This is a genomic window from Brachybacterium sp. AOP42-C2-15, from assembly GCF_052377065.1.
GTDB lineage: Bacteria > Actinomycetota > Actinomycetes > Actinomycetales > Dermabacteraceae > Brachybacterium.
This window is the reverse complement of record NZ_JBQSWK010000012.1, coordinates 55807-109389: the sequence shown is the minus strand read 5'-3', so window position 1 is coordinate 109389 and position 53583 is coordinate 55807. Positions and strand designations below refer to the sequence as shown.

The following is a 53583-nucleotide window of genomic DNA, read 5'->3' as shown; positions in this document are numbered from 1 at the left end:
AGGAGAACGGTGCCTGCCGCCGCGGCTACTTCATCGACGGGCTCGGCGCCTCGCAGTTCGCGCCTGTCGAGGCGGTGGACCGTCTGCGCGACCGGGACCGAGAGGCGGAGACGGGACGAGGCGGCGAGGAAGGAGAGAGCGGCCCGTCGGCCGACGCCCTCTGCGTCGCACTCGCCGCGACCGACCCCGCGAACCCCTACGGTGCGGCGCTCCCCTGGCCTCCGCTCACGATCCCGCCGCCCGATGGCGCGACCGCCCGCCCCGCCCGTCGCGCCGGGGCGCTCGTGCTGCTGGCCGACGGGCAGGTAGCAGCCTTCGTCGACAAGGGCGGCAAGCACCTGCTGTGGTGGGCCGACGACTCGGCGACCCAGGGGCTCGCCGCACAGCTGGTGCGGGCGATCGCCGAGGACTCCCGCCTGCCGCAGCTGCGGCTCGAACGGATCAACGGCCACCCGATCGACGCCGCCGCGGTCACCTCGATCGGTGAGGCGCTCGTGGCGGGCGGCAGCTACCGCTCGCCGCGCTCGATCCGGCTCAGGGCGGGCGATCGCTGATGCCGGGAAGTCTGCTGATGGTAGGACATCTGCTGATGCCTGAGAGGGACTGCTGATGCCCGAAGGTGACACCGTCGCCCGGCAGTGCCGGATTCTGCATGACGCCCTCGCCGGGGCGGTCCTGACCACATGTGATCTCCGGGTCCCGCGCTCCGCGACCGCCGACCTCGTCGGCTGGCGTGTGCACGAGGTGCGGCCACGTGGCAAGCACCTGCTGATGCGGCTGCTGCCACCGGTCCCGGGACCGGCGCCGCTGACCCTGCACACCCACCTCATGATGGACGGGATCTGGCACGTGAACGGGAAAGCCCTGCGCTCGAGCGACACCAGTGCCGGGCCCCGACCTGCGGACACGATCCGCGTGCTGCTCACCGCCCAGCACGAGGACGGCCGCGAGGCCCGTGCGATCGCCTACGACGTCAAGCAGGTGCGCCTGGTGCGCACCGCCGACGAGGATTCGCTCGTGGGCCATCTCGGCCCGGATCTCCTGGATCCCACGTGGGACGAGGACGCAGGGCTGCGCGACCGCGCCATCGTGAACCTGGCTGCGGACCCCGAACGCCCGATCGGGCTCGGGCTGCTCGATCAGCGCAACCTCGCCGGCATCGGCAACATCTACCGCAGCGAGCTTTGCTTCCTGCGCCGTGTCCACCCCGCCGCCCCGACCGGTGCCGCGGGCGACCTCGGCGAGTTCGTTGATCTCGCACGTCGGCTCCTGGTGCTGAACCAGGCCCGTTCGGTGCGGGTCACCACCGGCGGGATGCTGGGCCGGGACGGGGACCTGTGGGTCTACGGACGCGGCGGGAAGCAGTGCCGCCGCTGCCGCGCCCGGATCGAGCGAGGGGACCTCGCTGACCCGAGGCTGGAGGGGGCGGAGGCGCGGGTGCTGTGGTTCTGCCCGCGGTGCCAGGCCGGTCCCGGCGCTCCGCTACCGGGAGGGCGTCTACCGGGAGGGCGGCGGCAGGACACCGGCGCTCGGGGCGGTCGGCGCCGGTGGGCGGGTAGCGAGTAGCGAGTAGCGAGTAGCAGGTAGCCCTCGCCGCTCAGGAGAGGATCCGCCGAGGCTGCCCCGCCCCGTCCGTCCCGAGCCAGCCGCGCAGGATCAGCACCAGCGCCGCACCCGAGAGAATCCCATCGGCGATCCCCGGGGGCAGCAGGAAGACCATCAGCACCAAGGTGACCAGGCACATCATGAGTGACAGAGCGAGGCCCCAAAGCCGGTTCCGCCACAGCGCTACCGCGCCGAGGATCCGCAGCACCGCGAACACGCCGCTGAGCAGCATCATCGGGTAGAGATTCTCCTGGAGGTAGCCGAGGGCGAAGATCTCAGTACGCTCGGTGATCACCTCCGGGGGGATGTCGAGTGCGAGCAGGCACAGGACTCCGAGGAACACCGTGGCCTCCATGAGGATGCCCTGCATCAGGATCAGGACCGCAGCGGCGCGCAGCTGACGATGACGGGAACGGGCGGAGTCAGGAACCATGGACTCAGAGAAGCATCACCTCCATCGGTGCCGGGGGCCGGTCCGCACGATGGGAGGGCCGGATCCTCGGTAGACTCATCCGCCGTCAGCCTCCATAGCTCAATGGATAGAGCAACGGCCTTCTAATCCGTAGGTTGCAGGTTCGAGTCCTGCTGGGGGCACTGCTGACCAGGCACTATGCCTGATCAGACCGCTCGAAGATGGCGCTTTTCGGGAGCCGTTGGCTCAATGGTTGGCTTTTTCCGTCCAGCTCGTGCCAGCTGGAGCAGGTTCCCGGCATCCTTCGGGGCGGTCACGGAGTCCGCATAGGTGCGCAGGGTGAACGAAGCGTCTCCGTGGCCGACATGGGCGGCAACCTGGTTAGGCGACATGCCAGCGTTGAGGAGATCGGTGACCACCGTCTTACGGAATGTGTGCGTCGTGGCCCACGGCACGTTCACGTCCTCGTGATCGAACACATGCCGCATCGCATCGTTGACGTTGGACTGATCCCGCCAGGTCCCATTGATCGACGGGAACACTGCACCTTCGGGAGACATTGGCAGCGGCTTCTCCTGGCCGATCTCGGTCATGCGGGCATAGCGCTCGCGCAGCAGATCGGCAGTGTCGGAGCCGATGTAGACGAAGCGCTCACCGGCCTCCGTCTTCGTCCACGCCTGCCGGACGATGCCCTGACCCTTGACCCGGCCCAGCGTGCCGTTGATCGACACTGACGGAGACTTCCCGGTGAGCTTCACGTCCTCCCAGCGGAGCGCCAGTGCCTCGCCGATGCGAACGCCGGTGCTGAGCATGAAGCGGATCAGGTCGGCAGTGTCGTTGTCGTTGGTCCGCTTGTCCTTCTCGATGAAGGTGAGCAGGCGCTCCTGATCCTCAGCGGTGAGAGCCCGGTCAGTGTCCCTCTCGCGCAGCACCTTGCCATCCTCCAGCGCCTTGCGCTCCGTCTCCGTCTTCACCTTCGCCTCAGTGCGGCGTGAGCGCTTCACTGCACCCATGCCAGCCATCGGGCCGGGGGCGGAGACGATGCCGTAGCCAACGGCGCGCTTGAACATGCCGCCAACTACTGACTTCACACTATGCGCCGCGCCGTTGCCGTGATCGTTAGCGATGCCCTGCAACCACTCCCGCAGCTCCAGGTGTGCCAGCGAGGAAAGCTCGCGGCCGTTGAACTCGTGGCCCTCGGTGAGCACGTGATGCTTCATCGCACCGGTGTAGACGCGCATCGTCGCATCGGAGTAGTCGGAGTCGTCGGACTCGATCCATGCCAGATGAAGGGCGGCGAAACCGTCCCAGGTGGATGGGATCGACATAGCCGCATCCTTCGCCCCCATAGCCTCCAGCCTGGCGGCGTACTGTTCCCGCGCCTTGCGCTTCACCGCATCCTCAGCAACGGAACGGTTCCGGCCACGGGCCTGCACGCGGACCGGACGCCCACCATCCAGTGCGCCGTACCTGGTGTTGGCGATGTAGTAGGAGATGGCCCTGCCCGTCGCATCTTTGTTGCCGTCCTTGTCGTACGCGGTCACCTGCACCGCGCCGGCCTCGCCTGCCGCAAGTCTGTTCTTTGCCATGCCCCGAGAGTACGGCGCGAGCCAACGAATAGCAAGGTCTCAGACCGATACCGTTGCAGGTCAACAGGCCCGCCGACACCAGGGGGAAGGGGTGGGGGGTGACCCCTAGACATGTACGCAAGTCCCCCCGCTGGTCTCAGCCGGGACATTCCCGTACGGGTTTCATAGGCTCGCTACACGTCAAGACACTTCGGAGCGTCGCCGACTCAATCCGCACGGCTCGCCGCCAGGTCGAGAGTCACGTTGCCGCAGGTCAGCCCAATAGTGCTGGCGTCGGCAATAATGGCAGCCACTTCCTGAACACCGAGACTGCATCCAAGGTCGGCTTCGGCGACCGCATGATTCCCGACGTGCACCTGACGCACCATGCCGCCTACTTCGTGGCGCTGAACGTCGGCGTCGTCCCCACTGGCCCTAGAGCAGCCCGGGAATGCCTACCCCTCCGGGAGTACCCCTAGACCCTCCGGGGCGCTCCAAAGACGAGTCCTGCCATCGTCTGATGAGTGTGAGCGCCTGAGTCGGTGAGCAGCGAGGCGGCAGACATGAAGAAAGCGCCCCACCTCCAGCACTAAGCCAGGGGTGGGGCGCTTCATGGAGTTGTGGATCAGGACCAGCGGCCCCGGCGGACCTCGGAGAAGGTCATCTCATCGAGTCCGAGACGGATCAGCTCGGCGATGTCGGGGTCAGCCTTTGCCGCCACGACGCGGACAACACCGCCGATGCTCACGGCCTGGTAGGTCCGCCCGTCAACGATGAGGTGGGTCGGCTTGTTCTTCTCCGGGTACAGCGTGCCGATGGTGACTCGCACAGGGTGGTCGGGGTCGGTGGGGTTGCTCTGCTCCTGCCCGGCCTGCTGTGCGGCGGTGAGTGCGTGGCCGATGAACCGGTCCCAGTCCTGGGCGGCCTCCCTGGCGTCCGTGAGTGCCTGTGCGGCCTTCTGCTCGGCCTCGGCGATCCGGCGCTGGTACTCGGCGTGCTTGGCCTCGATGCCGTTCACTCCATCGGCGGCGAGGTCTAGCAGCTCCAGTCGCCGAAGCTCGGCGACGGCACCGGGCAGGGTGACGGACCGCAGCTCCTCCAGACGCCCGGATCGACGGGAGATCAGGCTCTCCAGCTCGGCGAGGCGGTCAAGGTCAGCAGGGGTGAGCAGTCCCTTCTCGGCGAGGTGGTCATGCTCAGCCTGGAGGGGTTCAAGCTCAGCGGCGAGAGCAGAGACGGAGGACTCGACTTCCTTGATGTACTCCTCGGCGAGGATGACAGGAGACTTCTGGGTGTTCTTCTTGGCGGTCATAGTGAACTACTTTCTATCGGTGATGTTCTTCTACTCGTCGGATAGTCGGTCGGGCTTCGCCCTCCCTCCCATCCTCCTCGTGTTCTAGTTGTTCTTCATTGAAGGTCAGCGAAGCTAAAGGTTGAAAGGAAGGAGGTTCTAAACCTTGAAGGGCTTGAACTTCCTGTTCTTCTTCGCCGCTCGTCGGAGGTTCGGTCGGCTTCGCCTCCCTCACCTCCTCCTCGCCGCCCTTCTGTTCTTCGCTGACTTCTAGGGCCAGATGCGCGATGCGGGTTCCGGGTGCCGGGGACGCCGCTGTAGAGGCGGCGTGCCGGATGCCGGATGCCGGGGCGCGATGCTGGAGGTCTACGGGCTTGCAACTGAGCTGGGTGGTTTAGAGTACGCAACCTTATGTCCCCACCTGCGGGTTTACCCTCAAAAACGGGCACGCCATGTCCGCCTGTTGCTGACACATTCAGCACTCTGTGTCAGAACGATGGGAGGTCGTCTAGGCGGCTCTCGGGCGGGCCGCAGTAAGGCTCCTGCCTGCCTCGTCGATGCGCCGCCGCTTCGCTACCCGCTGAGAGCTGGGGCGGTTATTCGCAACCCCCGCGAGGTAGATATGCCGGGCGTCTGAATCGTCGTGGAACTGTGCAGCTCGCTTGCCCTGAGCGATGGTCCGCCGGACCGTTCTCGCATCGCATCCGAGGATCGCCTCCAGCTCCCCGGAATTGAAATCGGCACGCCCGTCGGAATCGCAGCGAGCGACCGCGGCGAACCACATTCGCATTACCTTCGGCAGCTCCTCGGTATTCGCCGACTGCTCAGCATGGGGAATCACGACTTTGGACCAGCTCCGTTCCGAAATACTGGTGCGGCTGGGGATGGGCGTGACGCGCACGGCCTTGCCGTCCCGCATCAGTGCACCGCTCCCAGCGAGCACCGCCATGGTGAACACGCTCGTGTCGATCTCCTGTCCACGCGGCTTCTCCCGGTACGCCGTCAGGTCCTCGATGGTCGCGAGCCATGGCGGCGCCGTCTCTGTTATGGCGACCGTCCTGCTCGTCTGGTCTGTCATACGCTCACCTCGTCGTCTGGGAGCACGACGTTGCCGTCCTCGTCGGCAAGCTCCAGCATGGTTAGCAGGGTCACCGCTTCCTCGCCGGTCAGCACTCCCGACTCCCAGCGCTTGCGGATCTCCTCTGCGTACTCGGCCTTGCCCTGCTCGTCGAACTTGTGCCCCATCGCCTTCTCCTTCGCCGTCGTGGTGCTCATCTGCCGCCCGCCTCCCCGCTCTCAGCCTCGGTGCCGTAGGCGACCATCGACCGCAGCTCGGTCGGCGTACTGCCCTCGGCGAGCGCTCCGGCCTCGATCAGTCCGTCGATCCGGGCTCGCACAAACCCTGAGGAGGCTCGCCGGCGGTCCGGCTGTTTCAACCACGCGGATAGCTGACCCTTCCGCAAGTACGTGATCCCCTCGGAGTCAGCGAAGATGATTGACGCAAGCATGATCCGCAGGTCCGGGTGAACGGCACTGTTCTTCATGAAGGCGACGGCCTCGGCGTCGATCATGTGGACGGTCCTGGTGCCGCTCATCGGCTACCCCCAGCGAGGATGAGGACCTTCCCGTCGGACTCCTCTTGGAGCACGCCCTGGGAGACGAGTTGCCGGACCACGATGGCGACGTCCACTGCTTTCGCCTCGGCCATCTTTCCGTCCTCCGGTCGCGCCAGAAGCCGCTGAAGATGCGCCATCGACGGGGCGGTGTAGACCCCGTTGTCGTCGGCGTGCTCGATCACGTAGACGGCGAGCTGAATGCCTCGGTAGGCCCGTCGCTCTCGCATCTGCTCGTGCAGGTACTCCGTGTTCTGCATGGTTCTCCTCGATCCGGGCAGGGAGTAGCCCGGGCAGTAGTTGTGTGTTGCGTCCAGCCGTCCGGCGCAGCGGTGCGCGGGTGGGCTGTCAGTAGTGCCGGAACGGTGGTGCCGCTCGGGATTACTTCACCCCAGAGGCTTGCCGGGTACGCGGGCACGTCGGCATCCTCGGGGGGTATTTGAATCGCTCTACCGGTGCGCCTTGCGACTGTGCTTCGGGACGGACCTCCAGCCGTTCACCTGCTCCAGCGGGAAGGCGCGGATGATCGGCGCGCAGGTGTCGCATGGCGGATGCGCTCGACTCCATCCGCTCTGGTGCCCCCATGCGATCTGTGAGGCGCAGCGGACACACAGCCCTGCCTCGACATACCAGCGGTGCGTCTGATCCCAGAGGCGAGCCTGGCCCGTTGTCTCGGGAGGATCAGCCTTCACGCGGCCACCGTCCCCAGCGACTCGATCCATGCGAGGCAGTCGCTCTCGCGATACCGGACAGACCGACCGATCTTCACCCATCGGGGACCCTCTCCGAGTCCTCGACTCCTCATGTTCTGGAGGGTGGCAACGGCGAGCCCGGTCAGCTCGGAGACCTGGGGTGTGGTGAGCAGCCGGTCCTGCACTGCCGGCGCGTGGTTGACGATGGTTGCAGTCATGTGCGATGATCCTCTGGTAGTTGACTGATGCGGCACCTGACTCCTGGCGGGACTTGGTGCCGATGACCGGGACCTCATCGAGGTGTCCGGCTTTCGTCATGCGGTTACGACGGATAGCCGATGATACACCTAGTGGTGACCCGGGCATACGAGTTAGGTGCCGGTAAGTCAAGCTTGCCAGGTCACACCGGCGTGTCTCTCGGCTCGCCGAACTACCCCTCCAGCAGCCTCGACCAGAGGCCAGCGAGCGCCGGATGCCACTCGACCCCAGCCGCGCCAGCGGCATAGAAGGGCGGCTCGTCTGGTCCCCAGAGGTCCCACGGATCATCAGGTGCAGAGCCGACCAGGAACCTCCCGTGCTCCAGCAGGGCCACAACGGCGTAGCCCAGCACCCGCAGCTCTACGTCCAGGTCACGCCTGGAGCGCAACCACTCCACAGGATCAACCTGGAGCGGACCTACGGCAAGGCCGACCCCTACGCGGGCGTCATGGTCGACCAGAGCGGCGTGGTGCTCGGTGAATACGGGTTCAACAGTAGGGTGTGCGGTGCTCATCGTGGGACCTCCCGAGGTTCCGTTGTTGGCTCAATGGTTGGCTCATTGGTTGGCTTTATCCGCTGATCGGTGCCGCTGATCCGGGCCTTGCGAGTGACTCCTAGCCGTTGACCAGGTACGGCAGGGAGTTCAAGTGTCCACCTGGGAAGACGCCCCCGGGAATCCGTAGGTTGCAGGTTCGAGTCCTGCTGGGGGCACTGTCACGTGTCAACGCTCTAGGAGCCTCCGATGATCCTGAAGATCCTCACCTTCGGGGCGATCGCCCTGCTGCTCCTGCTGCGCCTGGCCCGCACCCGATTCGGGGCCCGGCTGCTCGGCGTGCCGCAGAGGGTGCTGGAGATCGTGTTCCTGGTCGCGCTGCTGCTCGCCGGGGTTCTCGCGGTGGTGTTCGAGCAGTGGATCCTGCTGGTCGTGGTCGTGATATTGCTGGTGCTCAGCGCGATCGAGGAGCTGAGGCGTCGTACGGCGAAGCGCCCGAATCCTACGTCCCGTCGCTCAGCCACCGGTTCCCTGCGGCGCTGACCTCGGGCAGCCAGCCGATGGCCTCAGAGTTCGCGGCCGTGCTGCGAGGCGCCCTCGTTCCACTGTGTGACCCAGGTCGGGACGTCGAGGTGATCGGGCAGCGGCTTCACCAGGTCGAGCACCTCGCCCATCGGCACCGAGCCGCCGGTCCTGCGCAGGAAGCGGGCGCGCACGATCGCGTCGGCGATCACCTTTCCGTCGCGACGGAAGACCTGCTCCATATAGATCCAGCGGCCATCGTGGCCGATCACCCGGGAGGCGAGATCGAACTGCTCCCACAGCATCAGGGACTTGCGATAGGTGATGGTCTGCCCGGCCACCACCGGATACCAGCCCTGGTCGGAGATGCGCTTCCAGAATCCTGAGCGGACCATGAGATCCATGCGCCCCAGATCCATCAGCGTGAGATACCGACCGTTGTTCATGTGTCGTTGCACGTCGAGATCCGCAGGATTCACCCTGAACTTCACGTGGGAGGTGTCCCACATGCTGAGGCTGCTGCGGAAGCGCACGCGGAGCATGAACAGCAGCAGGCGGAAGTACAGGTTCACAGAGAATCCTCCAAGGGCTCGCAAACGGCTCGTCGATGAGCGCAGCTGACCACACAGTAACTGTCTGACGTGACGGTCCGACGTTCGGTCCTCCATCGACCCATCGACCCATCGAGCTCGTGAGGCGTGCCCACGCTACTGTGGTGCGGTGACTTCCAGCTCCTCCCGTGCCATCAATGACCGCATCATCTGGGTCGATTGCGAGATGACCGGCCTCGACAAGCAGCGCGATGCGCTCGTCGAGATCGCCGTCCTCGTGACCGACGCCGATCTGAACATCCTCGGGGAAGGTGTCGACGTCGTCATCAAGCCCCCGGCCGAGTCGCTGACGGGCATGGATCCCTTCGTGGTGAACATGCACACCGTCTCCGGCCTGCTCGAGGAGCTCGACGGCGGGATGACGCTCGAGGAGGCGCAGGCGCAGTGCCTGGAGTATGTGCGCCAGTACTGCCCCGAGCCCGGCAAGGCGCCGCTGGCAGGCAACAGCGTCGGCACCGACCGCGTGTTCCTGGACCGCGACGTGCCCGAGTTCGCCCAGTGGCTCTCCTACCGCACGATCGACGTCTCCAGTCTCAAGGAGCTCGCCAAGCGCTGGTTCCCCCGCGTCTACTACAACATCCCCGCCAAGCACGGCGGCCATCGAGCGCTCGCCGACATCCGCGAGTCGATCCAGGAGCTGAAGTACTACCGCGAGGTGCTGCTGGTGGATGAGCCGGGGCCCACCACCGCCCAGGCCCAGGCCATCTCCCGCACCTTCGAGCTGCGGGAAGGGAGCGACACCGTCCCTGCCCTCCCGGCTCCTGCTCCGCACGTGCCCTGGCTGGACCGCGCCTCTCACCGCAGCTGGCTCGAGGGCGAGAGCGATGAGCTGCTGGTGTTCGGCTCGGAGTCGGTGCGTGAGGACGGCGGCTTCGCCTGGCTCGACGAGCAGGGCGCTCCGGATCTCTCCCGCCCCTCGGAGCTGTGGCTCACCTGCCGGATGACGCACAGCTTCGCCCTCGGGCACCTGCTGGGACGCCCGGACTTCGGCCGCTTCGCCGACCATGGGCTGGCCTCCCTGCGCGGAGTCTTCCATGACGACGAGCACGGCGGCTGGTACTCCTCCGTGGCTGGCGGCAAGGCGGTCGACGACTCGAAGCAGGCCTACGCCCACGCCTTCGTGGTGCTCGCGGCCTCCTCGGCGCTCGCCGCCGGTCGCCCCGGCGCGAAGGAGCTGCTGGACGAAGCACTCTCGGTGCTCGATGAGAAGTTCTTCGACGAGACCGCAGGCATGAGCGTGGATACCTTCGACCGCACCTTCGCCGATTGCGAGGAATACCGCGGGATCAACGCGAACATGCACACCGTCGAGGCGCTGCTGGCCGCGGCCGACGTCACCGGCGAGCGCCGCTGGCTCGATCGCGCCGTCGCCATCGCCACCCGCGCGATCGACGAGTTCGCGCGGCTGAACGACTGGGCGCTGCCCGAGCACTTCGACGTCGACTGGAACCCGCTGCTGGACTACAACCAGGATCAGCCCGCGCATCCCTTCCGCCCCTACGGCGCGACGATCGGCCACTGGATCGAATGGTCGCGTCTGGTGCTGCACGCACGCGCCGCGCTGATCGCGGCCGACGGCGAGGCACCGGAGTGGATGCTCGAGGCCGCGACCGCCCTGATGGAGAAGTCCGCCGCGGCCTTCGGGGCCGACGGGGCGCCGGGCTGGGTGTACACCGTGGACTGGGACGGCTCCCCGGTTGCCGGCGAGCGCATGCACTGGGTCGCCGCCGAGGCCGTCGGCGCCGCCGCGGTGCTGTACCAGGTCACCGGGGACCGAGTGTGGGCCGAACGCTACGAGCAGTGGTGGGAGTACATCTCGACCTACCTGCTCGACGCCGAGAACGGCTCCTGGTTCCACGAGCTGGATGCGGACAACGAGCCGCAGGGGAAGACCTGGCCGGGCAAGCCGGACATCTACCACGCCCTCCAGGCCACTCTCATCCCCCGCCTGCCGGTGACTCCCACGCTCGCCGCCGCCCTGCGCGACGGACAGCTGGACCACGACCTGCGCAGCTGAGAGATCCGCGCCGACGGCGCATCTCCACCGGAGCCCCGGCCCGACCTCGCGATGAGGCAGGGCCGGGGCTCCGCGCGGCTTATGCTCCTCGGGTGCCCCGCTCCGCAGACTCCGCATTCCTCGACCTGCGGCCGTTCCGGGCCAGCGGCGCCTTCACGAAATTGTGGATCGGCTCGACCCTCGCAGGTCTCGGTGGGCAGCTCACGATCGTCACGGTGATGCTGCACGTGTTCACTCTGACCGGCAGCACCTTCGCGGTCTCGATGGTCGCGGTGGCCGGCCTGGTGCCGATGATCATCGCCGGGCTCTACGGCGGGATGCTCGCTGACGCCTTCGACCGCCGTCGCGTCGCGCTCGCCGCCGCGGTCATCACGTTCCTCTCCACCGCGCTGCTGGCCGCCCTGACCTGGGCCGGCCTGGAGAGCATCGGCTGGCTATACCTGCTCAGCGTGCTCAACGCGGCCGCGAACTCGGTGGGCATGGCCACGCGCACCGCGATCGTGCCGCGACTGCTGCCCACGGAGCTGCTGGCCGCCGCCTCGGCTCTCAACGGCATCACCATCGGCGTGATGGTGATGGCGGGCCCGGCGCTCGCGGGCGTGCTCGTGGCGCTGACCGGGTACGGGCTCACCTACAGCATCGACGTCGTGCTCATGCTGGCGATGTTCCTGGGCCTGTGGAGCCTGCCCCCGCTGCGACCCGAGGGCGAGATCGTGCGACCTGGCCTCGCTTCCCTCGTGGACGGCTGGCGATACCTGCGCCGCTCGGCGAACATCCGCACCCAGTACCTCATGGACATCATCGCGATGACTTTCGGGAATCCGCTGACGCTGTTCCCGGCGCTGGGCACAGTGCTGCTGGGCGGCGGGGCGATCACCACCGGCGCGCTGACGGCCGCCGTCGCCGCGGGCACCTTCCTCTCGAGCCTGTTCTCCGGGCGGGCGGCGCGGTATCGCTGGCACGGGCGTGGGATCGCGCGTGCGATCCAGGTGTACGGGGCGGCGATCTTGCTCTTCGGCGCGGTGCTGCTGGTGGCGGTGCTCTTCCCGGGTGCCGATGAGCAGAACCCGCACCTGGCGCTGATCGTGGCGGCCTGCCTGGCGCTCGCCGTCTCCGGCGGGGCGGACAACATCTCCTCGATCTATCGCAACACGATGATGCAGTCCGCGGTGCCCGATGCGATGCGCGGCCGGCTCCAGGGCATCTTCATCGTGGTGGTCGCGGGCGGGCCCCGGCTCGGTGCGCTCTACGCGGGCGCCCTCGCCTCTGTGACCGCGCTGTGGCTCCCGCCGCTGCTGGGCGGGATCGTGGTGATCGTGCTGATCACGCTGCTGCTGCGCCGCGTCCCACGATTCCGCGAGTATGACGCGATGGCGCCGACGGCATGAGGTCCTCACACACGCCCGCGCGCAACCTGCTCGACGCAGGCGGGAGTCAGCTGTCGAGCTCGCCCAGAGACTGCTCCATGCGGGTGATCTTTCCCTCGAGCTCGCCCTCATGGCCGGGGCGGATGTCGGCCTTCAGCACGAGGGAGACCCGGGAGCCATAGCGCCCGGCTTCCGCCGTGGCGCGGCGGACCACGTCCATCACCTCTTCCCAGTCGCCCTCGATCTCGGTGAACATCGAGCTGGTGCGGGTGGGTAGGCCCGAGGCCCGCACGATGCGGACCGCAGCGGCAACTGCGTCGTGCACGCTCGCGCCATCGGCGCCCTCCCCGAGATGGCGGGTGAGAGACGAGTCTGAGGGCTCACCGGTGGGCTGGACGGAGAAGGCAACGATCATGCCGCCAGTCTCCCCCTGTGTCACGGACGGTGCAATGCGAAGGGCGCACGGGGCGCACAGGCACCAGCACCGGCACGGTCAGGGGTGCGGGGCACGGGGCGCGGGTCGCGGGTTGCGGGGTGCGAAGCGACGGTGACCTCGGCGAGCGCGCGTGGCCCCGGCGAGGTCCTTCGATAGGATCGGTCACGGCGTCCCTGGTCGGGGCCGTGCTCTCCATCAAGAAGAACGAGGACCATGACTGCGCTCCGCATCGGCATCGTCGGCTACGGGAACCTGGGACGAGGCGTCGAGATCGCCGTCTCCCTCCAGGAGGACATGGAGCTGGTGGGCGTGTTCACACGCCGCGAGCCGGCCGCCGTCAGCACCGTTCACGAGCAGACTCCCGTGCTGTCGATGGAGGCGCTCGAGGCGATGCAGGGCGAGGTCGATGTACTCGTGCTCTGCGGCGGATCGAAGTCCGATCTCCCCGAGCAGACCCCGCTGCTCGCCGAGCGGTTCACCGTCGTGGACAGCTTCGACACGCATGCCAGGATCCCCGAGCACTTCGCGAACGTCGATGCCGTCGCGCGTGAGGCCGGCACCACGGCGATCATCTCCACCGGGTGGGACCCGGGCCTGTTCTCGATCAACCGGGTGTACGGGGAAGCCATCCTCCCCGTCGGCTCCACCTATACCTTCTGGGGCCGCGGGCTGTCCCAGGGCCACTCCGATGCGCTGCGCCGCATCGACGGGGTCGCTGGCGCCGTCCAGTACACGATCCCGTCGGAGGACGCGATCGCCCGGGTGCGCGCCGGTGAGCGGCCCGAGCTGAGCAACCGGGAGAAGCACACTCGCGAGTGCTTCGTGGTGCTCGAGGAGGGCGCCGACGCCGAAGCCGTGCGCCATGAGATCGTGACGATGCCGCATTACTTCGAGCCCTACGAGACGGCGGTGACCTTCCTCAGCGCCGAGGAGCTCGCCCGCGACCACCGCAGCATGCCCCATGGCGGCTTCGTGATCCGTTCCGCGGAGTCCTCCCCCGGCACCACACAGACCATCGAGTACCGCCTGCAGGAGGACTCGAACCCGGAGTTCACCGCGAGTGTGCTGGTCGCCTATGCCCGCGCCGCAGGCCGGATGGCCACCGCCGGGGAGCATGGGGCGAAGACCCCCTTCGATGTGGCACCGGGTCTCCTGTCCCCGAAGACTCCCGAGCAGCTGCGCGCTGAGCTGCTGTGAGCGTGCGGGGCGCTCGCCCCGCTCAGCTCCACGGAGTGCTCTGCTCGATCCCGACGCCGTGGAGCCACGCAGTCCACGAGCTCCCCTTTCCTTGCCCGAAGCTCGCGCTGTAGTGCAGCTGGGCGAGGGAGGGCACCTCCCATGACCGCAGCTCATGCAGGAACGCCTCGCGCGCGGCGGCGCAGCCCTCGGCATCGACTGGGAATCCCTCCCCTGCCTCTGCACCGGGGCCCCTCCCTCTCACCCGGATCCGCTCGTCGCCCTCGGCGACGCTGACTGTCCAGTTGATGAGCTGGCGCAGCTCCCACCGCTCGAACCGCGGGAAGAGTCGCAGCGCGGGATCGTCATGCCAGATCGTCAGGGCGAAGGACTCGACGAGTTCGCTCGGCGCGGCCAGGAGCGTGGTGTGGACTTCTTCGAGCATCTCGCCCAGCCACTGCTCGAGCTGCCCGGCGTCCTCCGCGAGGTGATGGCGCGGCCGGAATGCCCCGCTCGAGAGGTTCTGCGGTGAGTAAGCGACCCAGCGGTCGGGGAGTTCATCGCGGGCCGGGTTCTGGAACGCGCGCTCCTCTGCATCGGCGGCCTCGTGAGCGTCCTGCATGCAGAGCCACCCCGCACCGTCATAGTCGCGTCGAAGGGTGATCCACTCCGGTCCACCCATCCATCGCACCCAGGGACCATTGCCGAGCACGTGGGGTACGCCGTGGGCCTCTCGCAGCTCTGTGAGGACCTCCGCGAACGGACCGAGCTGGACACCCTCCGGCTCCGGGGCGGGATCCGGGGCGCGCTCCGAGGCGGGCTGCTGTACCGCCGCTGCGGGCTCCAGAGCCAGCTCATGAGCCGCTTCCGGCAGTGTCGGCGAGACTTCCCGGACCACCACTTGCGGCACGATCGTCGATGTCGATGTCGATATCGATGTCGACGAGACTCCGTGAGCGGCTAGCTCCTGCCCCTGCTCCTCAGGCGCCTCCGAGTCCGGCAGTCCATAGAGCCGCATGGACTCATCGAAGAGGTCCCACTTGTCCTCGGTGAGGATGATCTCGACGCCGGAGTGATGGGCGGCGAAGAGAGCCGCCGCGAGGGTGCGCCGGACCTCGTCGGATGCCACCAGGGCCTCGAGTGGGATGCGCACCCCGCCGTCATTCTTGACCAGCTCGAAGAGGGGCCTCGTCCACCGCGGTGCGGCATCGCGGAGGGCGCGCGCATCCCGCACTCCGATCAACAGCTCCGCCCGCTGGATGCCGCTGAGGCGCGCGAGGGTGACTACGCCCAGCTTCGCTGTCTGAGGGGTGTTTCGCTCGTCCCATCCCAGCCCCATGGTCACCTCGGCCCAGGGGATCTGGGGCATCCCGAGGATCGTGATCCCCTGGGACGTGATGACCACCGAATGTTCGGGGGATCGCAGGCCTATGAGTGCTCGTCGCCGGGACAACGCGATCCGTACGGCGCCCAACGAGGTGAGGACCATCAGGAACACCATCATCAGGAGCACCATCCACGGCAGGTCCTGCTCAAGGAGGAGATAGAACAGCCCCACGCCGACCCCTACGAAAGCCAGCAGGAAGCCCGCGAGCACCGCCGCGCTGGTGTACCGCAGGCGAGCGACAGCTGCGCGATCGATCGGCGCTCGATAGGCGTTGCCTGCGAGGAAGTAGCCCTGCCAGTCCCGCACCTCTTCGTCGGACAACCCCAGGTAGAGCCTCGCGGACCGCGGCCCAAAATCAGCGGAAGAGAAGCCCTCGCTGAATCCTGCGGGAACCTGGGAGGACCCACCCCTGGATGGAGTGGAGCTCATGCGCCAGTCCCGGCCCACACGGCGCCCGGAAGCGTAGGCACACCGAGACGAGAGGGCGTGCAGGGGAGGGTCATGGCCGTATCTTCACCTGATGCCTGTCTCGATGCAATGCGAGTCACACTCCTGCCAGCCCTTCTGGGGCGCGAAGCCCTCGGGAAGACGGTATGGTTGTCACTCGTTGCGGGTTCTACATCGCACATGGTGGTCGTAGCTCAGTTGGTAGAGCTCCTGGTTGTGGTCCAGGCGGTCGCGGGTTCAAATCCCGTCGATCACCCCAAGAAACGCCCTGGTGACAGGGCGTTTCTTTATTTCTGCTCACGCCTGGGGCCGACATTGCGCCTGCGGGACCGGGAGAATTCTCTGGCTTCCACTGGGGGCGGTCGATAGGGTCGGAGCATGACGGCGGTCATCGTCTGCAGCGGATCCCTGCTCCGGATCCTGCGTGAGAACGACCTCCCCCGCTCCGTGCCGGATCCGGGGTGAGCCCGCAATGCCGTACGGATATGTCGCCACGCTCCTGGTCTGGGCTCTCGTCACCGCGGCGATGCTCCGCCCACCGCATCGCCCGATGCTGCTCGCCCGCGTCGTCTACTTCCTCAGCGTCGCCGCGAACGAGCTGCCCCTGCTCGTGCTGCTCCTGCTGGGGCTGAGCACTGTGAGCACGCTCAGCTCGCGGAGTCCGAGGGCCGATGTCTCCGGCCTGCTCGCCCTGGTGCTGGGCACATTCGTCGCGGCAGGTCTGCTCGTGCTGCAACGACGGGTGGGCCGGGCCCGCGGCATCATCGCGCGGGAGGTGGGCCTGCCCCTCGACTCGCACGCCGTGCGGTGGGCGTGGCTGCTGCCCCTCCCACTCCGCCCGCGCGGCGTCGAGCGGCTCGCGAACCTCCGCTACGGTCGCGGCGGGACCGAGCACCTCCTGGATCTCTACCGCCCGCGTGACCAGGCCGCGCAGCACCGCCCCGGCGACGGCCGCTCCGAGGGCAGCGGCTCCGAGGGCAGACGCTCCGAGGGCAGACGCTCCGAGGGCAGCGGGCCCGGGAACCGCAGCCCCGCGCCGGTGCTCATCTACTTCCACGGCGGCGGATACCGCAGCGGCGGTAAGCACTTCGAGTCCGCCCATCTGAGGCACCGGATGGCCCAGCGTGGCTGGGTGGTGCTGAGCGCGAACTACGGCCTGCGCCCGCGGGCCACCTGGCCTGAGCACCTCATCGATGCGAAGCGCGTGATCGCCTGGGTCCACGAGAACGCCGCTCAGCACGGGATGGATCCCCGCCGGATCGTCATGTCCGGCAGCTCCGCGGGAGCTCATCTGTCGATCCACTGCGCCCTGACGGCGAACGACCCCGCACTGCAGCCCGGCTTCGAGACGACCGACACCCGCCTCGCCGCGGCCGTGCTGCTCTACGGGTACTTCGGCGGGTACTACGGCCGAGATGCGCACGAACAGCCCACCTCCCATCCCCTGGATCTGCCCGTCGGCGCCGCCCCGCCGATCGTGGCTTTCCACGGGGACCAGGACAACCGGGTCCCGGTTCAGCAGGCCCGCGACCTGGTCTCCCATCTGCGCTCCAGATCACCGTGCGCTGTCGCCTATGCCGAGCTCCCCGGGGCGCAGCACGGCTTCGACGTGTTCGCCTCCCCACGGTGCCGGGCCGTGGTGGACGGCATCGAGCACTTCCTCACCGAGCAGGTGGCCCGGCCCGCCCCCGACTGACCATCCCCGAGCTCCGCTCCGAGCAGTTCCGCCCCCGGGCAGTCACACCACCGTGCTGTTCGGCCACAGTGCTGGTCCGCCACCGCGTAGAGGGGAGCTGCCCGCCCCTGGGCAAACCGCCACCGCAGGGCTACCGTAAGGGGGCCACAGGCAGGTCGGGAGGTCGCCATGGCACAGCTGCCAGATCGTGCAGACATCGTCGTCATCGGAGCCGGGGTGGTGGGCAACGCCGCCGTCGCCCATCTCGCGGACCATGGCTGGCGCCGCATCGTCCAGATCGACAAGGGCCCCCTGCCCGATCCGGGCGGATCCACAGGTCACGCGTCGAACTTCGTGTTCCCCGTCGACCACTCCAAGGAGATCACCGATCTCACCGTGGACTCGCTGCGCCAGTACGGCGAGCTCGGGGTGCTGACCCGCTGCGGCGGCATCGAGGCCGCCCGCAGCGCCGAGCGCATGCAGGAGCTCACCCGGCGCATGACCTCGGCCCGGGCCTGGGGCGTCGAGGCCCAACTGCTCTCCCCTGCCGAGATCCAGGAGCTCGTGCCGCACTGCGACTCGAGCCTGCTGATCGGCGGCTTCTACACCCCCACCGGCGCGATCGTCGATCCGTTGCGCGCCGGGGAGCTCTTCCGCGAACGGGCCGAGGCCGCCGGCGCTCTCACCACCGTCGCCGAGACCGAGGTGACCGGCATCGACGTCACCTCCGGGCGGGTGCGCCGCGTGCTCACCGACCGAGGCGAGATCGAGACCGAGCTCGTGCTCATCGCCTGCGGTGTCTGGAGCCCACAGGTCGCGGCGCTCGCCGGGGCCGCGATCCCGCTCACCCCGGCGGTGCACCAGATGCTCGACGTGGGCCCGATCCCCGCGCTCGCCGAGACCGACGAGTGGGTGAGCTTCCCGCTGCTGCGCGACATGGACAACCTGATGTACGAGCGCCAGCGCGGCGCGGACCTCGAGATCGGCTCCTACGCGCACCGCCCGCTGCTGCACGATCCGAGCGAGATCCCGCCGGTCGGGGACCACCCCGGGCAGGCGAGCCCCACCAGCTTCCCCTTCACCGAGGAGGACTTCACCGCGCAGCTGGCCCATGCCCGCGAGCTCTTCCCGAGCCTGCTCACGGATCCGGAGCCGCCGCGGAAGGCGGCGATCAACGGGCTGCTCTCCCTCACCCCCGACGGGGGCGCCCTGGTGGGTGAGACGCCCGAGGTGGCCGGGCTGTGGTCCGCTGCCGCGGTGTGGATCAAGGAGGCCGCCGGGGTGGGGCGCATGGTCGCCGAGCTGCTCACCGAGGGCAGCAGCGAGATCGACGCGCACGGCTCCGACATCGCGCGCTTCCATCCCTCCCAGCGCACCCGGGAGCACGTGCGGGCGCGCGCGGCCGAGGGCTTCCCCAAGGTGTACGGGATCAGCCATCCGCGCGAGCAGTGGCTCTCGAACCGGCCGCTGCGGACCAGTCCCCTGCACGTCCGCACCGAAGCGCTCGGGGCGGAGTTCTACGAGGCGGCAGGCTGGGAGCGGCCCCAGTGGTACTCCGCGAACCGGCCTCTGCTCGAGAAATTCGCGGACGGCGTGGACCGCCGCACCCACGAGTGGGATGCCCGTTGGTGGTCGCCGCTCATCGAGGCCGAGCACCTCGCGATGCGCGAGCGCGTAGCACTGGTGGACCTTGCCGCCTTCGCGATCCTCGACGTCTCCGGCCCCGGCGCGCTGGAGTTCCTCGAGCACCTCGCGGTGGCGCGCATCGACGTGCCCGTCGGCCGGGTCGTGTACACCCCGCTGCTCACCCCGGCCGGCACCTTCCGCAGCGACCTCACGATCGTCCGCCGCGGCGAGACCGAGTTCCGCGTGATCACCGGCGGCGCCGAGGGCGGCCGGGACCTCGCGTGGCTGCGAACCCACCTGCCGGCCGACGGTTCGGTGCAGCTGACGGACTCGTCCTCAGCGGTGACCACGATCGGGGTATGGGGCCCACGAGCCCGCGACCTCGTCCAGCCGCTCACCGCGGAGGATCTCTCCGATGCCGCCTTCACCTTCGGCACCGCCCGCAACGCGGTGATCGGCGGAGTGCCGGTGTCGATGCTGCGGATCAGCTACGTAGGTGAGCTGGGCTGGGAGCTGCACGTCGCGGCCGAGCTCGCGCCACGCCTGTGGGACCGGCTGTGGGAGGCCGGGCAGGGGCACGGCGCGATCGCGGCCGGGATCGGCGTGTACGGCACCACGGGCCGGCTCGAGAAGGGCTACCGGCTGATGGGTGCCGAGCTCACCGGCGAGTACAACCCCATCGAGGCGGATCTCGCCCTGCCCAAGGTCAAGCGCGCGGACTTCGTGGGCAAGCCCGCCTACCTCGCCTCCCGCGAGCAGGGCCCGGCGGCGATGCTGTGCACGCTCGCGCTCACAGATCCCCCGTCGAACCCGGAGATCGCACGGTGTCCGACAGGCGGTGAGCCGGTGCTCTCCACGGACGGCGAGGTCCTCGTCGATGCTCGCGGCCGGCGTTCCTTCGTGACCTCCGCGGGGCCCGCCCCGTCTCTGGGTCGCTACCTGCTGCTGGCCTACCTTCCCCTCGCACAGGCGGTGGAGGGCACCGCGCTGCAGGTCGAGCACCTCGGGGCGCGGCTGCCGGCTAAGGTGCTCACCGTCGGCCGCACCCCGGCGTTCGACCCGGAGGATGCCCGGATGAAGGGCTGAGCCGGGCCGCTGCCGGGCGCCCCGGCTCAGCCGGTCATCTCGGGACGGTGCCCCAGGCGTCGGGAGATCTCCGCGGCCGCCTGCTGCACCTGCTCTGCGACCTCGGGGAGCCTGCCTCGACCGAGACGGTAGGCCGGCCCTGCTGCGGACAGGGCCGCGATGACGCTCCCCTCCGGCCCATAGATCGCCGCGGCCACCGCGTTCAGGCCCTCCTCGAACTCCTCCTCGGCGACCGCCCAGCCGCGTACGGCCGCCTCCTGCAGCTGTGCGCGCAGAACATCGGCCTCGACGATCGTCTGGGCGGTGAACCGCTCGAGATCGCCGGCGAGAACCGCCTCGCTCTGCGCGAGCGGGAGATGCGCCAGCAGCACCTTCCCGCTCGAGGTCGCGTGCAGGACGGTCGCATCCCCCACCCAGTTGTGCAGGGCGACGGTGCGGGCACCCTGGGCCTGGTACAGGTTCACCGCCGCGCCGGAGCGGTAGACAGCGAGGTTCACCGTCTCCCCGAGCTGCTCGGCGAGCGCGTCGCAGACCGTGCCGCCCACAGCGGTGAGATCCTGCCGGGAACGGGTGGCGGCGGCGAGCCGGAGGATGCCGACCCCGAGCTGCACCGGCCCTCCCTCGACCCGCCGCTCGACGAGGTCATGGGCCTGGAGAGCGGCGACCAGGCGGGAGACCGTGGACTGGTGGACCCCCAGCTCCTTCGCGATCCGGCCCACCCCGGAGCGCCCGTCCCGGGCGAGGATCTCCATCACCTGCGCCGCACGGTCCACAGACTGCACGCCGCCCGCCCGGGTGACCGCATGCTGCGGCTGCTCTGCTCCGATGCCCGAGCTGCGTCCGGCCGTCATCCTCATGACTCCCCCTCACCACTATGCGCAGTGCGCATGCCATTGCGCAGAGCGCACCTTGATGCCACAGTAAGGGACGGACACGATTCCTGGAGGCCACGATGACCGTGAACCCGAATCCCCAAGTGCTGCTGTACCCGCGCATCCGCAAGTCCCCGTTCTTCTACGCCTCGCGGCGTCACGGGGTCGAGATGTACAGCGTGTACAACCGCACCTACCACCCCCGGCACTACGGCGACCCCGTCGCCGAGTACTGGGCGCTGCTGGAGGGCGTCACCCTCTGGGACGTCGGCGTCGAGCGGCAGATCGAGATCTCCGGCCCGGACGCCTTCGACTTCACGAACCTGCTCGTCACCCGTGATCTTTCGAAATGTGCGGTCGGCCAGTGCAAGTACGTGTTCCTCACCGACCAGCACGGAGGGATCCTCAACGACCCGATCCTGCTGCGCCTCGAGGAGAACCGCTTCTGGCTGTCCCTGGCCGATTCCGACATCCTGCTGTGGGCCCGCGGCGTCGCCACCCACGCCGGGATGGACGTGCGCATCGAGGAGATCGATGTGGGCCCCGTGCAGGTGCAGGGCCCGAAGTCCTTCGCCCTGATGCGTGATCTGCTGGGCGACTCCGTGGCGGACATCCGCTACTACTACCTGCACGATTACACCATCGACGGGATCGAGGTGACCGTCTCGCGCACCGGATACACCGGGGAGATCGGCTATGAGATCTACGTCCACCACGCCTCGCGGGACGCCGAGCGCCTGTGGGAGCTGGTGCTCGAGGCCGGGAAACCCCACGACCTGCGAGTCATAGGCCCCTGCCACATCCGCCGCATCGAGGGCGGCATGCTCGCCCACGGCGCCGACATCACGGTGGACACCAATCCCTTCGAGGTCGGCATGGGCTACGACTGGATGGTCGACCTCGAGCAGGAGGCCGACTTCATCGGCAAGGATGCCCTGCGCCGGATCAAGCAGGAGGGCCCGGCCCGGAAGCTGGTGGGCCTGGAGCTCGGCGGAGAACCCCTCGGGAGCTACAACGACGGCTCCATGATCGACGCCTTCCCCGTGCACCACGAGGGCGAGGTGGTCGGCCGGGTCACCTCTGCCTGCTACTCGCCGAGGCTCGAGAAGAACATCGGCCTCGCCCTGGTCCCGGCCGCACTGTCCGACATCGGGACCCGGTTCCTGGTCGACACCGGGGAGCGCCCCGGCGCGCAGGAGCCCTCCGGAAAGGAGCTCGTGGAGGCGGAAGTCGTGCCCAAGCCGTTCATCGATCCCTCGAAGGAGCAGCCCAAGAGCGACGTCACCTCCCTTGGAACGGACCCCGCGAGCAGCGGCACCGGGACCTGAGATGGCCCCTCCCCCGCCTGTCGCCGAGGCGCTGGGCCCGGAACCGCAGTACGAGGTGATCCCGCTGCGCGGCATCGCCCATGAGGTCGCCGCGCAGCTGCCGCCCGGCTCGCGGGTGACGGTCACCGCATCCCCGGGCCAGGGACTGCCGGCGACGATCGGAACGGCATGCGAGCTGGCCCAGCAGGGATTCCGTGCGATCCCCCACCTCGCCGCCCGCATGCTCCGCTGCCGCGACGAGGTGGCGGAGCTGCTGGAGCGCCTCGCCGACGCGGGGGTGGCCGAGGTGTTCGTCATCGCCGGCGACGCGTCACCGCAGGCAGGCGACTTCCCCGGCGCCCTGGAGCTGCTCGAGGCCATCTCCTCCGCCGGATCAGCGATGACGGTGGGCGTCGGCGCCCACCCCGAGGGCCACCCCCATCTCGCGGACGCCGAGGCGACGCAATTGCTGGGAAGGAAGGCGGTGTACGCCTCCTATGCGGTCACCCAGATGTGCTTCGCGGCCGCGCCGCTGCTGGAGTGGACCCGACGGCTCCGGGATGCCGGCATCACCCTGCCGGTGCGCCCCGGAGTCGCCGCCGCCGTGGGCACCGCCCGGCTGCTGCGGATCGGCACCCGGATCGGCGTGGGCCGTTCCCTGCGCTTGCTCGGCGGGGAGGACCCCGGGATGCGCCGGTTGCTCTCCCCCGGTCGGTGGGAGCCCGGCCCCCTGCTCGAGGAGCTCAGCACGGCGACCGCGGAGGAACCGGGCCTCGCGCTGCTGGGGCCCCACGTGTACACCTTCAATGATCTCCGCGCCGCCCGAAGGGTCACTGCACGCCGCTGATCAGGTGCTCCTCGACTGATCTGGTGCTCCTCGACATGTCCGCTCCCGTTCGTCGCGGTTCCACCACCTGCCCAGGCAGGTCTGGCATCGTCGGGGTACCGATCCGTCCCGGAAGGAACCCTGCACCATGGACGACACAGCTCCGAGTGACACCGAGGTCTCTGCTGAGGTGGGTGCGCTGGTCGCCGCCCAGCAGGAGCTCTTGCTGCGCTCCGACGCGGATTCCGAACAGATCGCAGCGAGGCTGCGCCAGGTGCACGCAGAGCTCACCACTCTGCGGATGCATTACCAGTTCGGGATCGACGAGGTGCAGACGAAGGTGAACATCCTGCGCCAGGAGTTCGAGCAGATCCACGAGTACAGCCCCATCGAGCACGTCCGCTCGCGGCTCAAGTCCACCGAGAGCCTGATCGAGAAAGCCGTGCGCACCGGAGGCGAGATGTCGATCCCCGCCATCCGCGCACGGGTGATGGACATCGCCGGGATCAGGATCACCTGCAGCTTCGTCTCGGACGTCTACTGGATCGCGGACATGCTCAGCCGCCATCAGGATCTCGAGGTGCTCGCGGTGAAGGATTACATCGCCGCCCCGAAGCCCAATGGGTACCGCTCGCTGCACCTGATCGTGCAGGTGCCCGTCTACCTCTCCGAGCACACCGAACTGGTGCCGGTCGAGCTGCAGCTGCGCACCATTGCGATGGACTTCTGGGCCAGCACCGAGCACAAGCTGTCCTACAAGTACCGCAAGAACCTCCCCGCCCGTCTGCAGGCCGAGCTCGATGACGCGGCCAGAGTCGCCACCGACCTCGATCAGCGCATGGAGAGCCTCCGCGCCGAGATCCGACCACGGCCCGCGGGCGTCCCCACCACCGACGGCTTCCCCTCATGACCGGTCGTCCCGCCGACGCCGTGACTCCAGGCACAGCGCGGCCCATAATGGCGGGCATGACGGATTCGACGCGAACCAGACGTGTGCTGATCACCGGAGCGACCGGGGGCGTCGGCTCCCATCTGGCCACCACCTTGGCTGATCACTACGACCTCGTCCTCCACGGCCGCAGCCAGGACAAGGCCCCGGAAGGGATCACGCTCAAGCTCGCCGAGCTCAGCGAGTACGACGAAGTGCTATCCCTGATGGAGGGGATCGACACCGTCGTGCACATGGCCGGCGCCGCCTCGCCGGAGTCCAGCTGGGAGGCCGTGTTCGAGGCGAACCTCATCGGGGTCCGCAACGTGCTGGAGGCCGCGCGTGAGGCGGGCGTGCGCCGCGTGGTGCTCGCCTCCTCCAACCATGCGATGGGCATGTACGACCGCCACGAGGAATGGCCCGTCTACCCGCACCAGCTGCCCCGCGGTGACTCGCTCTACGGCGTCTCGAAGATCTTCGGCGAATCGCTCGGACGGTTCTACCACGATGAGCACGGGCTGGATGTGATCAACCTTCGCATCGGCTGGTTCTCCGAGGACCCGCTCGCCGCGAAGGAGGACATCCTGCGCGCGATGTGGCTCAGCCCGGCGGACTGCACGCAGGTGGTCCGCTGCGCGATCGAGGCCGAGGTGGCCTTCGGCCTCTACTACGCGATCTCCGACAACCCCAACCGGCGCTGGGCGCTCACCAATACCCAGCTCGAGCTCGGCTATCGGCCGCAGGACTCCTGGACGAGCCTCCCCGGAGCCGTGGAGCACGTCGTCGAGGGCGGCGCCGAGGTGCGGGACAACTGGCCCCGCGGCTCATGACCGCAGCCGCCCGGGCGGCGCGGCTGCTGGTCGCGCTGCTGATCCTCGCCGCCCTGCTCACCAATGCAGTGGGCGCGGCCCAGGACGGTCTGCTCGCACAGAACGTCTCCTACTTCACCAACCAGTCGAACCTGTTCTTCGTGGCGCTGATCCTCGCCGGGGTGACGCTGGGCGCGCGCCGGCCTCCGTGGTTCGACGAGGTGCGCGGGGCGGTCGCGTTCTACCTGGTGATGACCGGGATCATCTATGCCCTGCTGGTCGCGCCGCTGGACGAGCTGCTGCGGTGGGATATCGGATGGACGGGGACCGTGCTGCACCGTCTGGCCCCGGTCGCAGCGCTGGTGGACTGGCTGCTGACGGCGCGCCGCCGCGCACCGTCGGCACGTCGCATCCTGTGGTGGCAGCTGTTCCCGGTGGTGTTCCTGGCGGGCACCTGGGTGCGCGGCGGACTGACGGGCTGGTACCCCTACGAGTTCCTGGATCCCACGGCGAGCTCGTGGAGCCAGGTGCTGGCCACCACAGCAGTGGTGCTGGTGGCGTTCTTCGCGATTGCCACCGCGGTGCATCTGCTCGAGGGACGACTGCGAACTGCCAGAGTCCCAGCCCGGGAGGCCGAACTCGCAGTACGGTGATCAGATGAGCGCTCACACCTTCGATCCGACGGGACTCGAACCCCTCACCGCCACCGACGAGCAGCGCTCCGAGGCACCGCTCGCACGCACCCCCGACGGCACCTGGGTGGTGCTCGGGCATCCGGAGGCCGTCGCTGTCGCCACCGATCACGAGACCTTCTCCTCCGCCGTCTCCCGCTTCCTGCAGGTGCCCAACGGAATGGACGGCGAGGAGCATGCCGCATTCCGGGAGGCGACCGATCCGTTCTTCGCTCCCGAGCTAATGGAGGCCCTAGAGCCGACGGTCCGCGCTGTCGCGGCAGAGCTGGTCGAGGAGCTGATGGCGGATGTCGACGCGACCGGTACCGAGATCGATGCCGTCGCGGCGCTCGGCGCGGTGTTCGCGGTGCGCGCCCAGACCGCCTGGCTCGGCTGGCCCACCGCGCTGGAGCCCGAGCTGCTGCAATGGATGAGCGACAACCATGAAGCCTCCCGCTCCCGAGAACTCTCCCGCACCACAGAGGTCGCCGAACGCTTCGACACCCTGATCCGCTCCGTCGTGGCACCGCGGAGGGCGCTCGGCGCGGACGCCCCGGAAGACCTGACCACGGAGCTGATGCGGGTGCAGGTGAAGCTGCCGGATCCTGAGATCCCAGGGTCGACGCAGCGCGCGCTGCGCGAGGAGGAGATCGTCTCGATCCTGCGCAACTGGACCGGAGGCGACCTCGGCTCGATCGCCCTGTGCACGGGGGTGCTGCTGACCGCGCTTGCGGACGCTCCCGCGCTCACCGAGCGCCTGCGCCACGGGACCTTCACCGAGGCGGCGGCGATCGTCGACGAACTGCTGCGGATCGATGACCCCTTCGTCTCCAATCGCCGCGTGACCACCTGCCCGGTCTCGCTCGCCGGGCACCAGATCGGGGCGGGTGAGCGGGTGCTGATCCACTGGACCTCCGCGAACCGCGACGAGCGGGTCTTCGCGGACCCGAACCGCTTCGATGAGCAGGCGCATGGCGCGCAGAACCTGGTCTACGGCATCGGCACGCACGTCTGTCCGGGTCGTCCGCTGGCCACGCTCGAGCTGGTGGTCGTGCTCCAGGAGCTGCTCGCGGTGGCCGATGTGCACGCCGCAGAGACTGTGGGAGAGCGCGAGGTCGCTCCGGTGGGCGGCTGGGCGCATGCCCCGGTGGTTCTCACCCCACGCAGCTGACCCCGGCGCAGGGGAACCGCGGCGCTCCTGCACCGCGGGGGTGGAGTGCCACTGCCGTGGGGGCTCAGTCGTGAGGGGTCAGTCGTGGGGGCTCAGTCGTGAGGGCTCAGTCGTGAGGGCTCAGTCGTGCCCCTCGGCGATCAGCGCCTCGAGCTGCCTGATGGCCTCGGGGTCCCCGTGGATCTCGACGGCGTCCGGGCCGTCCGCGAGGTGGTCGAGCGCCTGGGCGCGTCCCCAGGCCCAGAGGTTCGCGCTGATCGCGCTGCCGGAGACGGTGGCCCGCGGGAGGCCCTCGGCGTCAGCGGGCTCCTCGAGCAGCCGGCCGACGGGCGCGTCGAACTCCTGCCCATCCCGTGGTCTCGTGCCGGACCAGCGGCTGATGCCCAGCAGCTGGGGTGCGCCACCGTCGGGACGGATCTCGATCGCGGCGACCGGCGTCGTGCTCGCCCAGTCGGGGATCCATTCATGGCCGGCCGGCCACATCACGCGCAGGACATGGTCCAGTCCTGCCGCAGCCACCTCGGGACTGATCGAGGTGACCGGGCGACCGGCGGTGAGCTCGGCATCCACCCGGTGGATGGTCGCCTCGTGGGTCTGCATCCGGCGGGTGACGCCGACGGTCTGCTCCTGGGAGAACCAGAACCAGGCGGCCTCCTCGTCGCTGCGCGCAGTGAGCTGGGCGAGGAGGGACTTCGTCGCGGCCTCGCGGCGGGCACTCAGCACGTCCTGCTCAGCGGGGCGCGGGGCCTTCGCCTCCTCGATCGCCATCACCTCCTGCTCGGTGGTGGCTCGGGAGGCGAGGATCGCCGCCCAGAACTCATGGACCTCGGTGAGATGCCACAGGAGGTCCGCTGCGGTCCAGTCGGGGCAGGTGGGGACCCGCTGTGCGGGATCGGTGGCCGCGAGGACGGTGGCCAGTCGGTCCGCTTCCTGCTGGATGATGGTCAGGGAGTCGATGCTCATGACCCCATCGAAGCACCTGGGAGTGACGGGCGACACCCCCGCGAGAATCGATCATCCTTGCCCCTCATACCCCTTGGGGGTATAAATAGGAGGAGCCGATACCCCGCCGGGGTATCCCGAGAGCAAGGAGAACCCCATGAGCGCAACCACCACCCAGTTCCAGGTGACCGGCATGACCTGCGGCCACTGCGAGATGTCCGTGCGCGAAGAGGTCAGCGAGCTGGCCGGGGTCCAGGGCGTCGAGGTCAGCCACGAGACCGGTCTGCTGAGCGTCTCCTCCGAGCAGCCCGTGGATGAGGCCGCGGTGCTCGCAGCTGTCACCGAGGCCGGCTATTCAGCGGTGCGCGCCTGATGAAGGCCGGCACCACCGTCGCACTGTACGGCCTGCTGCTGGTGGCGCTGTTCTTCGCGTCGTACCTGCTGGCCGGGGTGCTGGTCCCCTCGGAGTGGGTGGACAGCTGGTCGAATTCCGGTGGCTCCGGCCACTGACCGGCTGCTCCCCTCCGCCGAGCTCTGCCACTCCAGTCCCGTCCGTGCGCGATTCCTCGGATTCGCGAGAGAGAAAAGGCCCATCATGACCACTCCCCCGTCCCCGCTGCAGGTGATCACCACCGATATCGAACTCGAGATCGGTGGGATGACCTGCGCCTCGTGCGCGAATCGGATCGAGCGGAAGCTGAACAAGCTCGACGGGGTCACCGCTGCGGTCAACTACGCGACGGAGAAGGCGCGGGTCACCGTGCCCGAGGACTATGACCCGCGGGATCTGGTCACGGTGGTCGAGCAGACCGGCTACACCGCCGCCCTCCCCACCCCGCCCGAGGCGGAGCAGGAGACGTCAGGAGCGCACGAGCGTGAGGACCCGGAGCTGACCTCGCTCCGCCACCGCCTGATCGGCTCGGTGCTGCTGTCGGTTCCGGTGATCCTGATCTCGATGATCCCGGCGCTGCAGTTCACCTACTGGCAGTGGGCGGTCCTCACGCTCACCGCTCCCGTGATCGTCTGGGCCGCCTGGCCCTTCCATCGTGCGGCGGCCGTCAACCTGCGCCATGGCGGGGCCACGATGGACACCCTGATCTCGGTGGGCACCATCGCCGCCTTCCTGTGGTCGCTGTACGCCCTGTTCCTGGGCACGGCCGGCGTGCCCGGCATGACGCATGAGTTCTCGCTGACCATCGGACCGTCTGACGGGGCGGCGAACATCTATCTCGAGGTCGCGGCCGGGGTGACCATGTTCATCCTGCTGGGCCGCTACTTCGAGAAGCGCTCGAAGCGACAGGCCGGAGCCGCGCTGCGCGCCCTGCTGGACATGGGCGCGAAGGACGTCGCCGTGATGCGCGACGGGGTCGAGACCCGTCTCGCGGTGGCTGACCTCGCCGTCGGCGACACCTTCGTGGTGAGGCCCGGCGAGAAGATCGCGACCGACGGCGTGGTCGCCTCCGGCACCTCGGCGGTGGACGCCTCGATGCTGACCGGCGAGTCCGTCCCGGTCGAGGTCGGGGTGGGCGACGCAGTCACCGGCGCGACCGTCAACGCGGGCGGCCGCCTCCTGGTGCGGGCGACCCGCGTGGGCGGCGACACCCAGCTCGCCCAGATGGCGAAGATGGTCGAGGACGCCCAGTCGGGCAAGGCCGAGATCCAGCGCCTCGCTGATCGGGTCTCAGGGATCTTCGTACCGATCGTGATCGCCTTCGCAGTGGTGGTGCTCGGCGCCTGGATCGGTGCCGGGTTCCCGCTCGAGGCGGCATTCACAGCGGCGGTCGCGGTGCTGATCATCGCCTGCCCGTGCGCGCTGGGGCTCGCGACTCCCACGGCGCTGCTGGTCGGCACCGGCCGCGGTGCTCAGCTGGGCATCCTCATCAAGGGACCCGAGGTGCTCGAGTCCACCCGGAAGATCGACACCGTGGTGCTCGACAAGACCGGCACCGTCACCACCGGAAAGATGACGCTGGCCGACGTGGTCACAGCCGAGGGTGTGGAGCGCAGCGAGCTGCTGCGCCTCGCGGGCGCGGTCGAGGATGCCTCCGAGCATCCGATCGCTCAGGCGATCGCGAAGGGCGTCACCGAGGAGATCGGTGCCCTGCCCGGCGTCGACGAGTTCGAGAACCTCGAAGGTCGGGGCGTGCGCGGCACGGTCGAGGGGCGCTCAGTCCTCGTCGGCCGCACGACGCTGGTCCCGGGGCAGGAGCTGCCCCCGCTGCTGGCCGAGGCGAAGGCCGCTGCGGAGTCCCGCGGGCAGACGGCGGTCGTCGTCTTCTGGGACGGCCGGGCCCGCGGCGTGCTGGTCGTCTCCGACACCGTCAAGCCCACCAGCGCCGAGGCGATCGCGCAGCTGAAGGGTCTGGGGCTCACCCCGATCCTGCTGACCGGTGACAACCGTGCCGCCGCCGAGCAGATCGCCTCGGAGGTCGGCATCGACCAGGTCATCGCCGAGGTCCTCCCGCAAGACAAGATCGATGTCGTCCGCCGCCTGCAGGCCGACGGCAAGGTGGTGGCGATGGTCGGTGACGGTGTGAATGACGCCGCCGCCCTCGCTCAGGCAGATCTGGGCCTGGCCATGGGCACCGGCACCGATGTCGCCATCGAGGCATCGGACATCACCCTGGTGCGCGGCGATCTGCGCAGCGTGACCGACGCGATCCGGTTGTCACGCCGTACTCTCGGCACCATCAAGGGCAACCTGTTCTGGGCCTTCGCCTACAACATCGCGGCGATCCCGCTGGCCGCGCTGGGGCTGCTGAACCCGATGCTGGCCGGCGCCGCGATGGCGTTCTCGAGCGTGTTCGTGGTGGGCAACAGCCTGCGGCTGCGTTCGTTCCGCAGCCGTGCGCTCACCGCCCCGGCGGGTGCCCCCGCCCTGGCTGGCTCAGTCCCGGCTGCCTCCACCCCGGTCACCTCCACCACCCCGGTCACCTCCACCGCGCCGGCAGAGCCACCCGCCGCGGGAGCCTGAATGTCCGCCGCCGAAGATCCGTTGCATGCCCGTATAGCAGACCCGCCCCGCTCTCTCCGCTGGAGGACCTCATGACCACCACCGATGCCACGCCCAGTCCCGCTCCCGTCCCGGAGGGGCATGAGCACCATCATGGCTATATCTCCGACCGGGCCCGCTATCTCGCGCGTCTCAAGCGCATCGAAGGACAGGCTCGCGGCCTGCACCGCATGGTCGACGAGGAGAAGTACTGCATCGACATCCTCACCCAGATCAGCGCGCTGAAGAGCGCCCTGGACGGGGTGGCGATGGGGCTGCTGGACGACCACCTCCAGCACTGCGTGCTCGACGCCGCCCGCACCGGTGGCGACGAGGCCGAGCAGAAGCTGAAAGAAGCCTCGGCGGCGATCGCTCGTCTCGTACGCTCGTGACCCGTTGGGTCACACCCGGAGCTCTACCGGCACGCATCATCTGCCGAGGTGGGAGCGCATCTCACCCATGACGATTCCCTCCTGCATGCATTAGAGTCCCAAGTGATCTGTATGACCGGTCAAGCAGTCCATCTCGCCGCACGCGCAGTGCGACGGCTCCGACCAGACGCATGGTGATACGAACGCGGAATCGAGGAGACGGATGACCGACAAGACTGCGCCGCCGCACTCAGAGGCAGAGCACGGAAGTGTCGCGGAGGCGCCCTGGCCACAGGGAGTTCCGCGCGCCGAGCCCGCCTTGGATGAGTCCAGGGCCATTCCGAGCCTGCCTCCGGCCGGTCTCTCCAGCGATGCCGGCGAATCCGCTCCCGCGCGCACCGGACGGCGCGAGGAGATCCTCGACGGCGCAGCGGAGATGTTCGCGGAGCACGGGTACCACGGCTCGAGCCTGCGGGACATCTCGAGCCACATCGGCATCTCCCATTCCGGGATGCTGCACCACTTCGGGTCGAAGGACGCTCTGCTCGACGGCGTGATCGACCGGATGGAAGAGCACGCGCAGGCGGCACTGGACCGGATCCATGAGATGGGCGGCGGGCGCGAGGTCCTGCTGCGCGGGCTCGCTGAGGTGTGGCATCCTGCGTCGCTTCCGATCAGGCTCCTGGCCACCCTCGATGCAGAGAGCGTCAGCGAGGACCATCCCGGCCGCTATCGGCTCGCGCGACTGCGGCGCGTCCACGAGAACCTGCTCGAGACGTGTTTCACGACGATGGGCGAGAAGGGCCTGCTGCGCACGGACACCGACCCCGCCTTCGCGGGACGTGCACTGCTGGGGGCGGTGCTGAACCTCGCCGTCCGCGAGAAGACGGTCCGCACGCTCCAGCATCGGGGCTACGGCGATGCCCCGCTGGAAGATCTGGCCAAGCAGGTCGAGGCCTTCCTCGATGCACCGGAGGACTCGACGCCGCAGCGCTGACCGCTCGCCTCGCTCGTCATCGGCGACAGCCGCTGCGGCGAGGTCCGATCCGCTTCGCGGGGTCACCATGCCCACCGCCCCAGGAGTTCGTCGACCGTCACGAGCTCGGCCTGGCGGTCTGCGGCGAGCTGGTCGAGCACCCTCTCCTTGTGGGCGGCTCTCTCGTCAGCCACCGCATCGGTGACGATCACGGCGCGGACATTGTTCGCATAGGCGTCACGGGCGGTCTGGGCGATGCAGGCATGCGTGGAGACCCCGGCCATCACCACCCGTTCCACCTGCAGGTTGCGCATTCGCAGCAGCAGATCGGTGCCGAACCAGGCGCTGTCGCGGGTCTTCTCGATTCGCGTCATCCCGGTGGTGTCGAGCTCGTGGACCACCTCGGTGCCGGGATCCCCGTGGAACAGAAAGCCCTGATCGTCGTCGAGCATGCTCAACGTCCACGTCGAGCGGTCGCGGCTGTGCTCGGTCGTGATCAGGAGGATCGGCACCTCGGCGCGGCGCGCGGCCTCGGCGAGCGTGGTGACCGCACGGATCACCTCGGCGCGGGCCTCCGCCAGCGCAGGCTCCTCGAAGAAGGACTCCTGCAGATCGATCAGCAGCAGCGCACTGCCCTGGCCGCTCACGGAGTGGGGCTCCCCCCGGTGACGGCGAGGGTCTCGCCGAGCACATAGCTCGACTCGGGAGAGGTGAGGAAGACGTACGCCGGAGCGAGCTCGGTGGGTTGGCCGGCCCGGCCGAGCGGCGTGTTCTTCCCGAACTCGGGCAGGGCCTCCTTCGGCTGGCCGTCCGAGACCTGCAACGGGGTCCAGATCGGGCCTGGAGCCACGGCGTTCACCCGGATGCCACGAGAGGCGACCTGCTGTGCGAGCCCCTTGGTGAAGTTGTTGATCGCCGCCTTGGTCGAGGCGTAGTCCACGAGCGTCGGCGAGGGCTGGTACGCCTGGATCGAGGTGGTGTTCACAATCGTGGAGCCGGCGGGCAGGTGCGGGAGCGCGGCCTGGGTGATGCGGAACATCGCGTGGATGTTCACGGCGAAGGTATCCACCCACTGCTGGTCCTCGATCTCCTCAAGGGTCTCCACCGCGATCTGCCGGCCAGCGTTGTTGACCAGCGCGTCGAGGCCGCCGAGCTCGCGCACCGCATCCGCGACCAGGCTGCGACAGAAGTCCGCGTCGATCAGGTCCCCGGGCAGGAGCACAGCCTTGCGACCCTCCTTGCGGATCACCTCCGCGATGTGCTGGGCATCCTCCTCTTCCTGCGGCAGGTAGTTCAGGGCGACGTCCGCGCCCTCGCGGGCGAAGGCGATCGCCACTGCGGCTCCGATGCCGGAGTCAGCGCCGGTGATGAGCGCCTTCCGCCCCTTCAGCCGGCCGGTGCCGCGATAGGACTCCTCGCCTCGGTCCGTGCCGGGGATCAGCTCCGCATCCAGTCCGGGCTCGGGCTGGTCCTGCTTCGGCGGGGTGATGTCGGGGAAGCGGTTGACGGGATCGGTGAAGGTGAGCTGGTCGGCCATGGGGTTCCTCCTGGGACTGGGCGGTCTCGGTCAACGCTCTCGGGCGGGGCCGGGAGACAGGGCACGTTCAGGGTCAGGGTCGTCGGGGTCACAGGCGCGAGTGGGGCGCCTGCGCCGGGTTCAGGGGATCTGCGTCGGAGCGGGGGCGATCGTGGGATCGAGGACGACCTTGATGCAGCCGTCGTGCTTCTTCTGGAACAGGTCGTAGCCAACGGCAGCTTCCTCGAGGGGCAGCCGGTGGGTGACGAGGTCCCCGACCCCGAGCGGGTCGGCGGGGTCTTCGACCAGCGGCAGGAGGTCGTCGGTCCAGGCGCGCACGTTGCATTGGCCCATCCGCATCTGGAGCTGCTTGTCGAACAGCGTCAGCAGCGGCATCGGGCTCGCTGCTCCGCCGTAGACGCCGGACAGCGAGACGGTCCCGCCGCGGCGGACGAGATCGATGGCGGTGTGGAGGGCCGCGAGCCGGTCCACTCCGGCACGCTCCATGAGTGGCCGGGCCACGGCGTCAGGCAGTTTGCCTGCGATGGTCTGGGCGAGGCCCGCGACGGGGCTGCCCTCCGCTTCCATTCCCACCGCGTCGATGACGGCGTCCGGGCCGCGCCCCTGGGTGCGCTCGCGAATCTCACCGACGGTATCCTCCGCGAGGTCGAACACCTCGACGCCGTGGCGTTCAGCCATGGCTCGTCGCTCGGGCACGGGATCGATGCCGAAGACCCTCGCCCCCAGGTGACGACCGATCCTCGCGCACAGCTGGCCCACGGGGCCGAGACCGATCACCGTGAGGGTGCGATGAGCGGGGACCCCGGCGTACTGCACTGCCTGCCAGGCGGTGGGGAGGATGTCGCTGAGGAAGAGGTAGTTCTCATCCGGGAGCTCGGTGCCGACCTTCATCAGCCCGTAGTCCGCATGCGGCACCCTGAGGAACTCGGCCTGACCGCCGGGCACCTGGCCGTACAGCTTCGAATAGCCGAGCAGTGCGGCGCCTGAGCCGTGCTCGGTGACCTGGGTGGTCTCGCACTGCGAGGGCAGTCCCTGGGAGCACATGACGCAGTGGCCGCAGGAGATGGTGAAGGGCACGACGACGCGGTCGCCGGGCCGCACATGGGTGACGCCCGCTCCGACCTCCTCGACGATGCCCATCGGTTCATGGCCGATGATGTCGCCGGCGGTCATGAAGGGGCCGAGCACCTCGTAGAGATGCAGGTCCGAACCGCAGATCGCCGTCGACGTGACGCGGATGATCGCATCAGTGGGGTCTCGGAGTATCGGGTCGGGCACGGTCTCCACGCTCACGCGCTCGGTGCCCTGCCAGGTCACTGCTCTCATCATCCTGCCTTCCGGTGGTGATCGCGATCGTCTCTCCACGCTATGGGCGGTCGCCGCTCATGTCCTCAATGTCGACCGAAAGGTCTGCCTCGGGGGCAGCTCAGGCACTGGGGCCACGACCACGTCATGGACCTTCCAGTCGAGCTCGTGGATCCGGTCTCGCAGATCTGCGACCTGTCGAACCGACGGCTCGATTCCCGGCCGGGGAACGACGAACACCTCTGCGTGGAAGACGTGTCCCTGGTCGCGGACGCGAGCTGCGGCCTCGCCCACCCACGGCTCCTGCCCCGCCCGCACCTCGATCTTGCGGGTCAGCGGGTGGGGCTCGGAATCGTCATAGGTGCGGGCCTCGGCATCGGTGAGACCACCGATGGAGCCGCGCAGATTCTTCAGGCCGTCGCGGAGGATCGAGACGGACACGAGCAGCGCCGCGGTGGCGTCCGCCCACCACAGCCCGAGCCCCACACCGAGCACGCCGGCTATGGTCGCGATCGCGGTGGTCCAGTCAGCCTTGCTCATGTCGGCGTCCGCGAACAGGACCTTGTCGTGCAGCTGCTCGGAGAGTTTGAGCTTCTTCAGCCCCAGGATCACCGGACCGATGCTCGTGACCACCATGACCGCGACCATCAGCCAGCCGGCCCAGATCCCCTGCCCGAACAGCACCGTGAGCCCGATCGGGGGGCGTTCGACCTTGACCAGACCCATCACGGAGTCAAACACCAGATAGCCGCCCATGGTCAGCAGCGCGATCGCGGCGACCAGGTGGGCGACACCGATGGACCGGTGATAGCCGTAGGGGTGGCTGCGATTCGGCGTCTTGCGGATCCGCCGGGTCGCGACGAGGAAGGCGATCGGGGGAAGGAGGGAGAGCATGTCCTCGGCCCAGGCCGCCTGCATCGCCTGCGACTGCCCGGCGACCAGTGCGACCAGCACGACGGTGCCCGTCATCCAACCAAGCGTGATCCATTCCAGCCGGATCGCTCGCTGCAGTGCCTCGCGCTGTGCATCACCGAAGGCGTCGTGCCCCGATCCGGTGTCCTCCTCGCCACCCTCCGACTTGGTGCCGTTCACAGCTCACCACCCCGTTCGGCGAGGTATCGCTCGAGGTCCACCAGCAGCGCGTTCTCTCCCGGCCGCACTCCCATCACGATGTCGACGGGCTTCCCATCCGGGCCCTGTGTGGTGGTGTAGGGCCGCGTCAGCGCGATCTCCGACGTCCAGGGGACATCCGAGGCGAGGCCGCCGACCACCAGATCGAGGTTCCCCTCCTTCATCTCGGCAGCCAGCACGTTCTCTCCCCCGGGGACCCAACGGATCTCGGCATCGATCGTCTCGGCGTAGTCGCTCAGCAGATCGACCTCGCTGCCGCTGACCGCACCGTCGGGAGCCACCTCGGTCCAGGGCGGATTCTCGGCGATCCCGACGCGGAGCTCGCCCCCGGTCGCCCGCTCCAGGGTGCCCTGCGTGTCGGCGGGGATGCTCCCCTGGCAGCCCGCAGCCACCAGCAGGAGGATTCCCGCCAGGACCACGTGCCGTATCCGTTGCCACACAGACATGTCCACATCCTCACCGTGCTCTCCACGGGTCGCCACGCCTTGGTTCCTCGTGCTCATGCACTCTAGGCAGTAGCCGCCGCGAGGGTCCGTCCGATCGGTCGAGGCCCGCGACCTGCACTGGATGGCGTCGCCTGTTGACCCTCCCCCCACGGAGCGCGTGGGATGACTCCGTGGGCCACGCCCCGCAGGGAACGCCAGCACCCCACGAGGGAGGACCCAACATGCTCGATGATGTCGACGACGCAACGCACCAGCACCTGAGCACGATGCAGGCGCTGCTGCTCGAGAGCGAGGACATCGCTTCGTTCCTCCGGGACTTCACGGAGCTGCTCTCGGGCCGGCTGACGGGCGCCGAGGGGCACCGGTGGTGCGCCATCACGCTGCAGCGGGACCGCAAGGCCGTCACCGCCGTGTCCTCCGGTCCCGAGGCCCGGGAGCTCGACGCGCTGCAGAACTCCTTCACGCAGGGACCGTGCATGACCGCGATCCGCGAGAACACGGTGATCCGAGCCGGGGACCTGCGCACCGACGACCGCTGGCCCGCGTACCAGGCAGCGGCGGTGGCCCAGGGCGTGCGCTCCGTGCTCGGGATGCCCTTCGACCTGGATGAGGACGCCAAGGCGGGCCTGAACATCTACTCCGAGATCCCGCACGATTTCGACCGCGAGATGATCGACTCCATCGAGTTCGAGAAGAATCTTGCGGCCGGTGCACTGCGCCTGGCGGTGCGCATGGCAGGCCAGCGGGAGTCGGAGAGCGACCTGCGGGCGGCGATGGAGTCCCGGACGGTGATCGACCTGGCGGTAGGCGTCATCATGGGCCAGAACCGGTGCAGCCAGGAGGATGCGGTGATGATCCTCAAAACAGCGTCCAACCACCGCAACGTCAAGCTGCGGCAGCTGGCGGCAGAGCTCGTGGCCTCGGTGAGCTCCACGCCGACGCGCACCGCGTTCGAGACCTGATTGTGTCCCGGGAGGACCCCGGATACTCTGACCACGAGGTCTAGCAGGAGGCCTTCTCTTCATGCTGCACGGAACGGCCTCCGCTCATGCCCCACACCCTGTCGGTGACCGTCCACGTCGATCTGGACCTCCGTGAGATCCAGCTCGCCGTCTCCGGGTGCCTCACCGCCGACACCCAGATCGCTCTGCTGCCCATCGTCCGCCAGGCGCGCGGACTCGAACCGGCCCCCTGCCTCACGCTCGATATGACAGGAGCGGAGCACGTCGACCAGGACGGGCTGGTGCAGCTGCAGCACGCCATCGCCCGTGAGACCGTTGACGGCACGAGTCCCGTGGACTATCGCCTCCCCGAGCCCCTGCCGACGTGCCAGCGCACCATCGTGGCTCCGCGCCTGTCGGGCACTGCCGAGGATCTGGTCCTGGAGCGCGCGAACCGGGTCGCTCCCCTCGCGCTCGTGCGCGGCGATGAGGACCCCGCACCCGCGTCTCCGGCGCCGACACCGGAAGCAACGCCCGACCGCACTCGCACCTCTCGAGCCCGCACTCGGCGGGAGGAGATCCTCGAAGGCGCGGCCGAGATGTTCGCCGAACACGGATACCGCGGGGCGAGCCTGCGCGATATCAGCCGTCACATCGGCATCTCCCACCCGGGACTCATGCACCACTTCCCGTCCAAGGAGATCCTGCTGGACAGTGTCATCGACCTTCTCGAGGCCCATGCGCAGAGGATCCTCGACCAGCTCGAGACGATGAGTGCGGACCCCGACGAGATGCAGCGGGCGCTCGCGGTGCACTGGAGCCCTTCCTCGCTGCCGACCCAGCTGCTGGCCACCCTCGGCGCGGAGTCTGTGAGCGGGGATCACCCCGGACGGTTCCGGCTGGCACGGCTGCGCCGTGTCCACGAGCACGTCTTCGAAGAGTGCTTCACGGAGTTCAGGACGCTGGGCATGCTCCGCCCAGGGCTCGATCCCGGTTTCGCGAGCCGTGCGATGCTCGGTCTCGTGCTGAACCTCGCGGTACGGGAGAGAACGGTGCGCACCATGCAGATCGGGGTTCATGACGACGCCCCCGCGAAGGAGATGGCGCGGCTGGCACTCTCGTTCCTGCGGACCGACTCCACAGACTGACGTCGAGATCTCGCCGCGCGAGCCGACGGCGGGAGCCCCCAGGTCTGCTGACTACAGTGCCTCTGTTCCCTCACCCGCGAGAAATGACCTTGATGCCTGCTTCGACCATGCTCACCGCCACCTCCCTGCATGCCGGATACCCCGGTGAGCAGGTGCTCCAGGGCATCGACCTCACCCTCAGAGCCGGTGATCCGCCGCTGGGCCTGCTGGGCCCCTCAGGCGCCGGGAAGACGACGCTGCTCGCCTCGCTGAGCGGAGAGCACATCCCCGATGCCGGGGAGGTCACCTGGAACGGGCGCCGAGTCTCGAAGCTGCGCGGGAAGGACCGCAAGACGTTCAGGGCCGCGGTCCGTTTCGTCTCGCAGTACGCGATGACCATCACCGATCCCCGCGAGACGGTCCGCTCCCGACTCGAGCTGGCCGCGAAGGTGGCGCGCAAGGGAGGCCGCACCCACTCCGTCTCCGCTGCGGAGATGCTCGAGTCCGTCGGCCTCGCCGAGCACTTCCTGCCCCGCACCATGCGCACCCTCTCCGGCGGGGAGATCCAGCGGGTCGCGCTGGCGACCGCGCTCGCCACCCGCCCCGAGCTCCTGGTGCTCGACGAGCCGCTCACCGCGGTGGATCCGAATACCAGGGCCCGGATCGCGGCCACCCTCGCCGCCACCATCCAGCGCCTTGGCATCGGCACCCTGATCGCCTCCCATGACGTCGAGCTGCTGCAGCGGCTGTGCCCGCAGATCGTGTTCCTCGGTGACGGGAAGCTCCTGGCCCGCGGCACGCTCTCCGAGGTGCTCGCCCAGACCGAGCACGAGTCGATCCGGGAGCTGGCCGAGGCGAACCCGGCCGCGGTGCGGCGCTTCCGCTGAGGGGAGCCCGGCTCCTCGGGCTCGCCCTCGCATGTCCACCGACAGGCCAGGCCTGCTCGCACCACCTCCCCCAAGTCGGACAAATCGGATGAGCCTCGGCCTATCCAAGGCCTCCACGGCGGACTAGTGTGGCGAAAAGCCGCCGCAACGATGCCGCGGTGTGGTACAGGAGGTTTTGCCATGCTTCTTCATCGGACCACTCGGCTGCTGGCGACGGTCGGCACCCTCGCCCTCGGGGCGGCTCTCCTCGGAGCGTCCCCGGCCGTCGCGCAGGACGCCGCCGAGGTCGACATCGAGATCGTCGCCACCGGAATGAACAGTCCCCGCCATCTGACCTTCAGCCCAGGAGGAACGCTCTACGTCGCCGAGGCGGGCACCGGAGGGCCCTCGGCAGAGGACGGCGGGAACTGCCATCCGCTCACCGCAGCCGCCAGCGCCTGCCTGGGCGCCACGGGCTCGATCGCCCGGATCACGGATGACGGCGTCGGACGCGTGGTCACCGGGTTGCCGTCGGTCGCGAACGACACCGAGGCCATCGGCCCCTTCGACATCGCCTTCACCGGGAACCACCGCTTCGCGATCACCATCGGCCTGGGCGGCTCCCCAGCCCATCGCGACGCCTTCGGCGCAGAGGGGAAGCGCCTGGGAACCATCGTCACCGGCAGCCTCAAGCCCCAGCACGACGGAGGCGATCGCACCCTGGCCTTCGATGCCGTCGCGCACGAGGACGCGCACAGCGTCGATGACGACGTGGACAGCAACCCCACCGGGCTCGCTCGCTCCGGGAACGGGTACGTCTATACGGACGCTGGAGGGAATTCCCTGGTCTCCACCCGGAAGGGTGGGGACACGATCACCGGGTTCGACCCGGTGATCACCCCTCAGCCCGGACCGGTGCCCGCAGGGTTCCCCGCCGATGCCGTCCCCAGTGATGTGATGCAGGGCCCTGACGGCGCCTGGTACGTCTCGCAGCTCGTCGGCTTCCCCTTCGAGCAAGGATCCTCGACGATCTGGCGGGTCGAGCCCGGGCACGCCCCCGAGGCCTACGCCACCGGGCTCACCAACGTCACCTCCCTCGCCTTCACCGACGACGGGACGCTCTATGCCGTCGAGCTCGCGACCGGCGGGCTGCTGAACGGGCCCATCGGCGCGCTGCGCGAGGTCACTCCCGGCAGCGACGAGCACGACGTGGTCGCGGGCGGCCTGGATCAGCCCTACGGGCTCGCGATCCGCGGAGGAGATGCCTACCTCACGCTCGGCGCAGCCGCACCTGTCCCGGGCGGTGGCAGCGTGATGAGGATCGGGCTCTGAGCCCATATCCGTCCGAGACCCGACAAGGAGAGGCCCCACCGACACGATGGGGCCTCTCTCTCCGATCCGCGATCAGCGACTCCAACCTCGGACCGCATGAATGAGAGCCCCCTGGCGATCAGGCTGTGCCCGAGGGCAACCATCGCCGTCCGTGAACGGAGTCGCTGCGTGGCGCGATGTGCGCAGCCGACGATGGTCCCGATCGTCAGGGCCAGGGGCACGATCCACGGAGGCTGGCTCAGGATCCTGCCCATGATGACGGGCGGGAGGAGGCCACCTTCGATCTGGATGCCGCGGGCGCGATCGACGCTGCGCAGCCTTGACCGCACCGGGCATCGGAGGCATCCGGAATGCGAAGAGGCCCCACCTGGAAGGTGGGGCCTCTCTCGCTGGTGCGTCATCAGGGATTCGAACCCCGGACCCGCTGATTAAGAGTCAGCTGCTCTAACCAACTGAGCTAATGACGCGAACAGAAAAGAACTTTACCCCCAAGTCGCCGAGCGTCCAACTCGAGGGGCCACTGTGTGAGCGAGCGAACAGCAACGGCTCCGGGTCCCCCGACAACGGGCCCCTGGATCCACCAGGACGTCCGGCGGCACGGGGACCTGCCAGAATCCCCTAGACTCGATCCTCACAGGAAGCTCGGCGCGCGAGGGCCTCAGCAGGTCGCTCGCCAGAGGAGGTCAGAGTGCGGATCGCGATCACCGGTGCCACAGGTGTGCTCGGCCAGGAGGCCGTGGAGGCGTTGGTCGCCGCCGGCCACGAGGTCACCGGCATCACCCGCCGCGACTCCGGGGTACCGATCGTCGAGGGCCGGGGTGGCAGCGCTCTCGTCGCCGACGTGTTCGACGCTGACGATCTGACTCGGGCGTTTCGCGGTCACGACGTCGTGATCAACACGCTCGCGCACGTCCCGGTGGGCATGTCGGGGCTGCGACCCCTCGCCTGGCGTGAGGACGACCGCCTCCACCTCGAGGCCTCCGTCGCGATCGCGAAGGCTGCTGCCCAGGCCGGCGCGCGGCGCCTGATCCAGGAGTCCACGATCTTCCTCTACCCGGACCACGGCACGGAGTGGATCAGCGAGGATCTCGCGCTGAGCGTCCGCAACCAGGCGTTCCGCCCTCGGGTGAAGGAGATGCGGGCGGCGGTCGACTTCGCGACCTCAGGTCGCAGCGCCGTGATCCTGCGCCTGGGGCAGCTGTTCGGCCGGGACCAGCACACGACCCACGCGCTGAAGGCGACCCGCGCCGGCGATCCGATCCTCCTGGGCAAGCCGGATCACTACGTCACCCTCCTGCACCATTCCGATGCCGGGCGCGCGTTCGTCGCCGCTCTGCGCGCCAACAGCGGCTTCTACAACGTCGGCGGAGAGCCGATCACCAAGAAGCGCTGGGCGAAGGACCTCTCCACGGAGGCCGGGACCGAGAACCCCGCGAAGTTCTACCCGGAGATCACCCAGGCGATCGTCGGCACCCGGCTCGATGTGCAGCGCCGCTCGCTGCGGGTGTCCTCGGTGCGGTTCATGTCCGAGACCGGGTGGCGGCCCACCGTGGGGCCCTCCACCCCGGGCTGGTCGCGACGCTGAGTCCTGCCGGTGCGCCAAGTGCCGCGGCGGCACTGAGTGCTGCCGCGGCGCTGAGCCTTGCCACGCCGCTGAACCCTGCCGGCGCGCCGCGCCCCCGGGGCGCCGTTCAGAGCTCGCGGATCACCCGCGCCGGGTTCCCGACCGCCAGGCTGCGCGGGGGCACGTCCTTCGTGACCACGCTGCCCGCGCCGATCACGGCTCCGTCGCCGATGCTCACGCCAGGCAGCACGGTCACTCCCCCGCCGATCCAGACGTCATCTCCGATGATGATCGGCTCGGCGGCCTCCCAGCCCTGACGACGCGGCTCGAGCTCGAGCGGATGGATCGGGGTGAGCAGCTGGATGTTCGGGCCCAGCTGGCAGTTCTTCCCGATCCTGATCTCGACCACATCAAGCGCGGTGAGCTGGAAGTTCACGAACGTGCCCGCACCGACGTGCAGCTGGGTGCCGTAGTCCACCAGCAGCGGTGCCCGCACATGCGCCCCCTCGCCGAAACTGCCCAGCAGCCCGCGCAGGACCTCTTGAGCGGCATCGGGATCTGCGGTGTATGCACCGGCGAAGCGCTCGGTCTCGACCAGAGCATGGCGGAAGGCCTGCTGGATCTCCGGGTCGTCCGCGATGTACCAGTCGCCCGCGACCATCTTCTCCCAGGAGCTGCGCGGATCGTTCTCGTCGATGTGGAAGCTCTTCATGACGCTGAGCGTAGGCGGCTCCCCCAGCAGCCCGCATCTCTGGCCCCGGAGTGGAGCGGCAGGTCACCGTGGCAGCCGCATCCCCACGCTCGGGGCCGAGTCGACGAACCCCAGGGAGCGGTAGAGGCTCTGCCCGGGCGGATCGGCGAGGAGGGTGATGTAGGGATGCGGCGGTGCGGCGTGATCGATCCGTGCGATCAGCCGCTCCATCACGACCCGTCCCAGTCCCCGACGCTGGTGGGAGGGGGCGGTGGCGATGTCGGCGAGGTGGAAGTACCAGGTGCCGTCTCCGACCACGCGCCCCATCGCTGCGAGGGCGCCGTCGGCGGTGCGCACCGAGGTCCAGGCCCAGCTGGCGCTGAGCGCACCGGCGGCCTGCGCCGCGGTGCGGGGGCTCAGGCCGGAGTCGCGGCGCAGGCTCACGTACTCCTCGCTCGTGGGCGGCTCCTCGAGCAGCCGATAGCCGGCGGGCAGCGGCGTCGGGGTGAGCGGCTCCTCGGTGCCGGGCGGGGGCGAGTTCTCGAGCATGAGCCGATCCTGTCATCCCCGCTCGCCGCCGGACGGGATACTCGAGGGATGAGCATGCCTCCCACTGCCCTGCCCGACAGCCCGCGATGCCCCTGCGGCAGCGGTGACACCTTCGGCGACTGCTGCGGCCCGGTGCTGCGGCAGGAGCGTCGCGCCGGCACCGCAGCCGCGCTGATGCGCTCGCGCTACACCGCCTTCGCACTGAGGGATCTCGAGCATCTGCTGCGCTCCTGGCATGCGCGCACCCGACCTCCTCACGAGGAGCTCGCAGAATCGCTCGCCCAGGAGCTGCGCTGGCTGCGGCTGGACGTGCTCGCCACCCACGAGGGCGGGCCGTTCGATGACGCCGGCACCGTGGAGTTCGTGGCGATCTCGAAAGGCCCGCAGGGGCGCCAGGAGCAGCATGAGATCTCGCGCTTCGTGCGGGAGGACGGCAGCTGGTTCTACCTCGACGGCGAGGTCTGAACGGCCCTGTCGGCCGCTGGCTCTGTGTCCCCACGCGTATTACCGATCGGTGGCTGCAGGTCCCGGACAGCATTCGGCGCCGGTCGCGAGTGCGACCGGCGCCGAACGCCGAACACTGCGCAGGGCCGAGCGCCCGCGCGAGGGTCAGTCCTTCGCGGCGCGGACCTTCTCCTTGGCCTTCTGCTTCGCGGCCTTCGCCTTCTCGACCTCGTGATCCTTCCGGGCCTTCTCGCCCGCCTTCTTCGCTGCCTTCGCTGACGAGTCGTCGCCACCAGTCAGCGCGACCGCCGCAGCGATCCCTGCACCGATGAGGACCACGCCGATGACGCCGCCTGCGATCGCTACGGGGAGCGTTGCAGGGGACTTCCCGTCACCGGCTGCGGAAAAACCCTTCACAGCGCCGGTGATCTCGTTCTTCCAGCGTGTGACCGCGTTCTTCGGGTTCACGCGGTTGATCAGCTCGTCGATGTCGGACGCGAGGTTGTCCTGCCGGCGATATGCCTCGTCGCGCATCTCGTCCAGGTTCTTGTTCTTGGCCACCACTGCCTCCGGGGGTCGTCAGGGTCTGCTGTGCAGATCGTATCGCGGTCAGGGACGCTGCAGGCACCGTCAGCCCTTGGGACGGGCCAGGAAGTCGTCGGCGCCGCCGACCAGCTCGATGTGTCCGGTCTCGACATCCGCGCTCGCCATCTTCGCGATCTCGGCTGCGAACTCCTCGACGGAGTAGAGCTTCCCGGCCGCCTCTCGACGCGCCTCGAGCGCTCCGGGGCGTGCCCGGTCGAGCAGGGTCGCGGTGACGGTGCCCTCGATCATGTCCGCGGAGACCACCACGAAGGAGACCCCGGCGCCGGACATCTCCGGCAGCCGCTCGGTCAGCGCGGTCTCGCCTGCCCGCTTCGACCTCGCGACCTGCTCGTACTCGGGCATCGTCTCGACTTCGTCGATGAAGTGCGCCTGATGACTGGTCACGAAGACCACCCGACCGCCCTCGGGGAGGTGCTCGAGCCCGGCGGTCAGGGCCGCGGACTGGGCGTCGCGGTTCAGCCGCATCGCGTAGTCCTCACCGAGATCCTTCTCCATCCCGCCGGAGGCGTTCAGGACCAGCAGGTCCAGGCCGCCGAAGGTGTCGACCGCAGTCTGCATCAGGGTGCGCAGGCCCTCGGCCTCGGTGAGATCCGCGCCGACAGCGACCGCTTTGCCGCCCGCAGCCTCAATCTCGGCCACCACCTTGTTGGCGCGCGGCGCCTTCTGGCGGTAGTTGATGACGACGTTCGCACCGTCGGCGGCGAGCAGCTTCGCGGTGGCAGCACCGACTCCTCGGGACGAACCGGTGACGACGGCGGTCTTGCCTGCGAGGGCGCTCATGGATGCTCCTGGGATGTCGAGGTCTGGAAGACCACCCGAGCCTACCGGAGCATCACCGGGGGACAGTTAGGCTTGGTCCGCGCGCGAGTGGCGGAATTGGCAGACGCGCTGGATTTAGGTTCCAGTGCCCCAGGGCGTGAGGGTTCGAGTCCCTTCTCGCGCACGCATCAGCCCCGTGTTGAGGAGACAGCTTCATGACCCTGTTCGGACTCGTCCGCCATGGGCAGACGGACTACAACCTGAAGAACCTGTTCCAGGGGTCCTCCGACATCCCCCTGAACGCGACCGGGATCGCGCAGGCGCACGCCGCCTTCGACGAACTCCCGGCGGTGGACTGGGACGTGGTGATCACCTCACCGCTCCAGCGCGCCGAGCAGACCGGGCGGATCATCAGCGAGGACCACCACATCCCCTTCGGCGGCACCGACGCGCGCCTGGTAGAGATCGACTGGGGCGCCGCCGAGGGCCACCCCACCCACGAGATGGAGCAGGCCTATCCGGGACGCTCGTTCCCCGGGCGTGAGGACCATCAGGCGGTCGCCGACCGCGGATACGACGCCCTGGAAACACTCGAGGAGCGCTATCCGGGGCAGAAGGTGCTGGTCGTCGCCCATGGCACGCTGATCCGCTTCCTGCTCTCGGGGATCATCGAGCAGCCGCTGCCGTCGATCCCGAACGCGACACTGTCCCTGGTCGAGCTCGAGGACACGACCTGGCGGGTGCGGATGATCGCCGGCGCGGAGGTCGACCATGCGGTCCAGGTCGTCTCCCGTGCGCAGAACCCCCGCTTCCACGTCGAGAAGTCCCAGCTGGCCCCGGCGCAGATCGCCGCTGCCGCATCCCGGAGCACCACCGCAGAAGGAGACCCCGCATGAACAGCCGCACCGCCGTCGATTCCGAGGGGTCCTGGTTCGAGCCCGAGCAGGTGAGCGAGCTGCGTCGCCGCCTGCCGATCCCCTACGTCGACATCATCCCGGTGCGCACCGATGTGGACGGCTCCGTCGAGGAGATCGGCCTGCTGCTGCGTGCCTCCGGCACCGGGCAGATCGTGCGCGCGATCGTCTCCGGGCGGGTGCTCGTCCACGAGACGATCCGTGAGGCGATCGCCCGACATATCGAGAAGGACCTCGGGCCGATGGCCATGCCGCGGATCCCGGTCTCGCCCGTGCCCTTCACGGTCGCCGAGTACTTCCCCACCCCTGGGGTCTCGCCTTTCCATGATCCGCGTCAGCACGCGATCTCGCTGGCCTATGTGGTGCCGGTGGACGGGGAGACCGCGCCTCAGGAGGATGCTCTCGAGCTGGCCTGGTTCGGGGTCGACGAACTGCTCTCGGAGTCCTCGCCGCTGGAGGAGATGAACGGCGGCCGGGATCTGCTGATCCGGCGCGCGCTCGCCCACGTCGGCGCTGCCTGAGCGGCAGCACCCACTGCGAAGCGGCGGCACCGGAGCGCCGACCAGTCGACGAGCTGACGAGCTGACGAGCTGACGAGCTGACGAGCTGACGAGCTGACGACACCGCCCAATGCGACATCCCCGGCCCCGGAGGAACACCTCCCGGGCCGGGGATGTCGCACTCTCCGTGCTCTGACGGCTCAGCCCAGCAGCTGGGCGACGTGGCTCGCGAGGGCTCGGAAGGCCTTCCCGCGATGGGAGATCGCGTCCTTCTCCGCCGGGCTCAGCTGCGCCGACGAGCGCGTCTCACCCTCGGGCAGGAACAGCGGGTCGTAGCCGAAGCCGCCCTCGCCATGACGCTGCCCCAGCAGAGTCCCGCGCATCTCGCCGAGCTCGACGCTCTCGGTGCCGTCCGGCGCCACCAGCGCGGCCGCGCAGACGAACCGTGCCCCCCGATGCTGCTCGGGGACATCACCGAGCTGCGCGAGGAGCAGGTCGTTGTTCGCCTCGTCGTCTCCGTGCCGGCCGCTCCAGCGGGCGGAGAAGATGCCGGGGGCTCCGCCGAGCACGTCAACTGCGAGTCCGGAGTCGTCGGCGACCGCGAGCAGCCCGGTGGCCGCCGCTGCGGAGCGGGCCTTCAGCAGAGCGTTGCCCTCGAAGGTCACCGCGTCCTCGACCACATCGGGAAGATCGATGCCGGCCGAGGAGATGATCTGCTCGGGAGCGAGACCGGGTACCGCTGCGGCGAGGATCCGCTGCAGCTCGGCCAGCTTCTTCGCGTTGTGCGAGGCGAGGATGACCCGCGACCCGTCAGGGATCGCAGCGTGCGGTCCGCTCATCGCTGCTCGGCGAGGACGTCGCGCTGGATCTGTGCAAGCTGCGCGCAGCCGTCCGTGGCGAGATCCAGCAGTGCTCCCAGCTCGGTGCGGTCGAAGGGTGCGCCCTCGGCGGTGCCCTGCACCTCCACGAAGGAACCGGGGCCGGTGACCACGACGTTCATGTCGGTCTGCGCGGTGACATCCTCGCGGTACTCGAGGTCCAGCAGCGGTCGTCCCTCGACGATGCCGACGCTGATCGCGCTCACCGAGTCGGTGAGAACCTGCTTCGCCGCCGGCAATGCGGTGTGCTGCTTGCCCCACGTGATCGCATCGGCGAGCGCGACATACGCACCGGTGATCGCGGCAGTGCGGGTGCCGCCGTCGGCCTGGAGCACATCGCAGTCCAGCTGGATGGTGTTCTCCCCCAGGGCGTCGAGGTCGATGATCGCGCGCAGCGAGCGCCCGATCAGGCGGGAGATCTCGTGGGTGCGGCCGCCGATCTTGCCCTTGACGGATTCGCGGGGGGACCTGGTGTTGGTCGCGCGGGGCAGCATCGCGTACTCGGCGGTGACCCAGCCGGATCCGGAGCCCTGCTTCCAGCGCGGCACACCGGCGCTGAAGGAGGCGGTGCACAGCACGCGGGTGCGGCCGAACTCGATCAGGGCGCTGCCCTCGGCCTGGTCCAGCCAGCCGCGGGTGATGCGCACCTCGCGCAGCTGGTCGGGGGTGCGGCCGTCGACACGATCGCCGGCAGGGGTCTGGTTCGTAGAGCTCATGGAGCTCCTTCCTCGAAGTGGGGAGAGAGAATCAGCCTGATCAACAGCCATCGACAGTCGCTCGTCCTTCACAGCACGTCGATCAGGGATGCACCTCGAGGATATCCATCGGACGGACCACCGTGATCGGACCGGAGTGCACCGCGCGCGCCTCCGCGAGCGGGATCTCAGGATCCGTCCACGCGGGGATGTGGGTCAGGGCGAGATGCCGCACCCCCGCTCGAGCCGCGCTCTCCCCGGCGCGACGGCCGGTCAGGTGCACACCGGTGAAGCGGTCATCTCGTCCCTCGATGTACCCGGCCTCGCACAGGAAGAGGTCCGCGCCGTGCGCGAGCTCGTCGAGCGCGTCGCAGGCGTCGGTGTCGCCCGAGTAAACGAGCGTGCTGCCGCCGCCCGTGACCCGGAAGCCGTAGGCCTCGACCGGGTGGAGGACGGCGCGGGTCTCGAACTCCAGCGGGCCGATGGTGAAGCGATGGTGGTCCGTGAGCACATGGTGCTCGAAGGGTGCACAGTCCACGCCGTCGGGGATGTCACCGTCGCGACCCAGCACTGCGGAGATCCGCTCGGGCAGCGGCGCCGGGGCGAAGATCGGCAGCTTCCCCAGGTCGTTCCGCTCGTGATAGGCCCAGAACACCTCGAGGCCGGTGAGGTCGAGATAGTGGTCGGGATGCAGGTGGGAGACGACGACCGCGTCCAGTTCGGCGGGGTCGATGACGCTCTGCAGAGGGCCGAAGGCGCCGGAGCCAAGGTCCATCAGCACCCGCCAGAGACGGCCCTGTGCGTCCTCCTGCTCGATCAGGTAGCTGGACGCCGCCCCGTCGGGCCCGGCGAAGCTGCCGCTGCAGCCGATGATGTGGACCCTCATGCCTGCACCACCGGCAAGGAGGCGGTCACGTCGAAGGTGGGGCCCAGGAACCGGCGCGAGAGGCGGGCGAAGTGGGCGCTGCCGTCCCCCGCTGCCGTCTGGGAGAACACGTGGCGGGGCGCGCGCTCGGTCTCCCGCAGCTGGTCCGAGGCACGCAGCTGCCGGTACACATCCAGCGCGGTCTCCTCCGCGGAGGAGACCAGGGTGACGTCCGGCCCCATGACGTAGCTGATCGGGCCGGCGAGCATCGGATAGTGGGTGCATCCAAGCACCAGGGTGTCCACGCCGGCCTCTCGCACCGGGGCCAGGTACCGCTCGGCGACCTCGATCACCTCTTTGCCGCTGACCACGCCGTTCTCGACGAACTCGACGAAGCGCGGGCAGGCCTGCGCTGTGAGGGTGAGATCGGGGGCGGCCGCGAAGGCGTCCCCGTAGGCACGGGAGGTGACGGTGCCCTGGGTGGCGATCACCCCGACCCGTCGGTTGCGGGTCGCGGCGACGGCGCGGCGCACGGCCGGCTGGATGACCTCGACCACGGGCACGTCGTACCGCTCTCGGGCATCGCGCAGCACGGCGGCGGAGGCGGTGTTGCAGGCGATGACGAGCATCTTCACGCCATGGCCCACGAGCTCGTCCATGATCTCCAGCGCGAGTGACCGGACCTCCGCGATGGGCCGCGGCCCGTACGGGCCGTGCGCGGTGTCGCCGATGTAGACCAGCTCCTCCTGTGGCAGCTGGTCGAGGACGGCGCGGGCGACGGTCAGCCCGCCCACCCCGGAGTCGAAGATCCCGATCGGCGCGTTGTTCATCCGGGCAAGGCTAATCTCGACAGCCGTCCATAGCAGTGACGGCACGCTCACTGCGTGCGGTTTCACAATTCGCGCACTGTCAGCCCAGGGCGCGGAGCGCCGTCAGTCCAGGGCGCGCAGCAGGCTCTCCTGCAGCCAGGAGAGCAGTTCGTAGACGGCGATCACGATGTCGGAGCTGACATGCTCCTCGTCGCCGGAGCGATCCGCCCCCTCGACCCGTTCTCCGATCTGCTGCAGCATCCGTACGGTGTCGAAGTCCCCGTCGCGCTGGAGATCCAGGCGATCGGCGAGGACGATCCTCACGTCGTTCAGGGCGCGCAGCATCGCCATCGCCCCTGCGTCGTCGAGCACGATCTCGCTGTGCCCGCCGCCGGTCGCATCCAGCACCTGCATCACCGTGCGGAGATCCGCGAGCTTCCCGTCGGCGAGGTCCTGCTGCCCCAGTCGGCGGTATTCCGCCGCGAGCTCCGGATCCTCCGAGGCTGCGGGGAACAGCCGCTTGACCGCTGAGTCCGACGGTTCTCGGGCGTCCCGGCCGGCGAACTCCGCTTCGAGCCGGCGCAGCGGGTCCTCGCTCTCGGCGGCTCGGCGCAGCACGTCACGCCCGGTATCGATTCCGAGATCGGCACGGATCAGGTCCGCCGTCTCCTGGGCGACCTGGGTGAGGATCGCCTTCTCCTCGCCGTCGAGCCTGCAGGCCAGACTGCCGTCGGCCCGGCGCCGGAATGCGTGCGCCATCAGTCCTCCCCCGCCTTCTCGAGCGTGGCCCGCAGACCGAAGGAATGCATGGCCTGGACGTCGGTCTCCACCCGCTCCCGGGAGCCGTGCGAGACGACCGCGCGGCCCTCCTCATGGACCTGCATCATCAGCTGCTCCGCCACCAGGCGCGAGTATCCGAAGTAGCGACGGAACACGAAGACCACGTAGCTCATGAGGTTCACGGGATCGTTCCAGACCACGGTGCGCCAGGGGCCATCCGCCTCGCTCATCACCTCCACGCCGGGAGAAAGAGCGGTGCGCGTCCCCGTCGCCGGGTCCGCCCTCGGCATCTCCACCGGCATGCACATTCCTCCTGAGCTCCGTCGTGCCTGCTGAGATCGAGACACAACAGGACGAGTCTACGGGGCGCGCCCCGCCTCTCGCAGACGCGGCACGCATTACCGTGGACACCGTGACTTCTGCCCTGCTCACCGACCTCTACGAGCTGACGATGCTGGAGGCCGCCCGTGAGGCCGGCACCGCCTCGCGGCGCTGCGTCTTCGAGGTGTTCACCCGTTCGCTCCCTGACGGGCGCCGCTACGGCGCGCTCGCGGGCACCGGGCGCGTGCTCGACGCGATCGCCGACTTCCGCTTCGATGATTCCGACCTGCGCTATCTGCGCAAGGCCGGCGTGCTGAAGGAGGAGACGCTCGCACACCTGTCGGACTACCGGTTCACCGGTGATGTCCACGGCTATGAGGAGGGCGAGCTCTACTTTCCTGGCTCGCCCGTGCTGCGCATCGAGGGCAGCTTCGAGAACGCGGTGCTGCTCGAGACCGTGGTGCTCTCGATCCTCAACCATGACAGCGGGGTCGCCTCCGCCGGCTCCCGCATGACCACCGCCGCCCGTGGCCGGCCCTGCATCGAGATGGGCGGGCGCCGAGTGCATGAGGACGGGGCGATCGCCGCGGCCCGCGCCGCGTACGTCGTCGGCTTCGCCTCCACCTCGAACCTCGCCGCAGGCGCCCACTACCGGATCCCCGTCGCCGGCACCGCCGCTCATGCCTTCACACTCCTGTTCGACACCGAGGAGGAGGCGTTCCGTGCCCAGCTCGCCTCCCAGGGCGTGGGGACGACGGTGCTCGTGGACACCTATGACGTGGAGACCGCGGTGCGCACCGCGGTCGAGCTGGCCGGGCCGCAGCTCGGTGCCGTGCGTCTGGATTCCGGCGACCTCGGCGAGCAGGCGGTGCAGGTACGTGCGCTGCTGGATTCCCTCGGCGCGACCGGCACCCGCATCACCGCGACCGGCGATCTCGACGAATACCGGGTCGAGGAGCTGAAGGACGCCCCACTGGACGGCTACGGCATCGGCACCCGCCTGGTCACCGGTGGCGGGCACCCCGCTCCCGGCTTCGTCTACAAGCTGGTCGAACGGGAAGATGCCGAGGGGCAGATGCAGCCCGTCGGGAAGCGATCCAGCGGCAAAGCCACCCTCGGCGCCGGCAAGGCCGCATACCGGATGCTGGTGGGCGAGCGCGCCCACGCCGAGCTGGTCCTGCCCGGTGAGGCGGAGGTCGCCGAGTTCGAACGCGAACTCACTGCGGAGCTGACCTCGGAGTCAGCGAATCCGGACTGGGCCCGCACCTCGCTGCGACCGCTGCAGAAGCCGCTGCTCCTGGGCGGCGAGCCGGTGGACGCCGCGAGGGCGCCCGATCGGGTCCAGGCGGCGCGGGCGCGCCACGCCACCTCCGTCGCCGAGCTCGGATTCTCCGCCGACGACGGGCCCGACGGACCGGTCGCGATCCCGACCCTCACCGATGGCACGGAGTCCGCGCGGATCCTGCGCTGAGCAGATCCAGCGCTGAGCAGATCCAGCGCCGTGCGGGTCGAGCGGCTCAGCGGCGGCCGACGAACCAGCCGCGCACGATCCCGATCCGTTCCTGGATCTGTTCGGCGCTGGCCTGGGCGACGGCTGGCCCGCCGCTGCGGCTGCGCAGCGTGTTGTGGACCGAGCCGTGCGGGGTGCCGGACTTCTTCGCCCAGGCGGAGACCAGGGCGCTGAGCTCCTTGCGCAGCTCCATCAGCTGCCGGTGGTCGACCACGCCGGGAGTGACCGGGGTGTTCGCCGTCCCGTTCTTCTGCCGGCGCGCCTGCTGCTGGGCCTGCTGCTGCTGGAGCACCTCACGCATCTGATCGGCGTCGAGCAGGCCCGGGATGCCCAGGAACTCCTGCTCGTCCTCGGAGCCGATCATGCCGCCGGCACCGTATTCGCCGCCGTCGAACAGCACCCGGTCGAAGGAGGCCTCGGACTCGAGCGCCTCGAAGGTCATCTCCAGCTGATCGCTCGTCTGCTCGGGACGGTTCGCCTGCTCGATGAGGCTCTCGTCGAGGCCGGTCTCCTCATCGCCGCCCTTGGGCCGACGATCGAGGACGTGGTCGCGCTCGGCCTCCATCTCGGCGGCGTGGCCCATCAGGATCGGGACCGTGGGCAGGAAGACGCTGGCCGTCTCGCCACGGGTCCGCGAGCGCACGAAGCGGCCCACGGCCTGGGCGAAGAACATCGGAGTGGAGGTCGAGGTGGCGTAGACGCCCACGGCCAGGCGCGGCACGTCCACGCCTTCGGAGACCATGCGCACCGCGACCATCCACCGGTCCTCGGAGGTGGAGAAGTCCTCGATGCGCTTCCCGGCGCCGACGTCGTCGGAGAGGACCACGGTGGGCGCCTGCCCGGTGATGTCCTGGAGCGTCGCGGCA

General features: G+C 69.0%; 59 protein-coding genes and 4 tRNA genes (2 of these 63 cut by a window edge). 31 read left to right on the top strand and 32 right to left on the bottom strand.

The genetic code is table 11. The features are described from left to right. Together ACT3SQ_RS08890 and ACT3SQ_RS08885 are read left to right on the top strand one after the other, a co-directional pair. Positions 1 to 554 carry the 3' portion of an ATP-dependent helicase gene (locus tag ACT3SQ_RS08890; RefSeq protein ID WP_441446208.1) on the top strand. Its footprint begins 4135 nt before the window's first position, so 554 of the gene's 4689 nt are visible here — the last part of the coding sequence; its start codon lies beyond the left edge, outside the window; it ends in the stop codon at positions 552 to 554. Positions 555 to 609: 55 nt separating this feature from the next. After that, the gene (locus ACT3SQ_RS08885; protein WP_441446209.1) at positions 610 to 1566 is read left to right on the top strand and encodes a DNA-formamidopyrimidine glycosylase family protein; all 957 of its coding nucleotides are present in this window, start codon (positions 610 to 612) and stop codon (positions 1564 to 1566) included. Positions 1567 to 1597: 31 nt separating this feature from the next. On the opposite strand, the gene ACT3SQ_RS08880 is transcribed toward ACT3SQ_RS08885, so the two are convergent. Further along, the gene (locus tag ACT3SQ_RS08880) at positions 1598 to 2038 is read right to left on the bottom strand and encodes a hypothetical protein (protein WP_442332819.1); all 441 of its coding nucleotides are present in this window, start codon (positions 2036 to 2038) and stop codon (positions 1598 to 1600) included. Between the two features lie 88 nt (positions 2039 to 2126). Between ACT3SQ_RS08880 and ACT3SQ_RS08875 the strand changes: the two genes are divergently transcribed. After that, a tRNA-Arg gene (locus ACT3SQ_RS08875) sits at positions 2127 to 2199 on the top strand. A 24-nt stretch (positions 2200 to 2223) separates the two neighbouring features. Here ACT3SQ_RS08875 and ACT3SQ_RS08870 read toward each other — a convergent pair. From ACT3SQ_RS08870 to ACT3SQ_RS08830, 9 genes are all read right to left on the bottom strand, one after another. Beyond that, entirely contained in the window at positions 2224 to 3606 is a 1383-nt protein-coding gene (locus ACT3SQ_RS08870) for a tyrosine-type recombinase/integrase (protein ID WP_444601062.1), read from the bottom strand. Between the two features lie 206 nt (positions 3607 to 3812). Further along, positions 3813 to 3974: a hypothetical protein gene (locus tag ACT3SQ_RS08865; protein ID WP_444601061.1), complete on the bottom strand. Its 162-nt coding sequence runs from the start codon at positions 3972 to 3974 to the stop codon at positions 3813 to 3815. Between the two features lie 236 nt (positions 3975 to 4210). Continuing rightward, positions 4211 to 4897, bottom strand: coding sequence for a hypothetical protein (locus ACT3SQ_RS08860; RefSeq protein WP_444601060.1), 687 nt, complete (start codon positions 4895 to 4897; stop codon positions 4211 to 4213). A gap of 487 nt (positions 4898 to 5384) precedes the next feature. Continuing rightward, positions 5385 to 5954: a hypothetical protein gene (locus ACT3SQ_RS08855; protein ID WP_444601059.1), complete on the bottom strand. Its 570-nt coding sequence runs from the start codon at positions 5952 to 5954 to the stop codon at positions 5385 to 5387. After that, on the bottom strand, positions 5951 to 6151 hold the full coding sequence (locus ACT3SQ_RS08850; protein ID WP_444601058.1) for a hypothetical protein: 201 nt from the start codon (positions 6149 to 6151) through the stop codon (positions 5951 to 5953). Before ACT3SQ_RS08850 ends, ACT3SQ_RS08855 begins: the two co-directional genes overlap by 4 nt. Then, positions 6148 to 6447 carry a hypothetical protein gene (locus ACT3SQ_RS08845; protein ID WP_444601057.1) on the bottom strand — a complete coding sequence of 100 codons (300 nt, stop codon included), beginning with the start codon at positions 6445 to 6447 and terminating at the stop codon, positions 6148 to 6150. The genes ACT3SQ_RS08850 and ACT3SQ_RS08845 overlap by 4 nt, the downstream gene beginning before the upstream one ends. A 20-nt stretch (positions 6448 to 6467) precedes the next feature. Beyond that, positions 6468 to 6749 carry a hypothetical protein gene (locus ACT3SQ_RS08840; protein ID WP_444601056.1) on the bottom strand — a complete coding sequence of 94 codons (282 nt, stop codon included), beginning with the start codon at positions 6747 to 6749 and terminating at the stop codon, positions 6468 to 6470. Between the two features lie 428 nt (positions 6750 to 7177). Continuing rightward, positions 7178 to 7399 (bottom strand): helix-turn-helix transcriptional regulator, encoded by a 222-nt coding sequence (locus tag ACT3SQ_RS08835; protein WP_444601055.1) that lies wholly within the window; start codon positions 7397 to 7399, stop codon positions 7178 to 7180. A gap of 212 nt (positions 7400 to 7611) precedes the next feature. Then, the gene (locus ACT3SQ_RS08830; RefSeq protein ID WP_444601054.1) at positions 7612 to 7953 is read right to left on the bottom strand and encodes a hypothetical protein; all 342 of its coding nucleotides are present in this window, start codon (positions 7951 to 7953) and stop codon (positions 7612 to 7614) included. A 228-nt stretch (positions 7954 to 8181) separates the two neighbouring features. Between ACT3SQ_RS08830 and ACT3SQ_RS08825 the strand changes: the two genes are divergently transcribed. Further along, positions 8182 to 8475, top strand: coding sequence for a hypothetical protein (locus ACT3SQ_RS08825; protein ID WP_442331741.1), 294 nt, complete (start codon positions 8182 to 8184; stop codon positions 8473 to 8475). A 23-nt stretch (positions 8476 to 8498) separates the two neighbouring features. Here the strand turns inward: ACT3SQ_RS08825 and ACT3SQ_RS08820 are convergent, their stop codons facing one another. Continuing rightward, entirely contained in the window at positions 8499 to 9026 is a 528-nt protein-coding gene (locus ACT3SQ_RS08820; protein WP_442331742.1) for an acyl-CoA thioesterase, read from the bottom strand. Between the two features lie 148 nt (positions 9027 to 9174). Here ACT3SQ_RS08820 and orn point away from each other — a divergent pair, with 148 nt between their 5' ends. Together orn and ACT3SQ_RS08810 are read left to right on the top strand one after the other, a co-directional pair. Continuing rightward, positions 9175 to 11082 carry an oligoribonuclease gene (gene orn / locus ACT3SQ_RS08815; RefSeq protein WP_441445988.1) on the top strand — a complete coding sequence of 636 codons (1908 nt, stop codon included), beginning with the start codon at positions 9175 to 9177 and terminating at the stop codon, positions 11080 to 11082. A gap of 92 nt (positions 11083 to 11174) precedes the next feature. After that, positions 11175 to 12470: an MFS transporter gene (locus ACT3SQ_RS08810; RefSeq protein ID WP_441445989.1), complete on the top strand. Its 1296-nt coding sequence runs from the start codon at positions 11175 to 11177 to the stop codon at positions 12468 to 12470. 46 nt (positions 12471 to 12516) lie between these two features. Here the strand turns inward: ACT3SQ_RS08810 and ACT3SQ_RS08805 are convergent, their stop codons facing one another. Beyond that, the gene (locus ACT3SQ_RS08805; protein ID WP_441445990.1) at positions 12517 to 12864 is read right to left on the bottom strand and encodes a thiamine-binding protein; all 348 of its coding nucleotides are present in this window, start codon (positions 12862 to 12864) and stop codon (positions 12517 to 12519) included. Positions 12865 to 13098: 234 nt separating this feature from the next. Here ACT3SQ_RS08805 and ACT3SQ_RS08800 point away from each other — a divergent pair, with 234 nt between their 5' ends. Continuing rightward, complete coding sequence (locus ACT3SQ_RS08800; RefSeq protein WP_441445991.1) at positions 13099 to 14082, top strand: diaminopimelate dehydrogenase; 984 nt, start codon at positions 13099 to 13101, stop codon at positions 14080 to 14082. Positions 14083 to 14104: 22 nt separating this feature from the next. On the opposite strand, the gene ACT3SQ_RS08795 is transcribed toward ACT3SQ_RS08800, so the two are convergent. After that, complete coding sequence (locus ACT3SQ_RS08795; protein WP_441445992.1) at positions 14105 to 15769, bottom strand: hypothetical protein; 1665 nt, start codon at positions 15767 to 15769, stop codon at positions 14105 to 14107. A gap of 309 nt (positions 15770 to 16078) precedes the next feature. Between ACT3SQ_RS08795 and ACT3SQ_RS08790 the strand changes: the two genes are divergently transcribed. The 3 genes from ACT3SQ_RS08790 to ACT3SQ_RS08780 all read left to right on the top strand — a co-directional run bounded on the left by ACT3SQ_RS08790 (position 16079) and on the right by ACT3SQ_RS08780 (position 20282). Then, positions 16079 to 16154, top strand: a tRNA-His gene (locus ACT3SQ_RS08790). A 213-nt stretch (positions 16155 to 16367) separates the two neighbouring features. Continuing rightward, positions 16368 to 17591 carry an alpha/beta hydrolase gene (locus ACT3SQ_RS08785; protein WP_441445993.1) on the top strand — a complete coding sequence of 408 codons (1224 nt, stop codon included), beginning with the start codon at positions 16368 to 16370 and terminating at the stop codon, positions 17589 to 17591. 168 nt (positions 17592 to 17759) lie between these two features. After that, positions 17760 to 20282, top strand: a complete 2523-nt coding sequence (locus ACT3SQ_RS08780) for a GcvT family protein (RefSeq protein WP_441445994.1) — start codon at positions 17760 to 17762, stop codon at positions 20280 to 20282. Between the two features lie 26 nt (positions 20283 to 20308). Here ACT3SQ_RS08780 and ACT3SQ_RS08775 read toward each other — a convergent pair whose 3' ends face one another. Beyond that, positions 20309 to 21139 carry an IclR family transcriptional regulator gene (locus ACT3SQ_RS08775; RefSeq protein WP_442331745.1) on the bottom strand — a complete coding sequence of 277 codons (831 nt, stop codon included), beginning with the start codon at positions 21137 to 21139 and terminating at the stop codon, positions 20309 to 20311. A 95-nt stretch (positions 21140 to 21234) separates the two neighbouring features. Between ACT3SQ_RS08775 and ACT3SQ_RS08770 the strand changes: the two genes are divergently transcribed. The 6 genes from ACT3SQ_RS08770 to ACT3SQ_RS08745 all read left to right on the top strand — a co-directional run bounded on the left by ACT3SQ_RS08770 (position 21235) and on the right by ACT3SQ_RS08745 (position 26866). Further along, on the top strand, positions 21235 to 22482 hold the full coding sequence (locus ACT3SQ_RS08770; RefSeq protein WP_441445996.1) for a glycine cleavage T C-terminal barrel domain-containing protein: 1248 nt from the start codon (positions 21235 to 21237) through the stop codon (positions 22480 to 22482). Position 22483: 1 nt separating this feature from the next. Continuing rightward, entirely contained in the window at positions 22484 to 23308 is an 825-nt protein-coding gene (locus ACT3SQ_RS08765) for a methylenetetrahydrofolate reductase (RefSeq protein ID WP_441445997.1), read from the top strand. A 127-nt stretch (positions 23309 to 23435) separates the two neighbouring features. Further along, entirely contained in the window at positions 23436 to 24197 is a 762-nt protein-coding gene (locus ACT3SQ_RS08760; RefSeq protein WP_441445998.1) for a GTP pyrophosphokinase, read from the top strand. A gap of 56 nt (positions 24198 to 24253) precedes the next feature. Continuing rightward, positions 24254 to 25045, top strand: coding sequence for an NAD-dependent epimerase/dehydratase family protein (locus ACT3SQ_RS08755; protein WP_441445999.1), 792 nt, complete (start codon positions 24254 to 24256; stop codon positions 25043 to 25045). Then, positions 25042 to 25677, top strand: coding sequence for a Pr6Pr family membrane protein (locus ACT3SQ_RS08750; RefSeq protein WP_441446000.1), 636 nt, complete (start codon positions 25042 to 25044; stop codon positions 25675 to 25677). The genes ACT3SQ_RS08755 and ACT3SQ_RS08750 overlap by 4 nt, the downstream gene beginning before the upstream one ends. Before the next feature lie 4 nt (positions 25678 to 25681). Next, positions 25682 to 26866, top strand: coding sequence for a cytochrome P450 (locus tag ACT3SQ_RS08745; RefSeq protein ID WP_442331747.1), 1185 nt, complete (start codon positions 25682 to 25684; stop codon positions 26864 to 26866). A gap of 120 nt (positions 26867 to 26986) precedes the next feature. Here the strand turns inward: ACT3SQ_RS08745 and ACT3SQ_RS08740 are convergent, their stop codons facing one another. Next, the gene (locus tag ACT3SQ_RS08740) at positions 26987 to 27829 is read right to left on the bottom strand and encodes a maleylpyruvate isomerase family mycothiol-dependent enzyme (RefSeq protein WP_441443205.1); all 843 of its coding nucleotides are present in this window, start codon (positions 27827 to 27829) and stop codon (positions 26987 to 26989) included. A 136-nt stretch (positions 27830 to 27965) separates the two neighbouring features. On the opposite strand from ACT3SQ_RS08740, the gene ACT3SQ_RS08735 reads away from it, so the two are divergent. From ACT3SQ_RS08735 to ACT3SQ_RS08715, 5 genes are all read left to right on the top strand, one after another. Further along, complete coding sequence (locus ACT3SQ_RS08735; RefSeq protein ID WP_299304866.1) at positions 27966 to 28181, top strand: heavy-metal-associated domain-containing protein; 216 nt, start codon at positions 27966 to 27968, stop codon at positions 28179 to 28181. Further along, a complete protein-coding gene (locus ACT3SQ_RS08730) occupies positions 28181 to 28318 on the top strand; it encodes a hypothetical protein (RefSeq protein WP_345078976.1) in 138 nt (45 codons plus the stop codon). The genes ACT3SQ_RS08735 and ACT3SQ_RS08730 overlap by 1 nt, the downstream gene beginning before the upstream one ends. A gap of 85 nt (positions 28319 to 28403) precedes the next feature. Next, positions 28404 to 30782, top strand: coding sequence for a heavy metal translocating P-type ATPase (locus tag ACT3SQ_RS08725; RefSeq protein WP_441443206.1), 2379 nt, complete (start codon positions 28404 to 28406; stop codon positions 30780 to 30782). A 71-nt stretch (positions 30783 to 30853) separates the two neighbouring features. Continuing rightward, entirely contained in the window at positions 30854 to 31192 is a 339-nt protein-coding gene (locus ACT3SQ_RS08720; RefSeq protein ID WP_441443207.1) for a metal-sensitive transcriptional regulator, read from the top strand. Positions 31193 to 31394: 202 nt separating this feature from the next. Then, a complete protein-coding gene (locus ACT3SQ_RS08715; protein ID WP_441443208.1) occupies positions 31395 to 32168 on the top strand; it encodes a TetR/AcrR family transcriptional regulator in 774 nt (257 codons plus the stop codon). Positions 32169 to 32230: 62 nt separating this feature from the next. Here the strand turns inward: ACT3SQ_RS08715 and ACT3SQ_RS08710 are convergent, their stop codons facing one another. From ACT3SQ_RS08710 to ACT3SQ_RS08690, 5 genes are all read right to left on the bottom strand, one after another. After that, the gene (locus ACT3SQ_RS08710) at positions 32231 to 32794 is read right to left on the bottom strand and encodes a cysteine hydrolase family protein (protein ID WP_442331750.1); all 564 of its coding nucleotides are present in this window, start codon (positions 32792 to 32794) and stop codon (positions 32231 to 32233) included. Further along, positions 32791 to 33684 carry an SDR family oxidoreductase gene (locus ACT3SQ_RS08705; protein WP_444601053.1) on the bottom strand — a complete coding sequence of 298 codons (894 nt, stop codon included), beginning with the start codon at positions 33682 to 33684 and terminating at the stop codon, positions 32791 to 32793. The genes ACT3SQ_RS08710 and ACT3SQ_RS08705 overlap by 4 nt, the downstream gene beginning before the upstream one ends. 120 nt (positions 33685 to 33804) lie before the next feature. Then, the gene (locus ACT3SQ_RS08700; RefSeq protein WP_444601052.1) at positions 33805 to 35010 is read right to left on the bottom strand and encodes a zinc-dependent alcohol dehydrogenase; all 1206 of its coding nucleotides are present in this window, start codon (positions 35008 to 35010) and stop codon (positions 33805 to 33807) included. Between the two features lie 57 nt (positions 35011 to 35067). Next, complete coding sequence (locus ACT3SQ_RS08695) at positions 35068 to 36081, bottom strand: cation diffusion facilitator family transporter (RefSeq protein WP_441443212.1); 1014 nt, start codon at positions 36079 to 36081, stop codon at positions 35068 to 35070. Continuing rightward, complete coding sequence (locus tag ACT3SQ_RS08690) at positions 36078 to 36602, bottom strand: transporter substrate-binding domain-containing protein (RefSeq protein ID WP_441443213.1); 525 nt, start codon at positions 36600 to 36602, stop codon at positions 36078 to 36080. Before ACT3SQ_RS08690 ends, ACT3SQ_RS08695 begins: the two co-directional genes overlap by 4 nt. 185 nt (positions 36603 to 36787) lie before the next feature. Here ACT3SQ_RS08690 and ACT3SQ_RS08685 point away from each other — a divergent pair, with 185 nt between their 5' ends. The 4 genes from ACT3SQ_RS08685 (at position 36788) to ACT3SQ_RS08670 (ending at position 40832) form a co-directional block, all read left to right on the top strand. Next, positions 36788 to 37528 carry an ANTAR domain-containing protein gene (locus ACT3SQ_RS08685; RefSeq protein ID WP_441443214.1) on the top strand — a complete coding sequence of 247 codons (741 nt, stop codon included), beginning with the start codon at positions 36788 to 36790 and terminating at the stop codon, positions 37526 to 37528. A gap of 86 nt (positions 37529 to 37614) precedes the next feature. Beyond that, positions 37615 to 38655, top strand: coding sequence for a TetR/AcrR family transcriptional regulator (locus ACT3SQ_RS08680; protein ID WP_441443215.1), 1041 nt, complete (start codon positions 37615 to 37617; stop codon positions 38653 to 38655). A 92-nt stretch (positions 38656 to 38747) separates the two neighbouring features. Then, positions 38748 to 39521 carry an ABC transporter ATP-binding protein gene (locus tag ACT3SQ_RS08675; RefSeq protein ID WP_441443216.1) on the top strand — a complete coding sequence of 258 codons (774 nt, stop codon included), beginning with the start codon at positions 38748 to 38750 and terminating at the stop codon, positions 39519 to 39521. Positions 39522 to 39701: 180 nt separating this feature from the next. Next, positions 39702 to 40832, top strand: coding sequence for a ScyD/ScyE family protein (locus ACT3SQ_RS08670; RefSeq protein ID WP_441443217.1), 1131 nt, complete (start codon positions 39702 to 39704; stop codon positions 40830 to 40832). 390 nt (positions 40833 to 41222) lie between these two features. Here the strand turns inward: ACT3SQ_RS08670 and ACT3SQ_RS08665 are convergent. Beyond that, positions 41223 to 41299 (bottom strand) — tRNA-Lys (locus ACT3SQ_RS08665). Between the two features lie 221 nt (positions 41300 to 41520). Between ACT3SQ_RS08665 and ACT3SQ_RS08660 the strand changes: the two genes are divergently transcribed. Then, positions 41521 to 42417 (top strand): NAD-dependent epimerase/dehydratase family protein, encoded by an 897-nt coding sequence (locus tag ACT3SQ_RS08660; RefSeq protein ID WP_441443218.1) that lies wholly within the window; start codon positions 41521 to 41523, stop codon positions 42415 to 42417. A 106-nt stretch (positions 42418 to 42523) separates the two neighbouring features. Here ACT3SQ_RS08660 and ACT3SQ_RS08655 read toward each other — a convergent pair whose 3' ends face one another. Beyond that, positions 42524 to 43108, bottom strand: coding sequence for a sugar O-acetyltransferase (locus ACT3SQ_RS08655; protein WP_441443219.1), 585 nt, complete (start codon positions 43106 to 43108; stop codon positions 42524 to 42526). Between the two features lie 63 nt (positions 43109 to 43171). Next, the gene (locus ACT3SQ_RS08650; protein ID WP_442331752.1) at positions 43172 to 43636 is read right to left on the bottom strand and encodes a GNAT family N-acetyltransferase; all 465 of its coding nucleotides are present in this window, start codon (positions 43634 to 43636) and stop codon (positions 43172 to 43174) included. Positions 43637 to 43684: 48 nt separating this feature from the next. Here ACT3SQ_RS08650 and ACT3SQ_RS08645 point away from each other — a divergent pair, with 48 nt between their 5' ends. Continuing rightward, positions 43685 to 44101, top strand: a complete 417-nt coding sequence (locus tag ACT3SQ_RS08645; RefSeq protein WP_441443221.1) for a YchJ family protein — start codon at positions 43685 to 43687, stop codon at positions 44099 to 44101. 144 nt (positions 44102 to 44245) lie between these two features. Here the strand turns inward: ACT3SQ_RS08645 and ACT3SQ_RS08640 are convergent, their stop codons facing one another. Together ACT3SQ_RS08640 and ACT3SQ_RS08635 are read right to left on the bottom strand one after the other, a co-directional pair. Next, the gene (locus ACT3SQ_RS08640) at positions 44246 to 44641 is read right to left on the bottom strand and encodes a hypothetical protein (RefSeq protein ID WP_441443222.1); all 396 of its coding nucleotides are present in this window, start codon (positions 44639 to 44641) and stop codon (positions 44246 to 44248) included. A 69-nt stretch (positions 44642 to 44710) separates the two neighbouring features. Then, complete coding sequence (locus tag ACT3SQ_RS08635; RefSeq protein ID WP_441443223.1) at positions 44711 to 45466, bottom strand: SDR family oxidoreductase; 756 nt, start codon at positions 45464 to 45466, stop codon at positions 44711 to 44713. Positions 45467 to 45547: 81 nt separating this feature from the next. Between ACT3SQ_RS08635 and ACT3SQ_RS08630 the strand changes: the two genes are divergently transcribed. From ACT3SQ_RS08630 to ACT3SQ_RS08620, 3 genes are all read left to right on the top strand, one after another. Next, positions 45548 to 45629, top strand: a tRNA-Leu gene (locus ACT3SQ_RS08630). Between the two features lie 31 nt (positions 45630 to 45660). Further along, complete coding sequence (locus tag ACT3SQ_RS08625; protein ID WP_441443224.1) at positions 45661 to 46341, top strand: histidine phosphatase family protein; 681 nt, start codon at positions 45661 to 45663, stop codon at positions 46339 to 46341. Then, a complete protein-coding gene (locus ACT3SQ_RS08620) occupies positions 46338 to 46880 on the top strand; it encodes an NUDIX hydrolase family protein (RefSeq protein WP_441443225.1) in 543 nt (180 codons plus the stop codon). The genes ACT3SQ_RS08625 and ACT3SQ_RS08620 overlap by 4 nt, the downstream gene beginning before the upstream one ends. A 179-nt stretch (positions 46881 to 47059) precedes the next feature. Here the strand turns inward: ACT3SQ_RS08620 and rdgB are convergent, their stop codons facing one another. The 6 genes from rdgB to clpS all read right to left on the bottom strand — a co-directional run bounded on the left by rdgB (position 47060) and on the right by clpS (position 51188). Then, the gene (rdgB, locus tag ACT3SQ_RS08615; protein WP_441443226.1) at positions 47060 to 47698 is read right to left on the bottom strand and encodes an RdgB/HAM1 family non-canonical purine NTP pyrophosphatase; all 639 of its coding nucleotides are present in this window, start codon (positions 47696 to 47698) and stop codon (positions 47060 to 47062) included. Further along, entirely contained in the window at positions 47695 to 48453 is a 759-nt protein-coding gene (rph, locus tag ACT3SQ_RS08610; RefSeq protein ID WP_441443227.1) for a ribonuclease PH, read from the bottom strand. Before rph ends, rdgB begins: the two co-directional genes overlap by 4 nt. 82 nt (positions 48454 to 48535) lie before the next feature. Beyond that, the gene (locus ACT3SQ_RS08605; protein WP_441443228.1) at positions 48536 to 49318 is read right to left on the bottom strand and encodes an MBL fold metallo-hydrolase; all 783 of its coding nucleotides are present in this window, start codon (positions 49316 to 49318) and stop codon (positions 48536 to 48538) included. Next, a complete protein-coding gene (gene murI / locus ACT3SQ_RS08600) occupies positions 49315 to 50127 on the bottom strand; it encodes a glutamate racemase (RefSeq protein ID WP_441443229.1) in 813 nt (270 codons plus the stop codon). Before murI ends, ACT3SQ_RS08605 begins: the two co-directional genes overlap by 4 nt. A 102-nt stretch (positions 50128 to 50229) precedes the next feature. Then, on the bottom strand, positions 50230 to 50865 hold the full coding sequence (locus tag ACT3SQ_RS08595; protein ID WP_441443230.1) for a DUF2017 domain-containing protein: 636 nt from the start codon (positions 50863 to 50865) through the stop codon (positions 50230 to 50232). Further along, a complete protein-coding gene (gene clpS / locus ACT3SQ_RS08590; RefSeq protein ID WP_441443231.1) occupies positions 50865 to 51188 on the bottom strand; it encodes an ATP-dependent Clp protease adapter ClpS in 324 nt (107 codons plus the stop codon). Before clpS ends, ACT3SQ_RS08595 begins: the two co-directional genes overlap by 1 nt. Positions 51189 to 51298: 110 nt before the next feature. Between clpS and ACT3SQ_RS08585 the strand changes: the two genes are divergently transcribed. Continuing rightward, positions 51299 to 52678 carry a nicotinate phosphoribosyltransferase gene (locus tag ACT3SQ_RS08585; RefSeq protein ID WP_441443232.1) on the top strand — a complete coding sequence of 460 codons (1380 nt, stop codon included), beginning with the start codon at positions 51299 to 51301 and terminating at the stop codon, positions 52676 to 52678. 46 nt (positions 52679 to 52724) lie between these two features. Here ACT3SQ_RS08585 and ACT3SQ_RS08580 read toward each other — a convergent pair whose 3' ends face one another. Then, positions 52725 to 53583, bottom strand: partial view of a DEAD/DEAH box helicase gene (locus tag ACT3SQ_RS08580; protein WP_441443233.1) — the final stretch only. 959 nt of this gene lie beyond the right edge of the window; the window shows 859 of its 1818 coding nt (coding positions 960–1818); its start codon lies off the right edge, out of view; it ends in the stop codon at positions 52725 to 52727.

Bases quoted from the DNA above. Each gene is read 5' to 3' on its own strand.
- ACT3SQ_RS08885 (WP_441446209.1), top strand. From the start codon at position 610: ATGCCCGAAGGTGACACCGTCGCCCGGCAGTGCCGGATTCTGCATGAC.
- ACT3SQ_RS08880 (WP_442332819.1), bottom strand. From the start codon at position 2,038: ATGGTTCCTGACTCCGCCCGTTCCCGTCATCGTCAGCTGCGCGCCGCT.
- ACT3SQ_RS08870 (WP_444601062.1), bottom strand. From the start codon at position 3,606: ATGGCAAAGAACAGACTTGCGGCAGGCGAGGCCGGCGCGGTGCAGGTG.
- ACT3SQ_RS08865 (WP_444601061.1), bottom strand. From the start codon at position 3,974: ATGGTGCGTCAGGTGCACGTCGGGAATCATGCGGTCGCCGAAGCCGAC.
- ACT3SQ_RS08860 (WP_444601060.1), bottom strand. From the start codon at position 4,897: ATGACCGCCAAGAAGAACACCCAGAAGTCTCCTGTCATCCTCGCCGAG.
- ACT3SQ_RS08855 (WP_444601059.1), bottom strand. From the start codon at position 5,954: ATGACAGACCAGACGAGCAGGACGGTCGCCATAACAGAGACGGCGCCG.
- ACT3SQ_RS08850 (WP_444601058.1), bottom strand. From the start codon at position 6,151: ATGAGCACCACGACGGCGAAGGAGAAGGCGATGGGGCACAAGTTCGAC.
- ACT3SQ_RS08845 (WP_444601057.1), bottom strand. From the start codon at position 6,447: ATGATCGACGCCGAGGCCGTCGCCTTCATGAAGAACAGTGCCGTTCAC.
- ACT3SQ_RS08840 (WP_444601056.1), bottom strand. From the start codon at position 6,749: ATGCAGAACACGGAGTACCTGCACGAGCAGATGCGAGAGCGACGGGCC.
- ACT3SQ_RS08835 (WP_444601055.1), bottom strand. From the start codon at position 7,399: ATGACTGCAACCATCGTCAACCACGCGCCGGCAGTGCAGGACCGGCTG.
- ACT3SQ_RS08830 (WP_444601054.1), bottom strand. From the start codon at position 7,953: ATGAGCACCGCACACCCTACTGTTGAACCCGTATTCACCGAGCACCAC.
- ACT3SQ_RS08825 (WP_442331741.1), top strand. From the start codon at position 8,182: ATGATCCTGAAGATCCTCACCTTCGGGGCGATCGCCCTGCTGCTCCTG.
- ACT3SQ_RS08805 (WP_441445990.1), bottom strand. From the start codon at position 12,864: ATGATCGTTGCCTTCTCCGTCCAGCCCACCGGTGAGCCCTCAGACTCG.
- ACT3SQ_RS08800 (WP_441445991.1), top strand. From the start codon at position 13,099: ATGACTGCGCTCCGCATCGGCATCGTCGGCTACGGGAACCTGGGACGA.
- ACT3SQ_RS08785 (WP_441445993.1), top strand. From the start codon at position 16,368: ATGCCGTACGGATATGTCGCCACGCTCCTGGTCTGGGCTCTCGTCACC.
- ACT3SQ_RS08780 (WP_441445994.1), top strand. From the start codon at position 17,760: ATGGCACAGCTGCCAGATCGTGCAGACATCGTCGTCATCGGAGCCGGG.
- ACT3SQ_RS08775 (WP_442331745.1), bottom strand. From the start codon at position 21,139: ATGAGGATGACGGCCGGACGCAGCTCGGGCATCGGAGCAGAGCAGCCG.
- ACT3SQ_RS08770 (WP_441445996.1), top strand. From the start codon at position 21,235: ATGACCGTGAACCCGAATCCCCAAGTGCTGCTGTACCCGCGCATCCGC.
- ACT3SQ_RS08765 (WP_441445997.1), top strand. From the start codon at position 22,484: ATGGCCCCTCCCCCGCCTGTCGCCGAGGCGCTGGGCCCGGAACCGCAG.
- ACT3SQ_RS08760 (WP_441445998.1), top strand. From the start codon at position 23,436: ATGGACGACACAGCTCCGAGTGACACCGAGGTCTCTGCTGAGGTGGGT.
- ACT3SQ_RS08755 (WP_441445999.1), top strand. From the start codon at position 24,254: ATGACGGATTCGACGCGAACCAGACGTGTGCTGATCACCGGAGCGACC.
- ACT3SQ_RS08750 (WP_441446000.1), top strand. From the start codon at position 25,042: ATGACCGCAGCCGCCCGGGCGGCGCGGCTGCTGGTCGCGCTGCTGATC.
- ACT3SQ_RS08745 (WP_442331747.1), top strand. From the start codon at position 25,682: ATGAGCGCTCACACCTTCGATCCGACGGGACTCGAACCCCTCACCGCC.
- ACT3SQ_RS08740 (WP_441443205.1), bottom strand. From the start codon at position 27,829: ATGAGCATCGACTCCCTGACCATCATCCAGCAGGAAGCGGACCGACTG.
- ACT3SQ_RS08735 (WP_299304866.1), top strand. From the start codon at position 27,966: ATGAGCGCAACCACCACCCAGTTCCAGGTGACCGGCATGACCTGCGGC.
- ACT3SQ_RS08730 (WP_345078976.1), top strand. From the start codon at position 28,181: ATGAAGGCCGGCACCACCGTCGCACTGTACGGCCTGCTGCTGGTGGCG.
- ACT3SQ_RS08725 (WP_441443206.1), top strand. From the start codon at position 28,404: ATGACCACTCCCCCGTCCCCGCTGCAGGTGATCACCACCGATATCGAA.
- ACT3SQ_RS08720 (WP_441443207.1), top strand. From the start codon at position 30,854: ATGACCACCACCGATGCCACGCCCAGTCCCGCTCCCGTCCCGGAGGGG.
- ACT3SQ_RS08715 (WP_441443208.1), top strand. From the start codon at position 31,395: ATGACCGACAAGACTGCGCCGCCGCACTCAGAGGCAGAGCACGGAAGT.
- ACT3SQ_RS08705 (WP_444601053.1), bottom strand. From the start codon at position 33,684: ATGGCCGACCAGCTCACCTTCACCGATCCCGTCAACCGCTTCCCCGAC.
- ACT3SQ_RS08700 (WP_444601052.1), bottom strand. From the start codon at position 35,010: ATGAGAGCAGTGACCTGGCAGGGCACCGAGCGCGTGAGCGTGGAGACC.
- ACT3SQ_RS08685 (WP_441443214.1), top strand. From the start codon at position 36,788: ATGCTCGATGATGTCGACGACGCAACGCACCAGCACCTGAGCACGATG.
- ACT3SQ_RS08680 (WP_441443215.1), top strand. From the start codon at position 37,615: ATGCCCCACACCCTGTCGGTGACCGTCCACGTCGATCTGGACCTCCGT.
- ACT3SQ_RS08675 (WP_441443216.1), top strand. From the start codon at position 38,748: ATGCCTGCTTCGACCATGCTCACCGCCACCTCCCTGCATGCCGGATAC.
- ACT3SQ_RS08670 (WP_441443217.1), top strand. From the start codon at position 39,702: ATGCTTCTTCATCGGACCACTCGGCTGCTGGCGACGGTCGGCACCCTC.
- ACT3SQ_RS08655 (WP_441443219.1), bottom strand. From the start codon at position 43,108: ATGAAGAGCTTCCACATCGACGAGAACGATCCGCGCAGCTCCTGGGAG.
- ACT3SQ_RS08650 (WP_442331752.1), bottom strand. From the start codon at position 43,636: ATGCTCGAGAACTCGCCCCCGCCCGGCACCGAGGAGCCGCTCACCCCG.
- ACT3SQ_RS08645 (WP_441443221.1), top strand. From the start codon at position 43,685: ATGAGCATGCCTCCCACTGCCCTGCCCGACAGCCCGCGATGCCCCTGC.
- ACT3SQ_RS08635 (WP_441443223.1), bottom strand. From the start codon at position 45,466: ATGAGCGCCCTCGCAGGCAAGACCGCCGTCGTCACCGGTTCGTCCCGA.
- ACT3SQ_RS08625 (WP_441443224.1), top strand. From the start codon at position 45,661: ATGACCCTGTTCGGACTCGTCCGCCATGGGCAGACGGACTACAACCTG.
- ACT3SQ_RS08620 (WP_441443225.1), top strand. From the start codon at position 46,338: ATGAACAGCCGCACCGCCGTCGATTCCGAGGGGTCCTGGTTCGAGCCC.
- rdgB (WP_441443226.1), bottom strand. From the start codon at position 47,698: ATGAGCGGACCGCACGCTGCGATCCCTGACGGGTCGCGGGTCATCCTC.
- rph (WP_441443227.1), bottom strand. From the start codon at position 48,453: ATGAGCTCTACGAACCAGACCCCTGCCGGCGATCGTGTCGACGGCCGC.
- ACT3SQ_RS08605 (WP_441443228.1), bottom strand. From the start codon at position 49,318: ATGAGGGTCCACATCATCGGCTGCAGCGGCAGCTTCGCCGGGCCCGAC.
- murI (WP_441443229.1), bottom strand. From the start codon at position 50,127: ATGAACAACGCGCCGATCGGGATCTTCGACTCCGGGGTGGGCGGGCTG.
- ACT3SQ_RS08595 (WP_441443230.1), bottom strand. From the start codon at position 50,865: ATGGCGCACGCATTCCGGCGCCGGGCCGACGGCAGTCTGGCCTGCAGG.
- clpS (WP_441443231.1), bottom strand. From the start codon at position 51,188: ATGCCGGTGGAGATGCCGAGGGCGGACCCGGCGACGGGGACGCGCACC.